The organism is Campylobacter sp., from assembly GCF_017646085.1.
Taxonomy (GTDB): Bacteria; Campylobacterota; Campylobacteria; order Campylobacterales; family Campylobacteraceae; genus Campylobacter.
The window spans coordinates 1-49,270 of the sequence record NZ_JAGCNF010000048.1 but is presented as its reverse complement, the minus strand read 5'-3'; the positions used below and the strand labels follow the sequence as shown (position 1 = coordinate 49,270).

Annotated in this window: 44 protein-coding genes and 2 tRNA genes; 37 read left to right on the top strand and 9 right to left on the bottom strand. The window is 33.8% G+C overall.

What is annotated here, in order from left to right; translation table 11 throughout:
- The 27 genes from tuf to J6V67_RS02390 form a co-directional block, all read left to right on the top strand.
- The coding region (gene tuf, locus J6V67_RS02520; RefSeq protein WP_291858062.1) for an elongation factor Tu at positions 1–1,178 on the top strand (1,178 nt) is incomplete at its 5' end.
- Between the two features lie 49 nt (positions 1,179–1,227).
- Positions 1,228–1,395, top strand: a complete 168-nt coding sequence (gene rpmG, locus J6V67_RS02515; protein WP_086226555.1) for a 50S ribosomal protein L33 — start codon at positions 1,228–1,230, stop codon at positions 1,393–1,395.
- 25 nt (positions 1,396–1,420) lie between these two features.
- Positions 1,421–1,496: transfer RNA gene (locus J6V67_RS02510), tRNA-Trp, on the top strand.
- Between the two features lie 13 nt (positions 1,497–1,509).
- Positions 1,510–1,689 carry a preprotein translocase subunit SecE gene (gene secE, locus J6V67_RS02505; RefSeq protein WP_086224022.1) on the top strand — a complete coding sequence of 60 codons (180 nt, stop codon included), beginning with the start codon at positions 1,510–1,512 and terminating at the stop codon, positions 1,687–1,689.
- Between the two features lie 6 nt (positions 1,690–1,695).
- The gene (nusG, locus tag J6V67_RS02500; RefSeq protein ID WP_179186969.1) at positions 1,696–2,229 is read left to right on the top strand and encodes a transcription termination/antitermination protein NusG; all 534 of its coding nucleotides are present in this window, start codon (positions 1,696–1,698) and stop codon (positions 2,227–2,229) included.
- 11 nt (positions 2,230–2,240) lie between these two features.
- Positions 2,241–2,666 (top strand): 50S ribosomal protein L11, encoded by a 426-nt coding sequence (gene rplK, locus J6V67_RS02495; RefSeq protein ID WP_086224024.1) that lies wholly within the window; start codon positions 2,241–2,243, stop codon positions 2,664–2,666.
- 56 nt (positions 2,667–2,722) lie between these two features.
- Entirely contained in the window at positions 2,723–3,427 is a 705-nt protein-coding gene (gene rplA / locus J6V67_RS02490; protein WP_291858051.1) for a 50S ribosomal protein L1, read from the top strand.
- 102 nt (positions 3,428–3,529) lie between these two features.
- The gene (gene rplJ, locus J6V67_RS02485; protein WP_291858048.1) at positions 3,530–4,015 is read left to right on the top strand and encodes a 50S ribosomal protein L10; all 486 of its coding nucleotides are present in this window, start codon (positions 3,530–3,532) and stop codon (positions 4,013–4,015) included.
- Between the two features lie 29 nt (positions 4,016–4,044).
- On the top strand, positions 4,045–4,419 hold the full coding sequence (gene rplL / locus J6V67_RS02480; RefSeq protein ID WP_086246775.1) for a 50S ribosomal protein L7/L12: 375 nt from the start codon (positions 4,045–4,047) through the stop codon (positions 4,417–4,419).
- Positions 4,420–4,513: 94 nt separating this feature from the next.
- Entirely contained in the window at positions 4,514–8,653 is a 4,140-nt protein-coding gene (gene rpoB / locus J6V67_RS02475; protein ID WP_291858044.1) for a DNA-directed RNA polymerase subunit beta, read from the top strand.
- Positions 8,646–13,169 (top strand): DNA-directed RNA polymerase subunit beta', encoded by a 4,524-nt coding sequence (gene rpoC / locus J6V67_RS02470; RefSeq protein WP_291858042.1) that lies wholly within the window; start codon positions 8,646–8,648, stop codon positions 13,167–13,169. The genes rpoB and rpoC overlap by 8 nt, the downstream gene beginning before the upstream one ends.
- A 160-nt stretch (positions 13,170–13,329) precedes the next feature.
- Positions 13,330–13,524, top strand: a complete 195-nt coding sequence (locus tag J6V67_RS02465; RefSeq protein WP_291858041.1) for a DUF262 domain-containing protein — start codon at positions 13,330–13,332, stop codon at positions 13,522–13,524.
- Positions 13,509–15,053: a DUF262 domain-containing HNH endonuclease family protein gene (locus J6V67_RS02460; protein WP_291858040.1), complete on the top strand. Its 1,545-nt coding sequence runs from the start codon at positions 13,509–13,511 to the stop codon at positions 15,051–15,053. Before J6V67_RS02465 ends, J6V67_RS02460 begins: the two co-directional genes overlap by 16 nt.
- A gap of 153 nt (positions 15,054–15,206) precedes the next feature.
- Positions 15,207–15,590, top strand: coding sequence for a 30S ribosomal protein S12 (gene rpsL / locus J6V67_RS02455; protein WP_002850111.1), 384 nt, complete (start codon positions 15,207–15,209; stop codon positions 15,588–15,590).
- Between the two features lie 67 nt (positions 15,591–15,657).
- Entirely contained in the window at positions 15,658–16,128 is a 471-nt protein-coding gene (gene rpsG, locus J6V67_RS02450) for a 30S ribosomal protein S7 (RefSeq protein WP_086254136.1), read from the top strand.
- Between the two features lie 12 nt (positions 16,129–16,140).
- Complete coding sequence (gene fusA, locus J6V67_RS02445) at positions 16,141–18,216, top strand: elongation factor G (protein WP_291857951.1); 2,076 nt, start codon at positions 16,141–16,143, stop codon at positions 18,214–18,216.
- A 34-nt stretch (positions 18,217–18,250) separates the two neighbouring features.
- Positions 18,251–18,327: transfer RNA gene (locus J6V67_RS02440), tRNA-Arg, on the top strand.
- Between the two features lie 472 nt (positions 18,328–18,799).
- Entirely contained in the window at positions 18,800–19,024 is a 225-nt protein-coding gene (locus J6V67_RS02435) for a FeoA family protein (RefSeq protein ID WP_291857949.1), read from the top strand.
- Positions 19,024–21,135, top strand: coding sequence for a ferrous iron transport protein B (feoB, locus tag J6V67_RS02430; RefSeq protein ID WP_291857948.1), 2,112 nt, complete (start codon positions 19,024–19,026; stop codon positions 21,133–21,135). The genes J6V67_RS02435 and feoB overlap by 1 nt, the downstream gene beginning before the upstream one ends.
- 377 nt (positions 21,136–21,512) lie before the next feature.
- Complete coding sequence (gene msrB / locus J6V67_RS02425) at positions 21,513–22,493, top strand: peptide-methionine (R)-S-oxide reductase MsrB (RefSeq protein WP_291858065.1); 981 nt, start codon at positions 21,513–21,515, stop codon at positions 22,491–22,493.
- A gap of 327 nt (positions 22,494–22,820) precedes the next feature.
- Entirely contained in the window at positions 22,821–24,167 is a 1,347-nt protein-coding gene (gene ffh / locus J6V67_RS02420; RefSeq protein ID WP_291857946.1) for a signal recognition particle protein, read from the top strand.
- A 70-nt stretch (positions 24,168–24,237) separates the two neighbouring features.
- On the top strand, positions 24,238–24,465 hold the full coding sequence (gene rpsP, locus J6V67_RS02415) for a 30S ribosomal protein S16 (RefSeq protein ID WP_086247075.1): 228 nt from the start codon (positions 24,238–24,240) through the stop codon (positions 24,463–24,465).
- Positions 24,465–24,710: a KH domain-containing protein gene (locus J6V67_RS02410; RefSeq protein ID WP_086237633.1), complete on the top strand. Its 246-nt coding sequence runs from the start codon at positions 24,465–24,467 to the stop codon at positions 24,708–24,710. Before rpsP ends, J6V67_RS02410 begins: the two co-directional genes overlap by 1 nt.
- Entirely contained in the window at positions 24,700–25,230 is a 531-nt protein-coding gene (gene rimM, locus J6V67_RS02405; protein ID WP_291857942.1) for a ribosome maturation factor RimM, read from the top strand. The genes J6V67_RS02410 and rimM overlap by 11 nt, the downstream gene beginning before the upstream one ends.
- A 3-nt stretch (positions 25,231–25,233) precedes the next feature.
- The gene (gene trmD, locus J6V67_RS02400; protein ID WP_086229542.1) at positions 25,234–25,929 is read left to right on the top strand and encodes a tRNA (guanosine(37)-N1)-methyltransferase TrmD; all 696 of its coding nucleotides are present in this window, start codon (positions 25,234–25,236) and stop codon (positions 25,927–25,929) included.
- On the top strand, positions 25,926–26,282 hold the full coding sequence (gene rplS, locus J6V67_RS02395) for a 50S ribosomal protein L19 (protein WP_086224039.1): 357 nt from the start codon (positions 25,926–25,928) through the stop codon (positions 26,280–26,282). The genes trmD and rplS overlap by 4 nt, the downstream gene beginning before the upstream one ends.
- A 126-nt stretch (positions 26,283–26,408) precedes the next feature.
- A complete protein-coding gene (locus tag J6V67_RS02390) occupies positions 26,409–26,696 on the top strand; it encodes a cupin domain-containing protein (RefSeq protein WP_179186968.1) in 288 nt (95 codons plus the stop codon).
- A gap of 121 nt (positions 26,697–26,817) precedes the next feature.
- Here the strand turns inward: J6V67_RS02390 and J6V67_RS02385 are convergent, their stop codons facing one another.
- The 4 genes from J6V67_RS02385 to alaS are packed head-to-tail and all read right to left on the bottom strand — an operon-like array spanning position 26,818 to position 32,325.
- Entirely contained in the window at positions 26,818–28,758 is a 1,941-nt protein-coding gene (locus tag J6V67_RS02385) for a transglycosylase domain-containing protein (protein ID WP_291857935.1), read from the bottom strand.
- Positions 28,755–29,300 carry a septum formation inhibitor Maf gene (gene maf, locus J6V67_RS02380; protein WP_291857933.1) on the bottom strand — a complete coding sequence of 182 codons (546 nt, stop codon included), beginning with the start codon at positions 29,298–29,300 and terminating at the stop codon, positions 28,755–28,757. The genes J6V67_RS02385 and maf overlap by 4 nt, the downstream gene beginning before the upstream one ends.
- Positions 29,297–29,794 carry a hypothetical protein gene (locus J6V67_RS02375; protein ID WP_291857932.1) on the bottom strand — a complete coding sequence of 166 codons (498 nt, stop codon included), beginning with the start codon at positions 29,792–29,794 and terminating at the stop codon, positions 29,297–29,299. Before J6V67_RS02375 ends, maf begins: the two co-directional genes overlap by 4 nt.
- A complete protein-coding gene (gene alaS, locus J6V67_RS02370) occupies positions 29,791–32,325 on the bottom strand; it encodes an alanine--tRNA ligase (RefSeq protein ID WP_291857930.1) in 2,535 nt (844 codons plus the stop codon). Before alaS ends, J6V67_RS02375 begins: the two co-directional genes overlap by 4 nt.
- Before the next feature lie 160 nt (positions 32,326–32,485).
- Between alaS and J6V67_RS02365 the strand changes: the two genes are divergently transcribed.
- From J6V67_RS02365 to J6V67_RS02330, 8 genes are all read left to right on the top strand, one after another.
- Positions 32,486–32,695, top strand: coding sequence for an alkylphosphonate utilization protein (locus J6V67_RS02365; RefSeq protein ID WP_086248812.1), 210 nt, complete (start codon positions 32,486–32,488; stop codon positions 32,693–32,695).
- A 45-nt stretch (positions 32,696–32,740) separates the two neighbouring features.
- A complete protein-coding gene (rmuC, locus tag J6V67_RS02360) occupies positions 32,741–34,039 on the top strand; it encodes a DNA recombination protein RmuC (protein WP_291857927.1) in 1,299 nt (432 codons plus the stop codon).
- On the top strand, positions 34,036–35,037 hold the full coding sequence (locus J6V67_RS02355; RefSeq protein ID WP_291857925.1) for an asparaginase: 1,002 nt from the start codon (positions 34,036–34,038) through the stop codon (positions 35,035–35,037). Before rmuC ends, J6V67_RS02355 begins: the two co-directional genes overlap by 4 nt.
- 123 nt (positions 35,038–35,160) lie before the next feature.
- Positions 35,161–36,507 (top strand): FAD-dependent oxidoreductase, encoded by a 1,347-nt coding sequence (locus J6V67_RS02350; protein WP_291857923.1) that lies wholly within the window; start codon positions 35,161–35,163, stop codon positions 36,505–36,507.
- A 91-nt stretch (positions 36,508–36,598) separates the two neighbouring features.
- Complete coding sequence (pyk, locus tag J6V67_RS02345) at positions 36,599–38,041, top strand: pyruvate kinase (protein ID WP_291857921.1); 1,443 nt, start codon at positions 36,599–36,601, stop codon at positions 38,039–38,041.
- A complete protein-coding gene (locus J6V67_RS02340; RefSeq protein ID WP_291857919.1) occupies positions 38,041–39,279 on the top strand; it encodes a pitrilysin family protein in 1,239 nt (412 codons plus the stop codon). Before pyk ends, J6V67_RS02340 begins: the two co-directional genes overlap by 1 nt.
- Complete coding sequence (gene recG / locus J6V67_RS02335; RefSeq protein WP_291857917.1) at positions 39,279–41,078, top strand: ATP-dependent DNA helicase RecG; 1,800 nt, start codon at positions 39,279–39,281, stop codon at positions 41,076–41,078. The genes J6V67_RS02340 and recG overlap by 1 nt, the downstream gene beginning before the upstream one ends.
- A 55-nt stretch (positions 41,079–41,133) precedes the next feature.
- Complete coding sequence (locus tag J6V67_RS02330) at positions 41,134–42,408, top strand: aminotransferase class V-fold PLP-dependent enzyme (protein ID WP_291857916.1); 1,275 nt, start codon at positions 41,134–41,136, stop codon at positions 42,406–42,408.
- 48 nt (positions 42,409–42,456) lie between these two features.
- Here J6V67_RS02330 and J6V67_RS02325 read toward each other — a convergent pair whose 3' ends face one another.
- Positions 42,457–45,021 carry a hypothetical protein gene (locus tag J6V67_RS02325; RefSeq protein ID WP_291857914.1) on the bottom strand — a complete coding sequence of 855 codons (2,565 nt, stop codon included), beginning with the start codon at positions 45,019–45,021 and terminating at the stop codon, positions 42,457–42,459.
- A 242-nt stretch (positions 45,022–45,263) separates the two neighbouring features.
- Between J6V67_RS02325 and groES the strand changes: the two genes are divergently transcribed.
- Positions 45,264–45,527 (top strand): co-chaperone GroES, encoded by a 264-nt coding sequence (gene groES, locus J6V67_RS02320; RefSeq protein WP_291857912.1) that lies wholly within the window; start codon positions 45,264–45,266, stop codon positions 45,525–45,527.
- A 15-nt stretch (positions 45,528–45,542) separates the two neighbouring features.
- Positions 45,543–47,180 carry a chaperonin GroEL gene (groL, locus tag J6V67_RS02315; protein ID WP_291857910.1) on the top strand — a complete coding sequence of 546 codons (1,638 nt, stop codon included), beginning with the start codon at positions 45,543–45,545 and terminating at the stop codon, positions 47,178–47,180.
- A 109-nt stretch (positions 47,181–47,289) separates the two neighbouring features.
- Here groL and J6V67_RS02310 read toward each other — a convergent pair whose 3' ends face one another.
- The 4 genes from J6V67_RS02310 to J6V67_RS02295 all read right to left on the bottom strand — a co-directional run.
- The gene (locus J6V67_RS02310; RefSeq protein ID WP_291857908.1) at positions 47,290–47,823 is read right to left on the bottom strand and encodes a GNAT family N-acetyltransferase; all 534 of its coding nucleotides are present in this window, start codon (positions 47,821–47,823) and stop codon (positions 47,290–47,292) included.
- A complete protein-coding gene (locus tag J6V67_RS02305) occupies positions 47,816–48,028 on the bottom strand; it encodes a hypothetical protein (protein ID WP_291857906.1) in 213 nt (70 codons plus the stop codon). Before J6V67_RS02305 ends, J6V67_RS02310 begins: the two co-directional genes overlap by 8 nt.
- 10 nt (positions 48,029–48,038) lie before the next feature.
- Positions 48,039–49,004 carry a ketoacyl-ACP synthase III gene (locus tag J6V67_RS02300; RefSeq protein WP_291857904.1) on the bottom strand — a complete coding sequence of 322 codons (966 nt, stop codon included), beginning with the start codon at positions 49,002–49,004 and terminating at the stop codon, positions 48,039–48,041.
- A gap of 44 nt (positions 49,005–49,048) precedes the next feature.
- The coding region (locus J6V67_RS02295) for an SDR family oxidoreductase (RefSeq protein ID WP_291857902.1) at positions 49,049–49,270 on the bottom strand (222 nt) is incomplete at its 5' end.

The following is a 49,270-nucleotide window of genomic DNA, read 5'->3' as shown; positions in this document are numbered from 1 at the left end:
TAAGAAGCAAACCACACGTCAATATTGGTACAATTGGTCACGTTGACCATGGTAAAACAACATTGACAGCGGCTATTGTACACTTCTATGGTGTTGGTGCAGACGCACAGAAGGGTGTTGGCGAAATTGACAATGCGCCAGAAGAAAGACAGCGTGGTATTACAATTAATACAGCACACGTTGAATATGAAACAGAAACACGCCACTATGCACACGTTGACTGTCCAGGTCACGCCGACTATGTTAAAAATATGATTACTGGTGCTGCTCAAATGGACGGCGCTATCCTAGTTGTGTCTGCAGCTGATGGCCCAATGCCACAAACTCGTGAACATATTCTATTATCTCGCCAAGTTGGTGTTCCATATATCGTTGTTTTCATGAACAAAGCTGATATGGTTGATGATGCTGAACTTTTAGAGTTAGTTGAAATGGAAATTCGTGAACTTCTAAGTGAATATGATTTCCCAGGTGATGATACTCCAATCGTTAGCGGTTCTGCTCTTCAAGCGCTTGAAGAAGCTAAAGCTGGTACAGATGGTGAGTGGTCAGCTAAAATTATGGCTCTTATGGATGCAGTTGATAGCTATATTCCAACTCCAGCTCGTGCAACTGATAAAGATTTCTTAATGCCAATTGAAGATGTATTCTCAATTTCTGGTCGTGGTACAGTTGTTACAGGTAGAATTGAAAAAGGTCTTGTAAAAGTTGGCGATACTATTGAAATCGTTGGTATCCGTGACACTCAAACAACAACAGTTACTGGTGTTGAAATGTTTAGAAAAGAGATGGACCAAGGTGAAGCTGGCGACAACGTAGGTGTTTTATTACGTGGTACTAAAAAAGAGGATGTTGAAAGAGGTATGGTTCTATGTAAGCCAAAATCTATCACTCCACATACACAATTTGAAGGTGAAGTGTATATCTTAACTAAAGAAGAGGGTGGTCGTCATACTCCATTCTTTAACAACTATAGACCACAATTTTATGTAAGAACAACAGATGTTACTGGTTCAATCACTCTACCAGAAGGTACAGAGATGGTTATGCCTGGTGATAACCTAAAAATAACTGTTGAGCTTATTGCTCCAGTTGCGCTAGAAGAAGGTACAAGATTTGCTATCCGTGAGGGTGGTAGAACTGTTGGTTCTGGCGTTGTATCTAAAATTATTAAGTAATTTAACTTATGGGCGCGAATTTGATTTGCGCCCTTTGTAAGGAAAAAATATGGCAAGTGCAAATAGAGTTAAAATTGGTTTAAAGTGTTCAGAGTGCAATGATATTAATTACACAACAACCAAAAATAGTAAAACAAAAACTGAAAAGTTAGAGCTTAAAAAATATTGTCCAAGATTAAAAAAACATACAGTTCATAAAGAAGTTAAGCTAAAATAAGCTAACTTCTTGGCTGTATTTATATAGGGCAATAGCTCCAACGGTAGAGCGCCGGATTCCAAATCCGATGGTTGGGGGTTCGAATCCCTCTTGCCCTGCCACAAAAGGTTAGATATGGAAAAGTTTATAAGTTATTTAAAATTATCACGTGCAGAAGTTGGCAAGGTTATATTTCCTACCAAAGAGCAGATTAGAAATGCTTTTATAACAGTTTTTGCTGTTGTAACTATAGTTTCTTTATTTTTGGCTTTGGTTGATTTAATTATGTCATTTTCTGTTTCTAAGCTTGTATAAGGACATATTATGGCACATAAATGGTATGCTATTCAAACTTATGCAGGTAGTGAGATGAGTGTCAAAAGAGCCATTGAAAATCTAGTAAAAGATCATGGTATTGAAGAGAAACTTTTAGAAGTTATCGTTCCTACTGAAGATGTAATTGAGATTAAAAATGGAAAGCAAAAGATTAATGAAAGAAGCCTGTATCCAGGTTATGCTTTCGCTTATTTGGATCTTGATACTGCGCTTTGGCACAAAATTCAGTCTCTTCCTAAGGTTGGCAGATTTATTGGTGAAGCAAAGAAACCAACACCTTTAAGCGATAAAGATATAAATCTTATTTTAGAAAAGGTTAGTAAAAGAGCAGCGCCTAAACCAAAAATTTCATTTGAAACTGGCGAAATTGTTCGTGTTACAGAAGGCCCATTTGCAAACTTTAATGCGACAGTAGAAGAGTATGATATGGTTCATGGTAAACTTCGCTTAAATGTATCAATATTTGGTAGAAGTACACCTGTTGAAATTATGTATTCACAAGTTGAAAAGATAGTCTAAGGAGATAGTTTATGGCTAAAAAAGTTGTAGGTGAAATTAAATTGCAAATTGCAGCTACAAAAGCAAATCCAAGTCCACCGGTTGGTCCTGCTCTAGGTCAAAAAGGTGTTAATATTATGGAATTTTGTAAAGCATTTAACGAAAGAACAAAAGATATGGCTGGTTATAATATTCCAGTTGTTATCACTGTTTATGCAGATAAAAGCTTTACATTTATCACAAAACAACCACCAGCAACTGATCTAATCAAAAAAGCTGCTGGCATCACTAAAGGTGCGGATAATCCGCTTAAAAATAAAGTTGGCAAGTTAACAAAAGCTCAAATTCTTGAGATTGTTGATAAAAAAATAGTTGATATGAATACAAAAGATAGAGAGCAAGCTGCTAAAATTATAGCTGGTTCAGCTCGTTCTATGGGTATAACTGTAGTAGATTAATCCTAACCACTAGGATTTAAAATTAGTGGTAGCACTTTAAAAATGCGGAGAAATTAATGTCAAAAAAGAATACAAAGAGATTTGCAGAACTACTTAAGAAAGTAGATTCAAATAAAATTTATAATTTAGATGAAGCTATATCGACAGTTAAAACACTTGCTTCAGCTAAATTTGATGAAACAGTTGAAATAGCACTTAAATTAAATGTTGATCCTAGACATGCTGATCAGATGGTTCGTGGTTCAGTAGTTCTACCTGCAGGTACCGGTAAAACTGTAAGAGTAGCAGTAATTGCTAAAGATGCTAAAGCTGACGAAGCTAAGGCTGCTGGTGCTGATATCGTAGGTGCTGAAGATTTTGTTGATGAAATTGCTAAAGGTGTTATCAACTTTGATGTACTTATCGCTACTCCAAATTTAATGGGATTAGTTGGTAAAATTGGTCGCTTATTAGGACCAAAGGGCTTAATGCCAAACCCTAAAACTGGTACTGTTACTATGGATGTTGCTCAAGCAGTTAAAAATGCAAAGAGTGGTCAAGTAAATTTCCGTGTTGACAAACAGGGAAATATTCATGCTGGTTTAGGTAAAGTTAGCTTTACAAAAGAGCAGCTAAATGACAATATTTCTGCTTTTGTTAAAATGATCAATAAACATAAGCCTGCAGCTGCAAAAGGTAGATATATTAAATCTGCAGCACTATCTTTAACAATGAGTCCATCTATATCTCTTGAAACTCAAGAGCTTATGGATCTTAAATAATTAATATTTTTATCTTAGATTGGAGATAGCCGAGGCGTAAGCTTAATTGAGCGTATTTTCGCTCTCTCTGCTTGAAATCACCGGTCGGAAAGGAGAATGAAAGTGACTAGAAACGAAAAAGCTGAAATTATTTCAAACCTTGAGGCTGAATTTAAAGCTAGCGAAGCTATAGTAGTATGTGACTATAGAGGTTTAAGTGTTAAAAAACTTGAAGCGTTAAGAATTGCTGCTAAAGAGCAAAATGTAAAAGTTCAAGTTATTAAAAACACATTAGCAAAGATCGCTTTATCTAATTGCGCTAAAGATGGCATGGAACTTAAAGATACAAATATCTTTGTATGGGGTGAAGACCAACTAGCAGTTACTAAAGTTGTAGCTAAATTTGAAGAAGCTAATAAAGATCTATTTAAAATCAAGACAGCTTATATTGATGGTGAAGTTGCTCCTGTATCTAAAGTTGTTGCATTGTCAAAAATGCCGTCTCGCGACGAACTTATTGCTATGCTACTACAAGTTTGGAATGCGCCAATTCAAAATTTCACTATTGGTTTAAATGCGCTTAAAGAGAAAAAAGAGCAATCTGCTTAATTTAAAAAATAAAATTTAGGAGAATTAAAATGGCAATAACTAAAGAAGATGTATTAGAGTTTATTTCAAATTTATCAGTTCTTGAACTAAGTGAATTAGTAAAAGAATTTGAAGAAAAATTTGGTGTAAGTGCTGCTCCAGTAATGGTAGCTGGTGCTGTAGCTGGCGGAGCTGCTGATGCTGCTGAAGAAAAAACAGATTTCAACATCGTTCTAGTTGATAGCGGTGCTAAAAAAATCGAAGTAATTAAAGTTGTTCGTGCGCTAACAGGTCTTGGTCTTAAAGAAGCAAAAGATGCTGTTGAAGGTACTCCATCAGTTCTTAAAGAAGGTGCGAGTAAAGAAGAAGCTGAAGCAGCTAAAAAACAACTTGAAGAAGCTGGCGCTAAAGTCGAACTTAAATAATTTACAATTTTGTAGAAGCGAGACTTTCTCGCTTCCAACTCCATTGTCGTTTTTACGACGTTCTTTCAATTAACTATTCTATAGAGGTAGTAAAATGCTAAATAGCCTTTATTCTGGAAATCGTCTTAGGGTAGATTTTTCTAATGTTGCTAAAGAGATTGATGTTCCAAATTTATTACAATTACAAAAAAAGAGTTTTGATCATTTTTTAAATCTTGATAATTCACAAACTGAAAGCGGAATCGAAAAAGTATTTAAATCTATTTTTCCTATTCACGATCCGCAAAATAGACTTTCGCTTGAATATGTCAGCAGTGAAATAGGTAAGCCTAGATATACAATTAGAGAGTGTATGGAAAGAGGACTTACATATTCTGTAAATTTAAAAATAAAAATTAGATTAATAGTTCATGATAGAGATGAAAAAACAGGTGAAAAAATTGGAGTAAAGGATATCAAAGAACAAGAGATATTTGTTCGTGAAATTCCTTTAATGACCGATAGAATTTCATTTATTATTAATGGTGTTGAGAGAGTTGTTGTTAATCAGCTACACAGAAGCCCAGGTGTGATATTTAAAGAAGAAGAGAGTCCTACGGTTGTAAATAAACTTATTTATACTGCTCAGATTATCCCTGATCGTGGCTCTTGGCTTTATTTTGAATATGATACAAAAGATGTATTATATGTACGTATTAATAAACGTCGTAAAGTTCCTATTACTATTTTATTTAGAGCGTTGGGATACAAAAAACAAGATATTGTTAAATTATTTTATCCTATGCAGACTTTAAAAATTCAAAATAATAAATTCCTAGTAGAGTTTAATCCAGATGACTTTACTGGTAGGGTGGATTATGATATTAAAGATGAAGATGGCAATATTTTACATCAAGCTGGCAAAAGACTTACTAAGAAAAAGGCTGATAAGCTTATAGAAGATGGTGTTAAATTTATTGAATATCCTCTTGAAACACTGGTAAATAGATATCTAGCTAGTCCAATTATTGATAAAGATAGCGGTGAGGTTTTATATGATACTCTTACTCAGCTTGATGAGAGCAAAATTGCTAGAATAGCAAACGAACAAGATAGTATTGAAATTGCAAATGACCTAGCAAATGGAGTTGATGATGCTATTATTAACTCATTCTTACAAGACTACGAAACTCTTAAGCTTCTTAAACAAACAGAAGGTGTAGAGGATGAAAATGATCTAGCTGCAATTAGAATTTATAAAGTTATGCGTCCAGGTGAGCCTGTGGTTAAAGAGGCTGCTCGAAGTTTTGTAAATGATTTATTCTTTAATCCAGAAAGATATGATCTAACCAAGGTTGGTCGTATGAAAATGAATCATAAACTTGGGCTAAATGCACCTGATTATGTAACAGTATTAACAAATGAAGATATCATTAAAACTGCTAAATATCTAATTAAGGTAAAAAATGGTCAAGGCCATATAGACGATAGAGACCATTTAGGTAATCGCCGCATTCGCTCTATTGGTGAGCTTTTGGCTAATGAGCTTCATTTGGGTTTTGTAAAAATGCAAAAGGCTATTAGGGATAAATTTACGAGCCTAAGCAACAATATAGATGAGATTATGCCTTATGATCTTGTAAATCCTAAGATGATTACTACTACTATTATGGAATTCTTTACTGGTGGTCAGTTAAGTCAGTTTATGGATCAAACTAATCCACTGAGCGAAGTCACTCATAAGCGTAGATTATCAGCGCTTGGTGAAGGCGGTTTAGTTAAAGAAAGAGCTGGTTTTGAGGTTCGTGACGTTCACCCTACTCATTATGGTAGAATTTGTCCAGTTGAGACCCCAGAGGGACAAAATATCGGTCTTATAAATACTCTTTCTACATATGCTAAGGTAAATGATTTAGGTTTTGTTGAGTCTCCATATCGTAAGGTAGAAAATGGCAAGGTAACAAATGAGATTGTATATCTTACAGCAACTCAAGAAGAGGGACATATAATAGCGCCAGCATCTACAATTTTAGATGAAAATGGCATGATTAGTGAGGATTTAATTGAAGTACGCCAAGATGGCGAGATGATACTTGCAAAAAGAGATGATGTAACATTAATTGACCTTTGTAGCGGTATGGTAATGGGTGTAGCTGCTTCATTGATTCCATTCCTTGAGCATGATGATGCTAACCGTGCGCTTATGGGTTCAAATATGCAGCGTCAAGCTGTACCTCTTTTAAAATCAACAGCGCCTATAGTAGGTACTGGTATGGAAGCTATCGTAGCACGCGATGCCTGGGAAGCGATTAAGGCAAGACGTAGTGGTATTATAGAAAAAGTTGATAATAAAAACATATTTATTTTAGGCGAAGATGAAAATGGTCCATATATTGATCAATATACAATGGAAAAAAATATGCGTACCAATCAAAATACGACATTTAGCCAACATCCAATCGTAAAAAAGGGACAAAAAGTAGAAGCTGGTCAGATAATCGCTGATGGTTCTAGTATGGATCAAGGCGAGTTAGCAATTGGTAAAAACGCTCTAATTGCCTTTATGCCGTGGAATGGATATAACTACGAAGATGCTATTGTGATGAGTGAGAGAATGATTCGTACAGATGCATTTACTAGTGTTCATATCTATGAAAAAGAGATTGAGGCTAGAGAGTTAAAAGATGGCGTAGAAGAGATCACTAGAGATATCCCTAATATGAAAGAAGAGGAGATCGAGCATCTAGATGAAAGTGGTATTGTAAGAATTGGTACTCATATAAAACCAGGTATGATTTTAGTAGGTAAGGTCTCTCCAAAAGGCGAAGTTAAGCCAACTCCAGAAGAAAGACTTTTAAGAGCGATATTTGGAGAAAAAGCTGGTCATGTAGTAAATAAATCTTTATATGCTCCAGCAAGTATGGAAGGTGTAGTAATAGATGTTAAAATCTTTACTAAAAAAGGATATGAAAAAGATTCAAGATCATTTAAAGCTTATGAAGATGAGAAAAATGTTTTAGAAAAAGAACATCACGATAGACTTTTAATGCTTGATCGTGAAGAGATGTTAAGGGTAACTGCTTTATTAGCCAACAATGAACTTCAAAGCAATCTAGAAGTTGGTAAAACAACATATGAAAAAGGTCAAAAGATTAAAAAAGAAGATCTTGCTAATATAAATAGATTTACTCTAAATTCATATGTAAAAAGCTTTAGTAAAGATGTGCAAAAAAGCTATGAAGATATGAAAGCCTACTTCCAAAATGAAAAGAAAAAATTAAAAGATGAGCATGATGCTAAGCTTGAAATTTTAGAAAAAGATGATATTTTACCAAGTGGAGTTGTTAAACTTGTTAAAGTTTATGTAGCTACTAAGCGTAAACTAAAAGTCGGTGATAAAATGGCAGGTCGCCATGGTAATAAAGGTATTGTATCAAATATTGTTCCAGATGTAGATATGCCATATCTTCCAGATGGTAGATCAGTAGATATTGTATTAAATCCACTAGGCGTTCCTAGCCGTATGAATATTGGTCAAATTTTAGAAAGCCACTTAGGTCTTGTAGGTATGAAACTTGGTGAGCAAATTCAAGAAATTTTTGATAGAAAATCAAAAGAGTGGATAACAGAGTTAAGAGCCAAAATGATCGAAATAGCCGATGTATCAAGATTAATGGATGCTAAAGCAATCTTAGAAAAAATTGATGATGAAAAACTCATAGAGTATGCAAGAGATTGGGCAAGCGGTGTAAGATTTGCCACTCCTATATTTGAAGGTGTTAAACCAGAAGAATTTAACAAGCTATTTGAAATGGCTAAGATTGATATGGATGGTAAAACTGAGCTATATGATGGTAGAACCGGATCAAAAATGGCTGAACGTGTAAATGTTGGTTGTATGTATATGTTAAAACTTCATCACTTAGTTGATGAGAAAGTTCACGCTAGAAGCACTGGTCCATATAGTTTAGTAACACAACAACCAGTTGGTGGTAAAGCATTAAGTGGTGGTCAAAGATTTGGAGAGATGGAGGTTTGGGCTTTAGAAGCTTATGGTGCTGCTCATACGCTTCGTGAGATGCTAACTGTAAAATCAGATGATGTTGAAGGAAGATGGCTAGCTTATAAAGCATTAACTAGAGGTGAAAATGTCCCAAGTACTGGTATTCCAGAGACATTTTTTGTTTTAACAAACGAGCTAAAATCTCTAGCACTAGATGTTGAGATTTATGATGAGGATGATAACAATGAGTGAGTTAAAACCTATAGAGATTAAAGAAGATGCAAGACCAAGGGATTTTGAAGCATTTAAATTAAGATTAGCAAGTCCTGAGCGTATAAAAGCGTGGAGTTATGGCGAGGTTAAAAAACCTGAAACCATTAACTATAGAACTCTAAAACCAGAAAGAGACGGTCTATTTTGTGCTAAAATCTTTGGGCCTATTAGGGATTATGAATGCCTATGTGGCAAGTATAAAAAGATGCGCTATAAAGGTATCAAATGTGAAAAATGTGGTGTAGAAGTCACAAGTTCTAAAGTGCGCCGTTCTAGAATGGCGCATATCGAGCTAGTTACTCCAGTGGCTCATATTTGGTATGTAAATTCACTTCCTAGTCGTATAGGTACACTTCTTGGTATTAAGATGAAAGACTTAGAGCGTGTATTGTACTATGAAGCATATATAGTAGAAAATCCAGGTGAAGCATACTATGATAATGAAAACAGCAAAAAAGTAGAGTTATATGATGTTTTAAATGAGGAACAATATATACTTTTAGAACAAAGATTTGCTGATAGTGGATTTAGTGCTAGAATGGGCGGTGAAGTAATCCGTGATATGCTTGAAAATTTAGATCTTGTTAGCATCTTAGAACAGTTAAAAATAGAGATTGGAAGCACAAATAGCGAATCTAAGAAAAAAAGTATTGTAAAAAGATTAAAAGTAGTTGAAAGTTTCTTAAATTCAGGTAATCGCCCTGAGTGGATGATGATTACAAATCTACCTGTACTTCCGCCTGACCTTCGCCCATTAGTAAGCCTAGATGGTGGGAAATTTGCAGTTAGTGATGTAAATGATCTATACAGAAGAGTTATCAATCGTAATGCAAGGCTAAAACGCCTTATGGAACTTGATGCTCCTGAGATTATTATTCGCAATGAAAAAAGAATGTTACAAGAATCAGTTGATGCTCTATTTGATAATGGTAGAAGAGCTAATGATGTAAAAGGAGCAAATAAACGCCCCCTAAAATCTTTGAGCGAGATTATTAAAGGTAAGCAAGGACGCTTTAGACAAAATCTACTTGGTAAAAGGGTTGACTTCTCAGGACGTAGTGTTATCGTAGTTGGTCCTAGACTTAGAATGGATCAGTGTGGCCTACCTAAAAAGATGGCTTTAGAACTATTTAAGCCACATCTTTTAGCTCGTTTGGAAGAAAAAGGCTATGCGACAAATGTTAAACTAGCTAAGAAAATGATCGAAGATAAGACAAATGAAGTTTGGGAGTGCCTTGAAGAAGTTGTTGCCGATCATCCAGTATTACTAAATAGGGCACCAACTCTACATAAAATGTCTATCCAGGCATTTCACCCGGTACTAATAGAAGGTAAGGCTATTCAGCTTCATCCGCTTGTTTGTTCAGCTTTTAACGCTGACTTTGACGGTGACCAAATGGCTGTGCATGTACCGTTATCTCAAGAGGCGATTGCTGAGTGTAAAATTTTGATGCTTAGCTCTATGAATATCTTACTTCCTGCAAGTGGTAAGGCTGTTACAGTTCCGTCTCAAGATATGGTTCTTGGTATTTATTATCTAAGTCTTGAAAAAGTAGATGTAATTGGCTCAAATAAGATTTTTGCTAGTGTTGATGAAGTAATGATTGCTGTTGAGACTCATTTCCTTGACCTTCATGCTAAGATTAAAACAATGATTGATGGTAGAACCGTATTTACAACAGCTGGAAGGTTGATTATTAAATCAATTTTACCTGATCTTGGCGAGAACTCAGTTCCAGAAAATATGTGGAATAAAGTAATGAAGAAAAAAGACATAGCAAATTTGGTTGATTATGTCTATAAAAATGGCGGTTTAGAATCAACTGCAGGATTTTTGGACAAGCTTAAAAATTTAGGTTTTAGATATGCTACAAAAGCTGGTGTAAGTATCTCAATAGCTGATATTATTATATCTGAAAGTAAATATTCATATGTAGATGAAGCTAAGAAAAAAGTTCGTGAAATTCAAAATCAATATGGCTCAGGTTTGCTAACTGATTCTGAAAGATACAATAAAATCGTTGATATCTGGACAGATACAAATAATAAAGTAGCTGGCGATATGATGAAGCTTATCAAAAATGATAAGAGTGGATTTAACTCTATCTATATGATGGCAGATAGTGGTGCTAGGGGTAGTGCAGCTCAGATTAGACAGCTTGCTGGTATGAGGGGTCTAATGGCTAAACCTGATGGTAGTATTATTGAGACACCAATTACTTCAAATTTCCGTGAAGGATTAAATGTTCTTGAGTATTTTATTTCAACTCACGGTGCTAGAAAAGGTCTAGCTGATACCGCACTTAAGACGGCCAATGCTGGATATCTAACAAGAAAGCTAATTGACGTAGCGCAAAATGTTAAAATCACAATGGATGATTGTGGTACTCATGAGGGCGTTGAGATTACTGAGATCACTGAGAGTGGCGAGTTAATCGAGAGTTTAGAAGAGAGAGTTTTAGGTAGGGTTTTAAGTGATGATGTTATCGATCCTATTACTAATGAAATTTTATATACAGAAGGTACATTAATTGATGAGACTAAAGCTAGAGTAATTATTGATGCTGGTATAAAATCAATTAGTATTAGAACACCAATCACATGTAAAGCACCAAAAGGTGTATGCGCTAAATGCTATGGTATTAATCTTGGTGAGGGCAAATTAGTTAAACCAGGCGAGGCTGTAGGTATTATCTCAGCTCAATCAATTGGTGAGCCAGGAACTCAGCTAACGCTAAGAACATTCCATATTGGTGGTACAGCATCTACTGAGCAACAAGATAGACAGATTGTGGCGCAAAAAGAGGGCTTTATTAGATATTATAACCTAAAAACTTATGAGAATAATGGCAAATCTATTGTAATTAATAGACGTAATGCTGCTATTTTACTTGTAGAACCTAAGATAAAAGCCCCATTTGATGGTGTTATCGATATTGAGATAGCTCACGAAGATGTAAATGTTATCGTAAAAGGTAAAAATGACGAAGTAAAATATGTCTTAAGAAAACATGATTTAGCTAAACCAAATGAACTAGCTGGTGTAAGTGGTAAGATAGATGGTAAATTCTATATTCCTTACTCAAAAGGTGATGAAGTAAAAGAGAATGAAAGTATAGTAGAAATGATAAAAGATGGATGGAATATCCCAAATCGTATTCCATTTGCTAGTGAAGTTAAGGTAGCTGATGGCGACCCAGTAACTCAAGAGATCGTAGCTAGTGCACACGGTGTGTTAAAATACTATATTTTAAAAGGTGACTATCTAGAAAGAATTAGAGATATTAAAAAAGGCGATATAGTAGCAGAAAAAGGCTTGTTTGTCGTAGTAGCGGATGAAGAAGATAGAGAGGCTGTGCGCCACTACATCCCACGCAATAGCGTAATTGAATTTGATGATAGCTCTAATGTAGTAGTTACTGATATTCTAGCTAGACCACAAGCTGATTCTAAATTAGTTATAGCTGAGTGGGATCCATACTCAAATCCAGTAATTGCTGAAGAAGCCGGTGTGGTAGCATATGAGGATATTGAGCCAGGATATAGTGTAACTGAGCAGTATGATGAAGCTACAGGTGAAAGTAGATTAGTTATTAATGAATACTTGCCAAGTGGAGTTAAGCCTACAATTGTTATTACTACTGATAATGGCAAACTAATTCGTTATCAGCTAGAGCCAAAAACTGCAATCTTTGTCAAAGATGGCGCTACAGTTCAAAGAGCTGATACTATAGCTAAAACACCAAAAGCTGTAGCAAAATCAAAAGATATTACCGGAGGTCTTCCTAGGGTATCTGAATTATTTGAAGCTCGTCGTCCTAAAAATACAGCAATAATTGCTGAAATCGATGGTGTTATTAGATTTGAAAAGCCTTTACGCTCTAAAGAAAGAGTAGTAATAGTAGCCGAAGATGGCACAACGGCTGAGTATCTAATCGATAAATCAAGACAAATTCAAGTCCGTGATGGCGAGTTTGTTCATGCTGGTGAGAAATTAACTGATGGCTTAGTAAGTAGCCACGATGTGCTAAGAATTCTTGGAGAGAAGGCGCTTCATGGATATCTAATTAGCGAAATTCAGCAAGTTTATCGCTCTCAAGGCGTTGCTATTAGTGATAAACATATCGAGATTATTGTATCTCAAATGTTAAGACAGATTAAAATTGTAGATAGCGGCGATACGAATTTCATCGTAGGTGATATGGTTAGCCGTCGTAAATTCCGTGAAGAAAATGAGAAGATCATTAAAATGGGTGGCGAACCAGCAATTGCAGAGCCAGTGCTTTTAGGTGTTACTAGGGCAGCTATTGGTAGTGATAGTGTTATCTCTGCTGCATCATTCCAAGAGACTACAAAAGTTCTAACAGAAGCTAGTATAGCAGCTAAATTTGATTATCTTGAAGATCTAAAAGAGAATGTTATCTTAGGTCGTATGATTCCAGTTGGTACCGGACTTTATCAAGATAAAAAGGTTAAAATTAAGTATAACGATTAATTCACTACTGATAATTTAAGTAAAATTTGGGTCTTTTGATCTAAATTTTACTTAAACCTGCAGCTAAAATTCTAATATACAATTTGATCTAATTTTTAAATAAAGTATTTGTTGAATTATAAAATCTTATTAAAATATAAATACCTAAAAAGGAGATAAAATGCGATTTGAACCAAAACAGAGATTTATATTAAATATAAAAGATAAAGAGAGTCAAAAATTTCTTATACCAGAGTATCAAAGGCCTTATAGATGGAAAATTGATGAGTGTCAAACGCTTTGGGACGATATTATAAATGCGTTCTATGAAAAGAAAAAAATAAGAAATTTGAATATTTTTTGGGCTCAATTGTAAGTTTTGAAAATGATCATGGTGATTTAGAGATCATAGATGGACAGCAAAGAATTACAACTTTAACCTTGCTTTTTAGAGCGTTTTTTGAGAGCCTAAAAAGTGAAGGTAAAAAAGATGAATTTCAAGATGATTTTGGTAAGTTTATTTGGAAAAAGATTAGAAATGAAGGCTTTGTTTTTAATGAGCCCTATTTAAGTTCGCAGGTTATTACTGACAAAGATAAAAAAGTATTAGAATATATTTTAATAGAAGATATTGATATTGAAAAATTAAAAAGCTTCAACTCTAATTATGCTAAAAATTTTATCTTTTTTCATGATGCTATAAATGATTTTAAACTAAAAAACGCCTCTGAGTTTTCAAATTTATGTGATACTATTTTATCTGATACATTTTTTGTATTGTGCGTGACCTGCGATAGTCAAGAATCAGCAATGACTATTTTTAATACTCTAAATTCTCGTGGTATGCCACTTTCAAATGCTGATATCATAAAAGGTTATATTTATAAAAATATAGAAAATAAAGAAGAATTTGCTAAAAAATGGCAAGAAATTAGCTCAAAATTTGAAGAATACAGCCCAAAAGAAGATATGAGTGTGCTTTTTATTCAGGCAATGCATGCAATAAGAGCTTTACATAATTATACAGACACCACTACTCCAAGTGTTTTAGACTTCTTTACCAACAAAAATAAAAAGTTTAATTTTGGAGCAGAAGATAAATATCTTGTAGAACAAGAAAAAATAAAAGAACTTATGAATTTTATAGAAATTCTAGTTTATTTTTGGGGAGCACCTGAAGCATATTTAAGCCAAAAAGCTTACAGATATTTTAAAATTCTTTGTTTATATCAAAATGATATGTGGAGATTTTTTGTGGCTTTTTTGGTTTGGAGAAACAAGAATAATTTTATAAAAGATGAATTTAATGAGAATTTTAATAAAGAATTCGAAATTTATCTTCTTGAACTGCTAAAAGCAATGACTGTTAAAATTCTAAATAATAAAACAAATACAAATGAAATTAAAGATTTAGTTTTTAAAATGAATGCAGAGCTAAATCAAAATATAAATTTTTCTTATAGCAAATTCTTGCCAGAGAGATTTTTAAATAATTTTTCTAGTAGTGATAAGAATATCAAGCCAGACGCTAGAAAAGTAAAATATCTTTTATATTTATATGCTCATCTTTATGATGATTTTTCTAGTGATATACAAAGCTATAAATTAGAAGTAGAGCATATTTTACCTAAAACTTGGCAAAATACGAATTTTGATGAGTGGAACGAGACAAGTCATTCGCAATATTTGGAACAAATAGGTAATAAAATTTTGCTTAACAAACTAACAAATATTAAATGCGCTAATAACTTTTTTTCTTTAAAACAAGAAAAATATAAAGAGAGTCAAAACTCGCAAGAGGTAAGGGGTCTTGGCAATAGAGAGGATAAAATTTGGTTAAAAACTGATATAGAAGCTAGAAATAAAGCAATAGAACAAGCTTTAAAAAATTTTATAAACAAATAGATATTATTTAGCAATTTTGAATAAATTTTTGAATTGCTAAAGCATAGATTTATTTTAATATTTTAGCCTAGATTACTTTTTATTTCATCTTAAATTAAGTAAAATTTGAGTAAAATAGGCATTTTTTAATAAATTTAGTTGAAAGGAAAGATTGTGCCAACCATTAATCAATTGGTCAGAAAAGAACGCAAAAAAGTGATCGTAAAATCTAAATCACCAGCGTTAAAAGAGTGTCCTCAAAGAAGAGGTGTTTGTACAAGAGTTTATACTACAACTCCTAAAAAACCAAACTCAGCTTTGAGAAAAGTTGCCAAAGTAAGGCTAACAAGCGGTTTTGAAGTAATCAGCTATATCGGCGGTGAAGGCCACAACCTACAAGAGCACAGTATTGTACTAGTGCGTGGTGGTAGGGTAAAAGACTTACCAGGTGTTAAATATCATATTGTTCGTGGTGCTCTTGATACAGCAGGTGTTGCTAAACGTACAGTATCTAGATCTAAATATGGTGCTAAACGTCCAAAAGACGCTAAAAAGTAATCATTGTCGCAGACTAACCCTTAGATATGGTTATAGTTTGAGTAAAATTTAAATTTGAAGGAAAGTTATGAGAAGAAGAAAAGCCCCTGTTAGGGAAGTAATGCCTGATCCAATTTATGGCAATAAAGTTATAACTAAATTTATTAATTCACTTATGTATGATGGTAAAAAAAGTGTAGCTACAGAAATTATGTACGGCGCTCTAAAAGCTATCGATGCTAAAGGTGGCGAATTAAAAGGTATTGATGTATTTAATAGTGCAATTGATAATGTAAAACCTATCATGGAAGTAAAATCTCGCCGTGTGGGTGGTGCTACATATCAAGTACCTGTAGAAGTTCGCGCTGCACGCCAACAAGCTTTAGCTATTCGTTGGATTATTAGCTTTGCTCGTAAAAGAAGCGAAAGAACAATGATAGAAAAACTAGCTGGCGAATTGCTAGATGCTGCAAATTCAAAAGGTGCTTCATTTAAGAAGAAAGAAGACACTTATAAAATGGCAGAGGCTAATAAAGCATTTGCTCATTATCGTTGGTAATAAGGAGTAAGTATGTCAAGAAAAACTCCATTAAATATGGTTAGAAATATCGGTATCGCTGCACATATCGATGCTGGTAAAACCACTACGAGTGAGAGAATTCTATTTTTTACAGGTATGAGTCATAAACTTGGTGAGGTTCATGATGGTGCTGCTACTATGGACTGGATGGAGCAAGAAAAAGAGCGTGGTATTACTATTACTTCTGCTGCTACTACTTGTTTTTGGAAAAATCACCAAATCAATCTTATAGACACTCCAGGACACGTTGATTTTACTATTGAAGTTGAGCGTTCTATGCGTGTTCTTGATGGTGCTGTAGCTGTATTTTGTGCTGTTGGCGGGGTTCAACCTCAAAGTGAAACAGTATGGAGACAAGCTAATAAATACCGTGTTCCAAGAATGGTTTATGTAAATAAAATGGATAGAATTGGTGCTAATTTCTATAATGTTGAAGATCAAATCAAAACTCGCCTAAAAGCTAATCCAGTTCCAATTCAAATTCCAATTGGTGCTGAAGATGAATTTAAAGGTGTTGTAGATCTAATTTCTATGAAAGCACTTGTTTGGGAAGATGATACAAAACCAACTGATTTTGTAGTTAAAGATATTCCAGCTGAGCTTGTAGAAAAAGCTGAAGAATATCGTAATAAAATGATTGAAGCTGTAGCTGAGACAGATGATGCTCTAATGGAAAAATTCTTTGGTGGCGAGGAATTAACTACTGAAGAAATTAAAAAAGGTATTAAAGCTGGTTGTCTATCTATGAGCATTATCCCTATGGTTTGTGGTACTTCATTTAAAAATAAAGGTGTTCAGCCGCTTCTAGATGCGGTTGTAGATTACTTGCTAGCACCAGATGAAGTTGAAGCTATTAGAGGTGAGCTTGAAGATGGTAGTGAAGTAGTTGTAGATAGTACAGATAATGGCGAATTTGCTGGTCTAGCATTTAAAATTATGACCGACCCATTTGTTGGACAACTTACATTCGTAAGAGTTTATCGTGGTCAATTAGAGAGCGGTAGCTATGCTTACAACTCAACAAAAGATAAAAAAGAAAGAATTGGTCGTCTATTAAAAATGCATTCAAATAAACGTGAAGAGATTAAAGTCCTTTACGCTGGTGAAATTGGTGCTGTAGTTGGTCTTAAAGATACTTTAACAGGCGATACATTAGCGAGCGAAAAAGATAAAGTTATCCTTGAGAGAATGGACTTCCCAGAGCCAGTTATTAGCGTTGCAGTAGAGCCAAAAACAAAAGCTGATCAAGAAAAAATGGGTATTGCTCTTGGTAAATTAGCTCAAGAAGATCCAAGCTTTAGAGTTAGCACTGATGAAGAAAGTGGCCAAACAATTATCGCTGGTATGGGTGAATTACACCTTGAAATTATTGTTGATAGGATGTTAAGAGAATTTAAGGTTGAAGCTGAAGTTGGTCAACCTCAAGTTGCTTATCGCGAAACTATTAAGAAAACTGTTGAGCAAGAGTATAAATATGCTAAACAATCAGGTGGTCGTGGTCAGTATGGTCATGTTTACCTACGCCTTGAGCCGCTTGAACCAGGTAGCGGATTTGAATTTGTTAATGATATTAAAGGTGGGGTTGTACCAAAAGAGTATATTCCAGCTGTTGAAAAAGGTTGTAATGAGGCGCTACAAAGCGGTGTTTTAGCTGGTTATCCAGTAGAAGATGTTAAAGTTACACTATTTGATGGTAGCTACCATGAAGTTGACTCATCTGAAATGGCGTTTAAACTTGCTGCCTCTATGGGCTTTAAAGAGGGTGCGAAAAAAGCTGGTGCTGTAATTCTAGAGCCTATGATGAAGGTTGAAGTAGAGACTCCAGAAGAGTATATGGGCGATGTAATTGGTGACTTAAATAGACGCCGTGGTCAAATTAGCTCAATGGATGAAAGAGGTGGTAATAAAATCGTTACTGCGTTCTGTCCACTTGCTGAGATGTTTGGCTACTCTACAGATTTAAGAAGTCAAACTCAAGGTCGTGCATCATACTCAATGGAATTTGATCACTACGAAGAAGTTCCTAAAAATGTATCTGATGAAATTATCAAAAAGAGAAATGGCTAATACATTTTAATTTTCTCCGCTTCGGCGGAGTTTGCTCCTCATAGCTCAGCAGGATAGAGCGCAGAATTCCTAATTCTGAGGCCATAGGTTCGAATCCTATTGGGGAGGCCATTTTGTAATTAAATAGGATTAATACTCTTTATTTACTTTTATCCAAGTTTCTTTTTTAGGTTTTAAAAGATGAAATCATAGCTGTTAGAAACCAAATTTAACCTTTTAAGCTTAATCAGTAAAATTAAATCAATTTTCTTTTAATTATATCTTATTTATAAATATCTAAATTGCAGCATTAAAAAATATTCTATTATATGCCAGATAACACAAGATTGTATCAATACAATTATTATAGGAATAAAATTTAAGCCGTTCTAGACAATAATAGATTAATTTTATTTAATGAATATTGTTAAATATTTTTAGTTTAAAATCTTATTTATACATTAGTATTAAGCTATCTTGTATTTGCGCATATGTATTGGTAATTCAAAAATTTAATTCTGCAATATAACTACTATTTTTAATAAAACTTTAATGTATATTTAACTATAATTGATAATGCATTTCATTATTAAAGGTTATAAATATGACTCTAGATCTATTAGAAAACGGTGAAGTCGCTAAAATTTCAAATTTTAATGTAACAGAGCAGTTGCTTGAGCGATTTTTTAGTCTAGGACTTTCTAGGGCTAAAATGGTCAAAAAAGTTGGTAGTACTTTAGGTGGTTCAACAATCTTAATAGAGTGTGATAGGATGTGCTTAATGCTTAGAAGTGATGAAGCTAAAAGTATCGAGGTGGAAAAAATTTAATGAAAAAGATTATTAAAATAGCGCTAGTTGGCCAGCCTAATGTTGGTAAAACGCTTTTAATCAATGCTATAAGTGGTTCGCATTTAAAAGTTGGTAATTTTGCCGGTGTAACAGTTGAAAAATCAGAAGCTAAATTAAATTATAAAAATTATATTATAAATATTATTGATTTGCCTGGTACTTACTCTATCTATGGTTACTCTCTAGAGGAGAAAGTTGCAAGGGATTTTATATCTCAAAATAACTATGATCTTATTATAAATGTTGCTGATTCTACAAATTTAGAGCGTAATCTGATACTTACTACACAGATAATGGAAAAAAATAAAAAGATGATCTTAGCACTAAATATGAGTGATGAGGCCACTAAAGAAGGTATAAATATAAATGTTAAGACTTTAGAAGAGCTTTTAGGAGTGCCGTGTGTTTTGGTTTCAGCTAATACAAAATCGAATTTGGATAAATTGCTTGATTGTATTATTAAAACTTATGAGACTGAGTATAGACCAAATAAGCGTATATTTAGTGATGCTATTGAGAATGAGATACAAAGAGTTTGCGAGTTTTTAAATGCTAAAAATGATCCAAATATAAAAAGACTTAACCAAAGCATAAAAGAGATAGCTATTGCTTTGCTTAAACAAGATAATGAAATTTATAAAAATTTGCACGATAAGCCAATTTTTACTGAGCTTTCACGCATTATTAGCGATAGTCATAAAAATTTATACATACAATATAAAACAGAGTCCGTAAATCAAATTTTTATGCAAGAGTATAGCGATTTTGTAAATGGTGCAATAGCTGAGAGTGTTAAATATAATAAGCCAAAAGAGATTAATTATACTAAGATTGTAGATAAGGTACTAATTAATAAATATATTGGAATTCCTATATTTTTATTTTTTATGTGGTTACTTTTTTGGCTTACTTTTACGCTTGGATCAATTCCAATGGATTATATAGAGGCTGGATTTTCTGCGCTTGGTGATGTAATTAAAGAAAATATAGCCAATGATATGCTCGCTTCACTTTTAGCTGATGGGATTATTGGTGGAGTTGGCGCTGTTATACTATTTTTACCAAATATTATAATTTTATTTCTTGGAATTGCGCTTTTAGAAACTACTGGATATATGGCCCGTGTATCATTTTTGCTTGATGGGTTTTTTCATAAATTTGGCTTACATGGTAAAAGCTTTATCCCACTAGTGACTGGCTTTGGTTGTTCTGTGCCGGCTTTTATGGCTACACGCACACTTAAAAACCAAAAAGATCGCTTACTAACTCTATTTATTATCAATTTTATGAGTTGTGGGGCTAGACTTCCTGTTTATGTGTTATTTGTAGGAGCGTTTGCTCCAGAGTCTCAAGCAGGCAACTGGCTATTTGCTATATATATTTTAGGGGCGATTTTGGGGCTTATTGCTGCTAAGATTCTTAGAAAGACAGCATTTAAAGGGCCTGATGAGCCATTTGTTATGGAGATGCCAAAGTATAGAGTACCTAATTGGAAGCTAGTATGGTTTATGGTTTATAATAAGGCTAAAATGTATATCAAAAAAGCTGGTACTTTTATTCTTGCTGCTACTGTGCTTATATGGATAGCTAGCACTTTTCCGTTGCATAAAGATATAGTAGCAGAGTATGAGCAAAAGATAGAGCTTGCTACAAGTGATGAACAAAAAGATGAATTATCATTTGAATTAGAAAAATATTTGATAGAAAATAGCTATCTAGGAATGACTGGTAAGATTATAGAGCCAGTTTTTGCTCCGCTTGGATTTGACTGGAGACTTAGCGTCTCGCTAGTTAGCGGTCTAGCAGCCAAAGAGGTTGCCATCTCTACGATGGGTGTATTATACTCTTTAGGTTCAGAAGTTGATGAGACAAGTCAAGGTCTAATGAGTAAGATTAAAGAGGCTATACCATTTGATGTAGCTATAGCGTTTATACTATTTGTTATGATTTATAATCCTTGTTTAGCTGCAACTATTGTATTTGGCAAAGAAGCAGGTGGATATAAATATATTGGTTATCTATTTTTATTTACCACATTTGTAGCATATCTAGTCGCATTTATAGGATTAATAATTGCAAAACTTATCTAGAGTTTTGCAGTTTAAATTTAAAAAGTATCGTCATTACTAGTCTTGTTTGTAAAGCTAGTAATGACTTGCAAAATAATTAATTATATAAACTATCTTGATCTATTAAATTTAAAGCAAAACTATTTAAATATGGACTTTAATAGCGTATAGCCATTTTAAAATTAATATATTTTTTTAAGTTTGCAAGTCTATTTGCAATTGTAGTTGTACTGAAATCAAAATCAAATTTGTGCAAATCCACCTAAATCTTATAAAATTTATTTTTCATTGTGTCAGCTTTGTTAAAATGTTAGTATAAAGGAGTTTTGATGCTAAAATATATAATTACAACATTACTAGCCACGCTTACGCTAATGGCTAATCCAAAGGGTGAAAATATGCAAAATATAACGCAAACAGCAGCACAAACTAAACTGCAAAATCCAATCCAAATTTATTTAGGTGGTGGCTGTTTTTGGGGAACGCAGGGCTATTTTGATCGTATTATGGGTGTGGAGTATAGTGAAGTTGGTTATGCTAATGGCTCTAGTGCTCAAACTAGCTATCAACAGATTTCTCGTACTGATCACGCTGAAGTTGTAATGCTTAAATTTAACCCAAATATAGTAGATATTAATGAGATTTTAGAACATTATTATCGTATTATTGATCCATTTTCAATCAATCGTCAAGGTAATGATATAGGCAGACAATATCGCACTGGTATTTACTATAGTGATCTAAATTTAGAGCCAATTATTAAGGAATTTATTAAAGCCAAACAAGCTAAAACTACTAAGCCAATCGCCATCGAAGTTGCACCGCTAAGCAATTATGTAAAAGCCGAGGATTATCATCAAAAATATCTAGATAAAAACCCAAATGGCTATTGTCATATAGATTTAGATCTAGCATCTAAGCCTTTATATGATGAGAGTAAATTTAAAATTCCAAGCCTATCTGAATTAAAAGAAAAATTAAGCGATTTAGCATTTAAAGTTACCCAAGAAAAGGCTACAGAGCGCCCATATAGTAGTCAATATGATAAATTTGATGAGCGTGGAATCTATGTAGATATTGTGAGTAAAAAACCACTTTTTAGTTCTAGTGATAAATATGATGCTGGATGTGGTTGGCCTAGCTTTACTAAACCTATTACTACTGATGCGGCTAGTTATCACAGAGATCTTAGTCATGGAATGGAGCGTATCGAGGTTACATCTAGACAAAGCGGTAGCCATTTAGGTCATGTATTTGATGATGGGCCAATTGATAAAGGAGGGCTTAGATATTGCATTAATGGTGCTTCATTAGAGTTTATCCCATATGATCAGATGGATACTAGAGGGTATTCTGAATATAAAGTCTATGTAAAATAATTGTTATTTTACAAGTATGCTTTATTAAATTTCTATCTAGGTTTTAAACTTAGCAAGGGATATAATTATTAATTATTTTTTGCTTGGCGGTAACTTTTAAAGAACCGCTAAGTTTATAAAGTAATTTATAATGAAGTGCTTTTAAAAAATTAATTCAATATTTTATAGCTAATTTTATGCTTTACATATTTGTTCTAATACTAGTTTGCATCTATGTATTACATAAAATATCTGTCATAAAAATATAAGTATAGTTGAGCAATTAAAGAAAGTTAAAGAAATTTAGGGTATAATTAGCAATTTTAATCAAATTTAAAAAGGTATATAGTGTTTGAACTTATTGGCGAATCGCTAAAATCAGCTGTAAATAAACTTAAATTTGTCGATGATGAAAAGGCATTAAAAAATGCGCTTGAGACGCTGAAAAAGTCGCTGTTAAAGGCTGATGTTTATCACAAGGTGACAAAAGAACTTGTAAGTCTTGTAGAAGCTGATATGAAAAAGGGCACTATAGGCCAAAAGCAGTTTTTAGATAGTATAAAAACTAATTTAACTAATATTTTAACCGCTCCAAATGATGGTAATAAAGGTAGCGGATTTGTGTTTGCTTCAAACCCTCCAACAGTTGTGTTAATGGCTGGCTTACAAGGTGGTGGTAAAACCACAACAACTATAAAATTAGCAAGCTACCTAAAAGCACGTAAAAAACGTGTTTTAGTAGCTGCAGCTGACTTGCAGCGTTTAGCAGCAGTAGAACAGCTTAGACAGCTTTGTAGCGCAAATGAGATCGAGCTTTTTAGTATCGATGGTGAAAATAATCCAGTAAATGTAGCTCAAGAGGCATTGAAAAAAGCAAAAGATGGTCTTTATGATGTACTTTTGGTTGATACTGCTGGTCGCTTGGCAATAGATGAAGCATTAATGAGCGAATTAAAAGAGGTAAAATCTGTATTAAATCCAGATGAAATTTTTTATGTTGCAGATGCGATGAGTGGGCAAGATGGCGTACGCACTGCTACTAGTTTTAATGAAGCTCTTGGCATTACTGGGGTTATTTTAAGCAAATTTGATGCTGATACAAAAGGTGGTGTAGCTATAGGTATAGCACATCAAGTAGGAATTCCGCTTAGATTTGTCGGTGTGGGTGAAAAGGTAGCTGATCTTGAGAGCTTTATTCCTGATAGAATCGTCGGCAGAATTTTAGGCGAGGGCGATTTAGCAACTTTAGCTGAGAAAGCTTCTACAATCATAGATGAAAAAGAGGCCAAAAAGCTCAATAAAAAGATTAAAAAGGGTGAGTTTAATTTTAATGATTTTATAGCTCAGCTTGAGAGTGTTAAAAAGCTTGGAAGCATGAAAGGAATCTTGGGAATGATTCCTGGTATGAGTTCTATGGCAAATCAGTTAAAAGATATTGATCTAGACAATTCAGAGCAGATTAAACATATAAAAGCGATGATAAGTTCGATGACTCCAAAAGAAAGAGAGAATCCAGATCTATTAAATAATGCTAGAAAGCGTAGAATTGCTGCTGGGGCTGGACTTGATCAAATGACTGTAAATAGATTTTTAAAGCAATTTAGTAGTGCTGCAAAGTTGGCCAAAAAATTCTCTAATAAAGATAGTATGAAAGGCTTTGCAAATATGTTGGCAAACGCTAACCGCCCTAAATAAGTTAGGGTTTATTTATGGCTATGAATTTAGCTATAACTAAGCCTTATAAAAAATATTTTAGGAGAAAAAGATGGCAACAGTAGTTAGATTAACAAGAATGGGACGTAAAAAAAGACCATTTTATCGTATCGTAGTAACTGATAGTAGAAAAAGACGTGATAGTGGTTGGATTGAAAGCATTGGTTATTACAATCCAATGGTAGAGCCAGAAGTAGTTAAATTTGATGCTGAGAGATTAGCATATTGGAAAAGTGTTGGCGCTAAACTAAGCGATAGAGTCGCTCAAATTACAAAATAATGGTTGAAGATTTTTTAAAAGAGTATGCTAAACTTATAAGCGATTCACCTGATATTATCCGCACAGAGCGGATAAATTTAGGTGAGAACTTCGATGAGATTATTATCTATGCTAGTAAGGCCGATACTGGAAAATTAATCGGTAAAGATGGCAAAATGATAAATGCTATAAAAACTGTAGTTATAGGCTATAAAGCCAAAGATCCAACTTCATATAGAATTACGGTAAAAGCTATTGAAGAGTGATTTAGTAGAGGTTTGCATACTTGGTAAAACCGTAGGATTAAAGGGAGCTTTAAAGCTTCATAACCGTAGTGATTTCATAGAGCAGTATAAAAAAGGTGCTAAATTTTATGATAAGTTTGGTAATCTTTTATCCATTAAGAGCTATGAACCTTCTAATTCGCTTGTAATATTTGATGGATTTGAAAGTATTGAAGCAGCAAAAGAGCTTGTAAATCGAGTTTTATACCGTACTGTAGAAGATACTAAAAAGAGTTGTAAGCTTAAAAAAGATGAGTATTTTTATTTTGATATCATAGATTCTATGGTTTATGAGGGCGAGATTTTGCTTGGTAAAATTGACGATATTTTAGAAGTTGGGGCTGGATTTTTATTTGATATTAAGACTAGCACAGAACTTATTAGCAAAGGACTTGCAAAGCAGTTTTATATACCATATCAAGATAATTTTATTATTAAGATTGATATTAACAGCAAAAGAGTAGATGTAAAAAACTCTATGGATATATTGCTTAATTCTTAGCTTATGAAATTTAACTTTATAACCTTATTTCCAAATTTAGTTACGCCATATTTTAGCGACTCTATACTTGGCAGAGCTCAGACAAGTGGACTAATAGAGATCAATTGTATAAACCCACGAGATTTTACTCAAAATAAACATAAAAAAGTTGATGAGTATATGGTTGGTGGTGGGGCTGGGCTTTTGATGAGTGCGCAACCACTTTGTGATGCGATTGATAGTATAGGGCAGACGCATGTAATTTATCTCACTCCAGCCGGTAAAAAATTTAATCAAAATGACGCTAAGAGACTTGCGAAGCTAGAAAATATTAGTTTTATTTGTGGTAGATATGAGGGTATAGATGAACGTGTTATCGAGAGTAGAGTAAATGAGGTTTTTTGCATAGGGGATTTTATTTTAACTGGTGGTGAGCTTGCTGCTATGAGTCTTTGTGATGCTATTAGCCGCAATATTGCCGGGGTTTTAGGTAATGCAAATTCATTAGATATTGAGAGTTTTGAAGATGGAATTTTAGAGGCTCCAAGCTTTACAAAGCCAAATATTTTTAATGGCTCACCTGTGCCTTCAGCTTTTTTAAAGGGTAATCATAGTATAATCAACGCTTTAAAAAATCATATGGCGCTTTGCAAAACTCGGTTTTTTCGCCCTGATTTGTATCAAACTCTTAAATCGCCAAACTTTAAGGAAAAAAGATGAGAAATAAATATATTGAAGCATTTGAAAATGCTCAAATCGCGACTAAGTCTGTGCCTGACTTTCGTGCTGGTGATACTTTGAGAATTGCTATCCACATCAAAGAAGGCGACAAAAGCAGAATTCAAAACTTTGAAGGCGTTTGTATAGCTCGCCGCGGTAGTGGTACTGGTGAGACTTTTATCATTCGCAAAATCGGTGCTAATAGCGTTGGTGTAGAGAGAATTTTCCCTATTTATAGCGATAGCTTAGAGAGTATTACAGTACTACGTAGAGGTCGTGTAAGACGTTCTAAACTATTCTATCTACGTGATAGACGTGGTAAAGCTGCTAGAATTAAAGAGCTTAAAAAGTAATTTTTATTACAATTTCGCCCCTTTTTTTGGGGCTTCTTCTTTATCTCAATTTTTAATCATTATTTTGGACTTACTGTGGAAAAAATTATTTTTAATTTTAATATTTTTGATGGTGTTAAGACTGCTATGCTTTGTGAGAGTGAATTTAGCAAGGAAATTCGTATAACTATGGCTAAAGATGCAGTTATGAAAGAACATATGGCTCCAAATGCGATTATAGTTCAAGTGCTTCGTGGTGGTATTGAATTTGAAATGAGCGGTAAGATTTTGGTTATGAATGAATTTGATATGATTACATTGCCTGCATTTATACCTCATTCGTTAAAGGCATTAGAAAATTCTATAATAAGACTAAGTTTATCAAAATCTGATAGTCATACAAGGGTTTTTAAGGTAGCAAATAGTAAAAAGTAATTTTTAAATTTGCTTTATATACTACTATCATTTAAATTTTTACAAAAACTAGCTTTAATTGCTTATGCTATAAATAATTAGAGTTTAAATTTAAAGTTATCAAATTTAAACTCTAAAAAAACTAGAAAATTATCCCCTCTCTATCTTGCTTTTCTAGGATATTATTTTGTTCTTTTGGTAAAGGTGAGGTGGTAGTATATAATGCATCTACTCCGTTATAAACTTTACGATATACACCAGGAGGCATATCAAATTTACGTTTAGTTTGTGGATACTCAGTAATAAAGTCTTGCATAAACTGCTTAAATACTGGTGCTGCTGTTCTAGAGCCACCCTCTACATAGCGCATCGGAGTGTTATTGTCATTTCCATACCATATTAATACTTGAATCTCAGGGCTAAAACCGCAAAACCATGCATCTACACTCTCATTAGTTGTTCCTGTTTTTCCAGCTAGCTCGATTCCATCTGTTTTAGCTGATCGTCCAGTACCGCTGTCTACGACATCTTGAAGCATTTTAATCATTAGATATGCTTGTTCTGGTTTGATAATCTCGCTGCTTTTTAGCTCAAATTTAAATATCTCGCCATTTTTGTTCTCTACAAAATTAATTAGTCTAGTCTCATGTCTAGTACCAAGTCCTGGAAATATTGAGTACTGCTCGCTATAATCCATAAGACTAACCCCAAAACTCCCAAGTGCGATTGAAAGATTGCTAGGAATATTTTTAAAGCCAAAACTCTCTAAATCTCTTTGAACTACATCAAGTCCAAGAGAGTTTAAAAGATTTATTGTAGCTAGGTTGCGTGATTGTTTTAAAGCATCATTTAATGTGATCAAACCTTTAAAATTGCCACTAAAATTTTTAGGCTTCCAGTCTTGATCTTCTTGATTGTCTTTATTTACACCTTCGTAAATTCTAGATATATCAGCTATTTTGCTTTGGGGGGATAATCCTTGATTTAAAGCAATTTGATATATAAAAGGTTTAAAGCTAGAACCTGGCTGGCGAGAGCTTTGTGTAGCACGGTTAAAATTACTTTTGGCATAATCTACGCCACCCACTAAAGCTAATATATCTCCATTAGTTGGATTAGTGACGATCATTGCGCCATTTAATACTGTGGTATTTGCGTCTTTATTTCGTTTTAGGATCTCATTATATCCAAATTTAAGTGCATTTCTAGCTATTTCTTGGACTTTTAAATCAGCATTTAAAGTAATCTTATATCCACCATATCTGATATCAGGATAGAGTAGGGCTAGCTGTTTAATCGTCTCATCTACTAGATATGGAGCTTTATTTTGAGTCAAGGTTTGGTCATAAATTTTTGGTGTTTCTTTTATAGCAGCTTGATACTCTTTGGTTGTTATCCAGCCGATATTGTGCATTCTTAGAAGTACATTATTTGCCCTTGAGAGAGATAGATCTAAATGTCTTGTAGGATCATAGCTGCTAGGCGCTTTTGGTAGGCCTACTAGTATAGATATCTCTTTTAAGCTTAGTTCATCAAGATTTTTTTTAAAATATCCAAGCGCAGCAGTCTTAATCCCATAATATCCGTGACCAAAATATACCTGGTTTAAATATCGTTCAATTATCTGTTCTTTAGTTAGAGTATGTTCAACTTCGTAAGAGATTATTAACTCTTTTAGTTTACGAGTAAATTTTTTCTCACGTGTTAAGAGCATATTTTTGACTAGTTGTTGAGTTAGGGTTGAAGCACCTTCAACTAAAGCCATTGCTTGAATATCTTTGATTGCTGCTCTAAAAATTGCTTCATAATTTATCCCGCCATGTTCAAAAAATGCTGTATCTTCTATAGCAATTAGTGCCTCTATAATGCGTGGCGGAATTTCGCTAAATTTAGCGTATTGTCTATTTTCTTCATCAAAAATATAGGCTACTAAATCACCATTTTTATCATAAATATGAGTCGTTAATTTTGGATTATAATCTACAATTTTAGATATATCAATCTTAATCTGAGAGTAAAAATATATAATTCCAGCCACGCTAGCTAATGCTAAAATTATAATTAGGTTGAAAATATATTTCATAAAAATGCCTTTAAATTTATAATATCTAGCCCCATGGCTGTGGGTTTGTTGCCGCTTTCTTGTTCTATATATATTTTATTAAATCCTTCTATCATCATCGCTCCAGCTTTATCTTTCCATAATCCGCTAGCTATGTATTCATCTAAATGAGATGAATTAAATTTAGCAAATTTATAGCTTGCAATACTTAGCATATCAATAGAGATATTTGAGCTAATAAACTTCATAGCAGTATAGACGCTAGTCAAATTTCCGCTTTGCAACTCTAGCATATATCTAGCGTGTGCTTCATCTGTAGCCTTACCAAGAATTTTTCCACAAGCTGCTACGCTACTATCAGCAAAAAGAACACGCTCATACTGGTTTTTAAATTTATCAAAAAATTGCTTTGCTTTGTTATTTACGATACTCATAGCATATTTTGCTGGTGGTAAATTTGTATCAAATTCTTCATCATAATCTAGGCTAACTTGAATAAACTCAACACCATATTCACGCAAAATCATCGCTCTACTAGCTGAGCTAGATGCTAAAACTATCATAAAAATCCTCTAAAAGTAACACCAAGATAGATATTAATAAACGATAAAACGATATTTAAAGGGGTAAAATAATATATTATCAAAACTAAATTTTCATGACTCATAAGCATATCATCTTTTAAAAACGCCTCTTTGGCTTGACGAAATTTATACCAAATATATGCTAAATTTGCCCCAATAAATGCTAAAATTGCTAGCTTAGTTTTAACAATTGCTTCGACCATCGGATCGCCAATTGGAAATCGTTCTCCATAAGACATAAACATACCGCCAAATCCTAAAAATGCCACTATCGCTAAGGCACTAAAAAGAAATTTATTAAATTCTTTTAAAATTAGCTTATAGCGATGTGGATTTTGCTCAATATCCCTAAAGCAGTAATGACCACAAACTACCACTGTAATCTGTAAAGCAATAAAAAGCGCCGCAACGCTAATATGCATAAATGGCGCAATCTGGTCAAGTCTAGCAAATGAACTATTTAAAGCGTTCAAAGTTTACTCTTAATTAATTTGTTAGCTTCTTCTAGGGCATTTGATATTTTGCTTATATCTTTGCCTCCAGCAGTGGCAAAGTCATCTCTTCCGCCTCCGCCTCCGCCTACAATTGGGGCAATTGCTTTTACTAATTCTCCAGCTTTTATATTGCAATTTTTAGATCCAGCTGCTAGCATTACCTTGCCATCTTTGGCGCTAGCTAAAAATATTACAACACTATCAAATTTGTTTTTTATTTCATCAATTTTTGCCTTGATATCACCATTAAATTCATCAACAACTACATTAATGCCATTTATAAGCTTAGAATCTAGTTCTACTGATGAATTAGTATTTTTTATCTCATTTTGAAGAGATTTTATCTCATCTTTTAGCTTAGCAATAGCAGCAATTGGACTAGCGCCTTTTAAACTAGCTTTAATCTCTTCAAGCTCGTTTCTTAGCTCATTTGCGTAGTTTAGCGCAGCACGAGAACAAACCGCCTCAATACGCCTAACTCCAGCACTTACACCGCTCTCTTTGGTGATAAAAAAGCTACCTATTTCATTGATATTTTCAACATGAGTGCCACCACATAGCTCCTTAGAACAGCCTAAAGTTAAAACTCGCACTTCATCACTATATTTTTCACCAAAGAGTGCTATAGCTCCACTATTTTTAGCTGAGTTTATATCCATTATTTCTACTTTTGCTTTAGCGCCTGCTTGGATTTGGTCATTTACAACTTTTTCAATTTGGACTAACTCATCACTACTTACAGGTTTTGGATGGCTAAAGTCAAATCTTAATTTATCAGCCTCTACGCTACTTCCAGCTTGAGATATATGTGAGCCTAAAACACTTCTAAGTGCTGCGTGAAGTAGGTGTGTGGCTGAGTGGTGACGACGGATTTCTAATCTATTTGGGCTTACTTTGCACTCTACTTCGTCACCTACATTAATAGTAGAACTTACTTGAATTTGGCTTAAATTTAGTTCAAAATATTTTTTAGTATCTAAAACTTTGTTATCATTTATTTTGCCACTATCTCCACACTGTCCACCGCTTTGAGCATAAAATGGAGTTTTATCAAGCATTATATATCCACTCTCGCCAGTGCTTAATTTATTGGTGATTTTAAATTCGTCATTAAGCAGAGCTAGAACATGGCTAGTCGAGCTTAGGCTGTCATATCCAATAAATTCATTTTTGCCAAATTTTTCAAGTAGTTCTTTAAAATCCCCACTCTCCTTAGCCGCATCACCACTTCCTTTCCAGCTAGCTTTTGCTCTTGCTTTTTGCTCACTCATTAAAGTATCAAATTTAGCAGCATCTACACTTAAGCCTTTTTCTCTTAACATATCTGCAGTTAGATCTAGTGGAAAACCATAAGTATCATAAAGCTTAAACGCTACTTCCCCACTAAAAATATCTTTAGTTTTAGCAAGTTCTTCATTAAATAGATCTAATCCAGCAGCAATAGTAGCTAAAAATCTCTCTTCTTCAAGTTTAATCAACTCTTTTACATACTCTTTTTTCTCATTTAAATATTCATAGTGACCACCCATTAATTCTACTACTTTATCTACAAGTCTATACATAAATGGCTCTTTTATGCCAAGAAGATATCCATGTCTTAGGGCTCGTCTTAGAATTCTTCTAAGGACATATCCACGTCCTTCTTTGTCGAAATTTACGCCTTGAGCTAGCAAAAATACAACCGATCTGATATGATCGCTAATAACTCTAAAGCTTGCACCGCTTTCATACTCATAAGCTACATTTGCAATTTTGGCTACTTCATTAATAAGTGGCATAAATAGCGAGCTATCATAATTACTAAATTTGCCCTCTTTAATAGCTGTAACCCTCTCAAGTCCCATTCCAGTATCGATGCTAGGTTTTGGTAGTGGCGTCATAGTTCCATCGCTACTTCTTTCAAACTGCATAAATACAAGATTCCAAATTTCTAAAAATCTATCGCCATCGCCACCCATATAATCTTCATCACTATTAAAATGTTCAGCGCCTTGGTCATAAAATATCTCGCTACATGGTCCACACGGTCCAGTATCTCCCATTGCCCAGAAGTTATCTTTATCACCAAATTTATAAATTCTCTCTTTTTGGATATGTTTTTGCCAAATTTCATAAGCTTCATCATCATTTTCATGCACGGTTACATATAATCTATCTTTTGGAAGCTTTAAAACTTCAGTTACAAACTCCCATGCATAGGCAATTGCTTCAGTTTTAAAATATTCACCAAAACTAAAATTACCAAGCATTTCAAAAAATGTATGGTGCCTAGCTGTATAGCCTACATTATCTAAATCATTGTGTTTGCCTCCAGCTCTAATGCATGTTTGGCAACTAGTACGAATTGGTGGATTAGGGCGTGGTACATCCCCAGTAAATATGCTCTTAAATGGAACCATTCCAGCGTTTGTAAAAAGCAAGGTTGCATCATCAGGAACCAAGGCTGAAGAGGCAACTACTTCGTGTCCTTTGCTTTTAAAAAACTCTAAATACTCTTTTCTAATATCCATAGATTCTATCCTATTTAAAAAAATGGCTAGATTGTATCATAAATTTACTAAATTTATTAAATTTAGAATAAATTTTATATCCAAATTTATCATTTTTAGGTTGCGAAATTTAAGCATTAACTAGCTATAATTTGTTCTTAATTCAACTAAGGGAGAGAATATGGCAAAAGATTCAAATGGTACAGAGTTAAACGCAGGCGATAGCGTTACAGTTATTAAAGATTTAAAAGTCAAAGGCGCAAGCAGTACTATTAAACGTGGCACAACAATTAAAAATATCAAGCTAACTAGTAAAGATAGCGAAGTAGAGTGCAAAATAAATGGCGTTGGGACAGTAGTTCTAAAATGCGAATTCCTTAAAAAAATATAAATTTAATAAGAAAAGGCTTATGCTTTTTCTTATATGGAGGATGCGATGGTTGAGATTTTAAGTGGGGTGGTTGCAGTAATTGCTAGCGCAAGCTTTTGGTTAGGATTTATGCTATTTAAAAAGAGTAGTCAATTAAGTGCTTTAGGTCAAAGATTTAGTGATTTAAATGCAAATTTAAATATAAAAGAGCAAGAGTTAAATAGCGCAAAAGATGAAAATAAAGAGCTTCAAGAGAAAAATATACAAAATATACAAAAGATTACAGAATTAACAACAAAATTAGAAAATGCAAATGAGACAAATGCTCAACTAAAAGCTCGTCAAGATGAGTTAGATAGTAAAACTAGGGAGTATTTTGATCTAAAAACTAAACAGATGAGCGAGAATTTGCTAAATTTAAGTAGCAAAGAGATGACTGAGAGTTCAGCTAAGATTTTAGAGAGTTTAATCACTCCTTTAAAAGATGAGATAAGTAAATATCAAAAGTCAAATATAGAGATAAATAGCGCCTTTAAAGTAAATTTTGAAAATTTAAAAAGTGAAACAAAAGGGGTGATGACGCAAGCACAAAATTTAGCCGATGCATTAAAGAGTAATAAAAAACTACTTGGTAACTGGGGAGAAATTCAGCTTGATAGTGTATTGCAAAGTAGTGGGTTGATTTTGGGTCAAAACTATGATAGGCAAGTAGCTTGCAAAGATGAAAATGGAAATCAAAAATATCTAGATGTGGTAGTTAAATTTGATGAAAGCAAGCATGCGATAATAGACGCTAAATGCTCATTGGTTAATTATAATGAATACCATAATGCTACAGATGATAGCACCAAAGAGGCTTATGCTAAAGCCTTGGCAAAGGATATAAAAAATCATATTGATAATTTAAGTTCTAAAAATTACACACTTTTAGATAGTAAAAATTATGAGTATGTATTTATGTTTATTCCTAATGATAATATGCTGTTTGTAGGACTTGGCGCTGATAGTAGTTTATATGAATATGCCTATGAAAAAGGTGTATTTATAACTACTCCACTTACACTTCTTATGGCGCTAAAAACTGTCTATATATGTTGGCGAAATTTAAAAAGCGATGAGAATGCAATGAAAATCTTTGCCGAAGCTGGAAAAATATATGATAAATTTGATGTATTTATTAAAAATTATGAGAGATTAGAAAATCAAATAATTGCTATGAGTAAGGTTATTGAAGATGGTAAAATTACGCTTTATCAAGGGCGTGGAAATTTAATAAGTAAATTTGAAATGCTAAAAAAGCTTGGGGCAAAAACTTCAAAAACTTTGCCATATACTCAAAGCTACGATGAGATAGATACGCAGTGAAAAAGATAGCAATCTTAGCTACTGGTGGAACAATCGCTGGTGCTAGTACTGGGCCGATAAATTCAATATATGAGAGTGCCAAATTTGGTATTAATGAGATTTTAAGCGAATTTAATGAGTTAAAAAGTATTGCTGATATTAGTGCAGAACAGATTTGCAATATCGGCTCTCAAGATATGAATGAAAAAATTTGGCTTAAACTCTCACATAGAGCAAATGAGTTATTAGCTAACGATAAAATAGATGCGTTAGTTATAACCCATGGAACTGATACGCTTGAAGAGAGTGGGTATTTTTTAACTTTAACCATAAAAGGCCAAAAACCAGTGGTAATAACTGCAGCTATGCGAAGCGCAAACTCCTTAAGTAGCGATGGAGCGATGAATTTATATAATGCTATAAGTGTTGCAGCTTGTAAAAATAGTGCTAATATGGGTGTGCTGGTGGTGATAAATGATGAGATTCACCTAGCTCGCGAGATTACAAAAGCAAATACAACAGCATTAAATGCCTTTACTTCACCAAATTGCGGTAAATGTGGAATTGTACATTATGGCAAGGCGGTATTTTATACCAAAAGTCTTAGACGCCATACGATGCGCAGCGAATTTAGTACTAAAATTTGCGAAGATCTATCAGGCTTGCAAAATTTGCCATGCGTAGATATAGTCTATGATTACGCAGGGGCTAGCGGTGAGGCTGTATATAGCGCTTTAAATTTAGGTGCAAAGGGTATAATCTGCGCAGCTCTTGGCAATGGCAATCTAAGTCCAAATATGCTTCATGCGCTAAAATTCGCAACTTCCAAAGGAGCGATAGTAGTAATCTCAAGCCGTACGAATAGTGGTATAATTAGTGGAGATGAGTTAGATTTTAATAAGCTAAATTTTATCCTTAGTGATTCGCTTAATGCACAAAAGGCTAGAGTGCTTTTAATGCTTTGTATTGCTAGCGGATTTGATAAAGAGACAACAAAAGAAAAATTTAATATTTACTAGAGTAAATTTGTAACATATAAACTGATAAATTTATAAATATTGTAATTTACTATTTTTCTTTTGTTATCTTTAAGTTTTATTAATATATACTACGGAATTCAAAAATTGTCTTAGGAGTTAAGGATGAAAGAAAAACACTACGAGGTGGTGATAGTCGGTGGTGGTATCAGTGGTGGTGCGCTACTATATGAATTAGCAAGATATACAGATGTTAAAAGTATTGCATTAGTAGAAAAGTACGGCGGTCTTGCCACGCTAAATTCAAAAGGAACAGCTAATTCGCAGACTGTACATTGTGGTGATATAGAGACAAACTATACATTTGAAAAGGCTCAAAAGGTAAGCAAAACTGCTAGAATGGTAGTAAAATACGGTTTACAACACGGCTATCAAGGTAAATATATGTTTGATGGTCAAAAAATGGCAATTGGCGTAGGCGATGTCGAAGTAGATTATATTAAAAATAGATATGAGGAATTTAAAGAGCTTTATCCATATTTGGAGTTTTATGATAAGGCTGAATTAGCTAAAATTGAGCCAAAAATTATTTTAAATAGTGATGGCACTCATAGGGCTGAAAATGTAGTTGGTATGGGTGTAAAAAGCGGAGAATATACTACAGTTGATTATGGTGCATTTACAACTACATTTATAGAAAATGCTAAAAAAGATAAAAGCGAATGCGATGTATATTTAAACTCAAGAGTAGATGAAATTTATCGCAATGGTGATAAATTCTATATCCAAACCGCAAATGGTTTATCAATTAGTGCTGATTTTGTCGTAGTAAATGCTGGTGCTCATTCACTATATTTAGCACATAAAATGGGCTATGGTTTAGACTTTGGTTGCTTGCCAGTAGCTGGAAGTTTCTATTTAACTAAGCAAAAACTTCTAAATGGTAAAGTTTATATGGTGCAAAATCCAAAACTTCCATTTGCTGCGCTTCATGGTGACCCAGATATCTTAGCTGATGGTTGTACAAGATTTGGACCAACAGCACTTGCATTACCTAAGCTTGAGAGATATCATGAGAATTGGGGTAGCTTCCTTGACTTTTGTAAGACTTTAAATTTTGACACAGCTATTGCTGGTATCTTGTTTGACCTATTTAAAGATAGCGAAATTCGTAACTACATCTTACGCAATTTCTTATTTGAAGTACCATATCTTAATAAAAAGTTATTTGTAAAAGATGCTAGAAAAATTGTCCCAAGCCTAACTACAAATGATATCTATTATGCCAAAGGCTTTGGCGGCGTTCGCCCACAAGTTTTAAATAAAACTGAGAAAAAGCTAATGCTAGGCGAGGCGAGTATTAATCCAAAAACTGGTATAATCTTTAATATGACACCAAGTCCAGGGGCTACTAGCTGTCTTGGCAATGCTTTAAGAGATGTGCGTGAGGTTTGCGAATATCTAGGTAGAAACTTCAACGAAGCTAAGCTAAACGAAGAGCTATTTGACTAATATCAGGCGGAGAAATCCGCCTAAATTTACTTCATACCTTAAAAGTTTTCTAAAGTTATCCTTGGCACACTCGCCAAAATCAGGAGCAAATATGAAAAAAACAAAAATCGTAGCAACAATTGGCCCATCTAGTGATTCTATTGAGGTTATTAAATCCTTAATTATAGAGGGAGTAAATGTATTTAGACTAAACTTCTCACACGGAACACATGAACATCATCAATCTACAATTACTAAGATAAAAGAGGCTTCAAACGCTCTAGGAATTAGAGTTGGAATACTTCAAGATATCTGTGGGCCAAAAATTAGAATTGGTACATTAAATGAACCATTTGAGTTAAAAGCAGGTGATAGATTAAATGTATTAAAAGAGAGTATAATTGGCCGCAAAAATGGAGAAATTTATGAACTTAGCATAAATCAGCCCCAAATTTTATCCTTGTTAAAAGAGGGTGAATATATATATTTATATGATGGAATGATTAAGGCAAAGGTAGTAGAATGTCTGCCAGATATGATTGAAACTGTAATAGAAAATGATGGCATACTAAGCTCAAATAAGGGTGTAAACTTCCCAAATACTAAGCTAAATATTGATGTTATTACTCAAAAAGATAGAGCCGATATGTTATTTGGAGCGCAAAATGGCGTAGATTTTGTTGCTATTAGTTTTGTGCAAAATGCAAATGATATTATAAATGCTAGAGCGATTTTAAAAGAATTTGACTCAACAGCTAAAATATTTGCAAAAATAGAGAAATTTGACGCAGTTGAAAATATTGATAGCATAATAGAAGCTAGTGATGGAATTATGGTTGCTCGTGGAGATCTTGGTATTGAGGTGCCATACTATAAAGTTCCAACCATTCAAAAGCTAATCATTAAAAAGGCTAACGCTGCAAACCGCCCAGTAATTACTGCTACACAAATGATGCTCTCAATGGCAAAGAGTCAAAGTGCAACAAGAGCTGAAATAAGCGATGTAGCAAACGCTGTATTAGATGGGACTGATGCTGTTATGCTAAGCGAGGAGAGTGCTGTGGGAATAAATCCAGCCGCAGTAGTAAAAGCTATGAGTGCAACAATAGTTCAAAGTGAGCTTATGTATCCATATGGCAAATTTGATGAGTTTGAATTTGCTGATGAAACTGATATGGTAGCAAGCGCTAGCTCGCATCTAGCTCAAAGGATAGGGGCAAATGCTATTATTTCAATTACTAGTAGCGGTTCAAGTGCTATTAAGATGGCTCGTAATCGTCCAACTATGCCAATAATTGCTGTAACTCATGATGAGAGTGTGGCTAGAAGTTTGACTATTGTTTGGGGTGTAACTCCAAGTTTAGTTGTGCCACAAAATCAGTTAAATCTACTTTTAGCCAATACTATAAAAGGGCTAAAAGATGCAAATTTAATAAGCGATGAAGCCACCTATACGCTTACAGCAGGCTATCCAACTGGCAAAATTGGTAGTACAAATTATATAAGAATTTTAAGAAAAGAGCAAATAAAATACTATCTAAATGAGGTAAAATAGTGGAAAGATTAAATTTAAAAATCGCTAATAGTGATATTGCGCTAATCTATGAACATAGTAGCGAATTGCCACTTGTTGGAATTAAGCTTGTCTTTAAGGTGGCTGGAATTTGCAATGAAAAAAAACATGGCATAGCTACAATGGCTGCTGAATTGCTAAGTGAAGGTAGTAAGAGATTAGGTAGCAATGAGTTTAATAGGGCGCTTGATATGCGTGCTATTTTACTTAGTGCTAGCGCTGGATATGAGACTTTTGAAATTAGCTTAGAGTGTTTAAGTGAACATTTTGAATATGGTTTTGATATGCTGTTAGAATTACTAGCTCAGCCAAATTATGATAAAAATATCCTAAAAAAATTAAAAACCCAGACACTTGGCATAATTGCTTCAAATAACAGTGATTTTGATTATCAAGCAAGCAATGCATTAAAAGCAATTTTATATCCAAACTCACGCTTAGCCACGCCTAGTATCGGCACACCTGAAAGTATCGCTCAAATTGAGCTTGGCGATATTAAAGAGTTTATAGAAAATAGTTTAAATTTAGAAAATATGTTTATAGTTTTAGGCGGTGATATAGCGCTTGAGAGAGTTAAATTTGATAGATTAGCTGATGTATTAAAAGTTGGAGAGGTTAGAGAGTTAAGTCCTGTAGAAGTTAGTATTGAACAAAGAGAAGAGATAATTTCTAGACCAAGCCAGCAGGCTTATATATATTTTGGCTCACCACTTAAATTTGCTTTAGAAGATAGATATAAGCTAAGTGTAGCAATGTTTATTCTAGGTAGTAGTGGATTTGGATCTAGGCTTATGGAGGAGATTCGTGTCCGTAAGGGACTAGCATATAGCGTATATTGTTCGGCTAATTTAAATCTTAGCTATAATTCAATGAGTGGATATTTACAGACTAAAAATGAGAACAAAGATAAAGCTATACATCTAATAAAGAGCCAGATTGCTAAATTTGTCAAAAAGGGCGTAACTCAAAAAGAGTTAAATGCAGCTAGGAATTTCTTGCTTGGTAGTGAGCCGCTTAGAAAAGAGACGATGTTTAAGCGTCTTGCAATAGCTCAAAAAGAGTATTATCAAGGCTATGATTTGGGCGAATTTGATCTAAATTTAGAGCGTATTAAATCACTAAAGCAAAAAGAGCTAAATGAGTTTATAGCTAGCCTTGAAGAGCTTAATTGGCTTAGTATTGCATGCTTGTATAGTTGTCTATATAGCGAGCCAAAATAGTGGAGTATAAGGAGCTAAAAGAGCTAGGTATCGCAAGTTTACTTGATCTAGCTTTGATTTTGCCTAAAAGCTTTGATGATTTGCGTGTTAAAAATGAGCCAAATATCGGTGAAAATAGCGTAGAAATTGAGATTAAATCATCTATAACTCGTCCTACGATGTTTAGTATTTTGGCCTATTGTATCTCATGGGAGTGTGATGTTTCTATTGTGATATTTAATGCTAGGCCATGGCATTACGCCTCTTTTAAGCGTGGCAAAAGACTCTATATCCATGGTAAATCCGTATTATATAATGGGCTTTGGCAGTTTAGTAATCCTAAAATTATTACAAAAGTTGGCCAGATTATTCCACATTATAAAAGAGCATTAAAAGACAACCAAATTCAAAATTTAATCAAAAAATATCTAAATTTAGAATCTTTAAAATCCCAAGGATTAAATAGTGATGAGGCTAGCCAAATTTTAGCCTTACATGAACTTAGCGATGAGGCTTTAAATTCGGTTATGAATTTAAATAATAAACAGCTAGATACACTTAAATTTATTGAAATTTATAATTATCTAAAAAAGCTTAGTGCTAAAAAGGTACTTTTTAAGGCCACTGCTATTAAGCCCTATAATATCACGCATTGGCTTAATTCATTGCCTTTCATTCCTACAAGCGATCAGATAAAAGCATTAGAGGATATTAAGGAAGATTTAGCTAAGAGTATAGCAGCAAAGCGTGTAGTAATGGGCGATGTAGGAAGCGGTAAGACTTTGGTAATCTTGGGCGCAGCCCTACTTAATTATCCAAACCGCTCGATTTTGATGGCGCCTACAACTATTTTAGCTACACAACTTTATAGCGAGGCTATGAGGCTTTTGCCTGATTTTGTGAGAGTAAAATATCTGCAAAAAGGGGCAAAAAATATAAATTTAAATGATGCAGATTTAATCATTGGTACTCATGCTTTACTATATCAAGAGCTTCCAAAAAGCACTCTTATAATGATTGATGAGCAGCATAGATTTGGCTCAGTTCAAAGACAAAAGATAGATGAATTAACACGTGATGAGAGCTTAAGAGCGCATTTTTTACAGTTTAGCGCCACACCAATTCCTAGAACACTTTCACTCATTGAGTCTGAACTAGTAAGCTTTAGTTTTTTAAAAGAGATTCCATTTGCTAAGCAAATTAGCACACATATTATTCAAAATAGTGGATTTGGCGCACTTTTAGAACATATCAAAGAGCAAATTTCACAAAATAAACAGACGATCATTGTCTATCCGCTAGTAGAAGAGAGCGAGGTAAGCAATTATCAAAGCCTAAGTGTAGCTGCGCCATTTTGGTTAAATAAATTTCAAAAAGTCTATGTAACACATGGTAAAGATAAGCAAAAAGATGAGGTTTTAGAGAAGTTTGCAAATGATGGAAATATTTTATTAGCTACGACTATTGTTGAGGTTGGGATCTCTCTTCCACGGCTTTCAACTATCGTAATTGTAGGAGCTGAAAAGCTAGGACTTGCTTCACTTCATCAGCTGCGTGGTAGAGTTGGTAGAAATGGTGGGCGAGGTTGGTGCTATTTATATACTAAGCTTGCAAACATTCCAAGCAGATTAAACGAATTTGCTCAGACGCTTGATGGATTTGTTGTAGCTAAGATTGATCTAAAAAACCGTCAAGCTGGTGATATTTTAGATGGAACAATGCAGCATGGAGCTACATTTGAATACTATGATATGGATGAGTTAATAACTCAACGAGCTAAAGAAAGGCTAGCAGATTTTAAAGCTAGAAATGCAGTATAAATTTAGATTTGGTAAAAATTTAGTATAATAATATAAAAAATCTAGGAAAAAGCTATTGAATATCGATAAAATTCGCCAAAATATCATATTAAAAGATGGGATTTATTATTTTGACTGGACGGCTAGTGGACTTGGGTATATACCAATTGAAGATGAAATTAGGCGAATGCTTCAAACCTATGCTAATACACATAGCGAGTGTAGCGAATGTTCTAATATTACCACAAATTACTATGAAAATGCACGTGCTGGAATAAAAAGATTACTAAGATTACAAAGTGATTTTTTGCTTTTACCATGTGGACAGGGTAGCAGCGCTGCTATTAAAAAATTTCAAGAGATAATGGGAATTTATATCCCACCAGCAACTAAAATAGCATTAAATATTGAATTTGATAGTATTAAAAAATCTTTGCCACTTGTGATTGTAGGACCTTATGAGCATCATAGTAATGAGATTAGTTATAGAACTGGGATGTGCGAGGTAGTTCGTATTCCATTGGCTAGAGATGGTGGACTTCACTGGGGTGAGCTTGATAAAATTTTAAAAATCAATGCTAATAGAAAAATCATAATTAGCATAAGTGCTGCTTCAAATGTAACTGGTATAAAGACAAATTTGGCTATGCTAAATGCAGCTGCTAAGCGATATGGCGCTATAATTGCTGTAGATGCCTCAAGTCTTATTGCTTATGAAAATGTAGATAGCTCGCTTTGTGATGCGATATTTATCTCGCCACATAAGCTGCTTGGCGGTGTTGGGAGTTGTGGTATTTTAGCAATTAGAAAGTCGCTATTTAGCTCAAATTTACCGACATTTTCAGCTGGTGGAACAGTAGGCTATGTCAGTAAAAAAAGCATTCATTATCTAGAAGATATAGAGCAAATTGAAGATGCTGGAACCCCAGCGATCACTCAGCTAGTTAGAGCATATTTAGCATTCGAGCTTAGAAATAAGGTTGGTTTAGAGTTTATAAATGAGCAAAAAACTTTGCTGATGAACAAATTTGAACTAGGGCTTTCCAATATAAAAGGTGTGATAGATTATACTCCTAAAAATTTAGAAAGGCTAGCTATTTTTGCTTTTAATATTAAAGGTATTTCACCTTTTGATTTAGCTCAGATTTTAAGTAAAAAATTTGGAATTCAAAGTCGTGCTGGATGCTCATGTGCTGGGCCATATGGTCATGATTTATTGGGATTAAAAGATGATGAACCTTTAAGCTTTAAGCCAGGCTGGTTGCGTGTGAGTTTGCATTGGTCTCATAGTTTAGATGATGTAGATTATTTGCTTAATGCTATTGGGCAAGCTAGAAAGGATTTGATTTAAAATTTAGTATTAATTTGAGACTTGCATTTAAGTCTCAAATTAATGATTTTAATTAAATAGATTTTGCAAGCCATTTATTAGCTCTTTAGCGCCTTGACTTTTTTCCTTATCGTTGTCAAAAAGTTTATCTATTCCTTTGCTAATTTCTTCATTTATTTTCTCTTTGATATAGTTTGAGCTGATAGAGTATTTTGGCTCATCACTTGTGCCAGTTATCTTTATATCGATATCTGTTTTTTCTATGTTGGCTGTTATTGGAATATTGATAGCTTTTGTAGCAGTATCTAAACTACCATTAGCTATACTGATATTTGCTTTTTGCGAGTTAAGCTGAGTTATAAAATTTATTAAATTTAGATCAATTGTTCCTTTTAAATAGCCATCTTTAAATACTTCTTTTGTGATATCTTTTTGAATTGCTGTGCTTATTAGTGTGGTTAGCTCGCTTTTTGCTAATTGACCTTTGGCTATATCGGCATTAAAATCCCCTTTAGCGCTATCTAGATTATAGTTAGCATTTAGCGTAGCTTGACCCTCATAAAATGGCATAAAATCTAAAAATTCAAGCAATTTTGCAATCTCAAATGTTGATAGATTTAAATTTGCTTTATTATCTTTGATATCAATTTTTAGTTTTGAGCCTATAAAATCGCTATTTAATGTGGCGTTTATACTCTCATTGATTGATATTTTTCCGCTTGGATTTAGTGCGCCATTTAACTTCATTCCAGTTAAAAACTCAAGTTTTGCAAGGCTTGGTATATCTGCGCTATATAGTGCTTCTAGGCTATTTTTATTAATATCATAGCTTCCATCAAATTTATTTATTGTAGCTAAATTTGAACTGATTATAGAGGCAAAATGCACGGTTGAGTTGGTAAATGTTGGTTTGATATGTGCGTTTAGTGTTGTATTTTGCGGAAATTCTTTATTAGTTAGTTCTTTTAAATTAGCTGCATTTAATACGCCATTTTCAAGCTTTATATCGCCTTTTCCATTTAGATTTGCTATATCAATGCTATCTAAATTTAGTTCACCATTTAGTTCACCATTTAAAAGTGGTTTTTGTCCAATCATCAAGAATATATTTTGAACTAGGATATTTTGAATTTTAGCCTTTAGTTTTCCATTATCAATATTTGCTGTGATTATGCCATCCATTGCTTTAATATCTACATTGGCACTTTTTAGCGGTGATTTTTGATTATTTAAATTGGCATCTATATCTGCATTTAGAGCGATTTGACCAGATAGTTTTGTGCCTGAGATATTGCCAAACTTAGCTAAATCTGGTACTAGTGCTTGGGCATTTGCTTTGGCAGTATTTTGGGCTAGATTGTAGCTAGCATCTAGATTGCTTAGGTTTAAAATCTCAGATATTAAATTTGCTTTAAGCTCTGCATTATCACCTTTTAGTGCGGCTTGAATATCTGAATTAAAGCTTACATTTTTAGGTAGGCTTGCACCTATCATTTTATTTAATTCATTAGCATTAATTATTCCACCATTTATATTTATACTTACATTTCCAGCTCTTTTGTTTGGATCATTTAGTGCGGTAATTAAAGCAGCCCCATTAATATTGCCATTTAAAATTGCTGGCATTGAAACTAGCTTTAAAAGCTCGTTTAGTTTTATTTTTTTGATATCAGCGTTTATTTTATTATCTGCCATTTTAGCAGTTATAACTCCACCTAATCCGCTTATATCAGCATCTAAAAACTCTAAATTTCCATTAGATATTTTTGTATTAGCTTTGGCTGTAATTTCTCCGCTTAGTTTTTGGCCAATTATTGGTTCTAGCTTGGCTAAGTTTGGGATATTTAAATTTAGATCACTATTTAATACATTTTCATCTATATTGTATATAGAATTTAGAGCTGCTGCAACGGCAATTGGTGTGGTAATTATACTTTTAGCTTTAGCTGTGCGACCTTCTAGATTTAGATTTGAATCAGCCTTTATAGTAAAATTATTTGGTAAATTAATTCCATAATCAGTTGCAATTAACTCATTATTTGTTATAGCTTTTGGTATATTTAGGCTAGCTGTTCCACTATATAGTGTGTCCTTGCTGGTGATATCAGCTTGGATATTCATATTGCCTGTTATATATGGTTTGCCTAAAGCAATAGCTGTTATTTGAGCTAAATTTAATGATTTAGCATCTAGTTTTATCTCAAGTGGAGCAAAGTCCTTGATTCTAGCTGCAAAACGTAAATTTGACCCAACAATCTTGCCGCTACCATCGGCGATGAAGTTGCTAAGCTCACCAACTACCTTGCCTTTTAGGCTAATATCATCTTTTATAGCTATTCCAAGGTTGCTCAAATCGCTTGTAGCTGCGGTATAATTAAGGTCAAGTGCTTGACTAAATAGGCTATAATTTCCATAAACTCTAGCTTTTAAGGCACTATTGACACTAGCAGTGATATCAAGGTGACTCATAGTAAGTTTAAACTCATCAAGCTTGATATCCATTCCACTCTTATGTGAGGCAATTTTTTCTATATATGGCTTTAAAATACTATTTCCAACACTGCTAAAAAGCAAAACATAAATAATTGCCAAAATAGCAGCCAAACTCCATAAAATCCAGTATAAAACTCTCATTTAAATTCCTTAAAAATTTTAGATAATTATACTAAAATCAAGCTTAATAAAATTAAATTTATCTATAATAGAATAAATTTTTATTAGAACTTGAGCGAAGTTGACTAAATGTTTTTGATAAATTGCATTTAAATTTGAGCAAAATTTATTGACATATATATAAAATTATGATATATTTTCATCACTCAAATATATAGAGTGCTAATTTTTAACAAGAAATCAAATAATTTGAAAGGATAGAGATGAATTTTGAGCCATTAGGTAAGCGTGTGCTTGTAGAAAGAGAGGAGGAGCTAAAAACTACAGCTTCAGGTATCATTATCCCAGATAATGCTTCAAAAGAAAAACCAAGTCAAGGTAAAGTTGTAGCAGTTAGCAAAGAAGCAGAAGGCTTAAGCGTGGGCGATACAGTTGTATTTGCTAAATATAGCGGCAGTGAAATTACGCTAAATGATAAAAAATACTTGGTTTTAAATAGCGAAGATATCTTAGGAATTATAAAATAATATAAAGGAAAAAATATGGCAAAAGAGATTATATTTGCAGATGATGCTAGAAATAGACTATACAATGGTGTGAAAAAATTAAGTGATGCAGTAAAAGTAACAATGGGACCAAGAGGCCGTAATGTTCTTCTTCAAAAAAGCTTTGGTGCACCTACAATCACAAAAGATGGCGTAAGCGTAGCTAAAGAGATTGAACTAGCTGACACAATAGAGAATATGGGTGCTGGTTTAGTAAGAGAAGTAGCTAGTAAAACAAACGATGAAGCAGGTGATGGTACAACTACAGCTACAGTTTTAGCTCATGCAATCTTTAAAGAAGGTTTAAGAAATATTACAGCAGGAGCAAATCCAATCGAAGTAAAACGCGGTATGGATAAATTTGCAGCTGCAGTTATAGAAGAGCTAAAAAATGCAGCTAAAAAAGTAGAAGATAAAAAAGAGATTGCTCAAGTAGCTACAATTTCAGCAAATAGTGATACAAGCGTAGGCGATCTAATAGCTGAAGCTATGGAAAAAGTAGGCAAAGATGGCGTTATTACAGTTGAAGAGGCTAAATCAATCAATGATGAATTAAACGTGGTTGAGGGTATGCAATTTGATAGAGGTTACCTAAGTCCATATTTCATCACAAATGCTGAAAAAATGCAAGTAGAGCTAAATAGTCCATTTATATTACTATTTGATAAAAAAATCTCAAATTTAAAAGATCTACTTCCAGTGCTAGAGCAAATTCAAAAAACTGGCAAGCCATTATTAATTATCGCTGAAGATATAGAAGGTGAAGCTTTAGCAACTTTAGTTGTTAATAAACTTCGTGGTGTATTAAATATCTCAGCAGTTAAAGCTCCAGGTTTTGGCGATAGAAGAAAAGCTATGCTAGAAGATATCGCTATTTTAACAGGTGGTGAGGTGATTAGCGAAGAGTTAGGTAGAACGCTTGAGAGCGCAACTCTTAATGATCTTGGTCAAGCTGATAGAGTAGTAATCGATAAAGATAATACTACAATCGTAAATGGCGCAGGTGCAAAAGACAATATCGCAGCTAGAATTACTCAAATAAAAGCTCAAATCATTGAAACAACAAGTGATTATGATAGAGAAAAACTTCAAGAGCGTCTAGCTAAACTAAGTGGCGGTGTAGCAGTTATCAAGGTTGGTGCTGCAACTGAAACTGAGATGAAAGAGAAAAAAGATCGTGTAGATGATGCACTAAATGCTACAAAAGCTGCAGTAGAAGAGGGTATTGTAATTGGTGGCGGTGCTGCTATAATAAAAGCTGGAAATAAAGTTGAGCTAAATCTAAGTGGCGATGAGCTCATTGGTGCACAAATTGTAAAAAGAGCGTTATTTGCTCCACTTCGCCAAATCGCTGAAAATGCAGGATTTGACGCTGGTGTAGTAGCTCATGCTGTAAGTACTGCTACAGAAGCTAACTACGGATTTAACGCAGCTAGCGGTGAATATGTAGATATGTTTGCAGCTGGAATTATAGATCCAGTTAAAGTAGAGCGTGTAGCATTACAAAATGCTGTAAGCGTAGCAAGCTTGCTGCTAACTACAGAAGCTACTGTAAGTGAGATAAAAGAGGATAAACCAGCTATGCCAGCAATGCCTGATATGGGCGGTATGGGTGGAATGGGCGGTATGATGTAAGCCCAAATTTGGCAGCCTATGGGCTGTCAAATTTTTATTTGATTTAAATTTATTTTTTTATTAATCATCGCAAGAGAGCTTTTAAGATAAAAGCTGTATAATAATATATTTAATTAAGCCCTAGTTTTTTAAGTAAGCTATCTCTCATAGTATAATAATCATTTTTGCAAAGTTCAAAATATATGCATTCATCATCTATATTGGTGGTTTTGAAATTTAGTAGTTTTGCCATTCTTATAGCTCGTTTATTTTCTAGTTTTGAGTAAGCTTTAAGCTGCTCAAGTCCTAGTATCTCAAATGCCATATCATAAACTGCGCAATATGCTCCAAATGTGATTCTGGCTTGATCCATTTGTGATGGTATAACTAAAATTTCTCCAGGTACTGCGCATCTATTTGCTATTTGTTGAAAGCAAAAATATCCCACGGCAATTTCATCCACAAAGGCCATATAGTAGAGCGCATCGGTTTTATCTTTGATAGAGTCATACCACTTTAGTTGCTGCTCTTTGGTGATGTATTCTCCATTTTGACTAAGCATTAAGCTAGAGATTTTAGGATCATTTCGCCACTTTCTAAGAATTTCAATATCTTTTAGCTTTAGCGGAGCGATTTGTATACCATATCGACTAAATTTACTCATTCATCAAATCCAAAATATCACCAACAATATTTAGTTTTTTTAACTCATCAAATGTAAGTGTATAACCATAATCATCAGCCAACATTACAATTGTACTAATCTTACCCATTGAGTCCCACTCGGCTATGGAGTCTAGCGGGGTTTGCGGTGTTAGAGTCTCATCGCATTCTATTACATCTTTAAATTTTGCTATTTTTGTATCCATTTTTATCCTTTTAGATCTCTATTACTGTAGCACTCCATGCAAGTCCAATGCCAAAACCAGCTATTAATACCTTAGAACCTGGTTTTATAGTGCCATTTTCTATGGCTCTTTTTAGGGCGATTGGCACACTTGATGATGATGTGTTACCTATATTTTCTATATCAAAAATTACCTTTGATCGCTCAAGTTTAAGCGATTTAGTAATGGCTTCTAAAATTAATAAATTTGCTTGATGAAAGACAAAAAAGTCAATATCATCAGTGCTTAAATTATTTGCTTTTAGAGTTTGCCTAACTAAATTTGGTACCTCTCTAATAGTGAATAAAAAAACCTCAGGGCCATTCATTGTTAGGGCTATATCTTTTGGATCTTGACCATTAAATGGGCTAGCATAGCCTCCATGGTGTTTATACATACTAAAAAACCCACTCCCATCTGTACCGCTAATCACCTGAGCAATTTTATGAGCGTTACTCTTATCAATTATCGTAGCACTAGCTCCATCACCAAAGAGTATCCTTTGAGCCATATCGCTATGCTCAAACATTTTAAAACACATATCAGCTGTACATAGTAGTACTTTTTTAGCGCTATTAGATAGTATTAATGATTTAGCTATTAATAGACCATGAATGTAGCCACTACATGCTATATTTATCTCCATAGCGTTTGTTGTTTTAGGTAAATTTAGCTTATGATGAAGCAGATAGACAGTTGCTGGTTGGAGATACTGGGGCGATTGAGTGCAAAGCAATAGCGTATCTATATCGCCAAGGTCTATATCATACTCTTTACTTAAATTCAAAGCAGCTTTAGCAGCTAGATCGCTAGTTAGCTCATCATTAGCAGATTTTTGGCGGCTTAAGATACCAGATTTTTTATAAATTTGTTCGCAGCTCCACTCATCACTATTAGCTAAGGTTGCAAAATATTCATTATCTATACGCTCACTTGGTAGGTAGTATGCAATTTTCATATATTGCTTTCCTTTTTAACACTCAAATTTAGAATCACCAAAGCCTAAATCCCCCCCCCTGAGCTGATTTTAAGACACTCTCCAGTAATGCTACTAGCTTTAGAACTAAGCAAAAACAAAACCGAATCAGCAACTTGACTAGGCTCAATCAACCCAAGTGGCATTATCTCTTTTAATCGTTCATCTTGAGTTTCTTTAGATATAAATTCGCTAGTAAAGCCCTCATACATCGGTGTATTGACAAATAATGGCGCTACAGCATTTAT

Excerpts from the sequence above, each read along its gene's own strand:
- rpmG (WP_086226555.1), top strand. The coding sequence starts at position 1,228 with ATGGCAAGTGCAAATAGAGTTAAAATTGGTTTAAAGTGTTCAGAGTGC.
- secE (WP_086224022.1), top strand. The coding sequence starts at position 1,510 with ATGGAAAAGTTTATAAGTTATTTAAAATTATCACGTGCAGAAGTTGGC.
- rplK (WP_086224024.1), top strand. The coding sequence starts at position 2,241 with ATGGCTAAAAAAGTTGTAGGTGAAATTAAATTGCAAATTGCAGCTACA.
- rplA (WP_291858051.1), top strand. The coding sequence starts at position 2,723 with ATGTCAAAAAAGAATACAAAGAGATTTGCAGAACTACTTAAGAAAGTA.
- rplL (WP_086246775.1), top strand. The coding sequence starts at position 4,045 with ATGGCAATAACTAAAGAAGATGTATTAGAGTTTATTTCAAATTTATCA.
- rpoB (WP_291858044.1), top strand. The coding sequence starts at position 4,514 with ATGCTAAATAGCCTTTATTCTGGAAATCGTCTTAGGGTAGATTTTTCT.
- rpoC (WP_291858042.1), top strand. The coding sequence starts at position 8,646 with ATGAGTGAGTTAAAACCTATAGAGATTAAAGAAGATGCAAGACCAAGG.
- J6V67_RS02465 (WP_291858041.1), top strand. The coding sequence starts at position 13,330 with ATGCGATTTGAACCAAAACAGAGATTTATATTAAATATAAAAGATAAA.
- rpsG (WP_086254136.1), top strand. The coding sequence starts at position 15,658 with ATGAGAAGAAGAAAAGCCCCTGTTAGGGAAGTAATGCCTGATCCAATT.
- fusA (WP_291857951.1), top strand. The coding sequence starts at position 16,141 with ATGTCAAGAAAAACTCCATTAAATATGGTTAGAAATATCGGTATCGCT.
- J6V67_RS02435 (WP_291857949.1), top strand. The coding sequence starts at position 18,800 with ATGACTCTAGATCTATTAGAAAACGGTGAAGTCGCTAAAATTTCAAAT.
- feoB (WP_291857948.1), top strand. The coding sequence starts at position 19,024 with ATGAAAAAGATTATTAAAATAGCGCTAGTTGGCCAGCCTAATGTTGGT.
- msrB (WP_291858065.1), top strand. The coding sequence starts at position 21,513 with ATGCAAAATATAACGCAAACAGCAGCACAAACTAAACTGCAAAATCCA.
- rpsP (WP_086247075.1), top strand. The coding sequence starts at position 24,238 with ATGGCAACAGTAGTTAGATTAACAAGAATGGGACGTAAAAAAAGACCA.
- J6V67_RS02410 (WP_086237633.1), top strand. The coding sequence starts at position 24,465 with ATGGTTGAAGATTTTTTAAAAGAGTATGCTAAACTTATAAGCGATTCA.
- trmD (WP_086229542.1), top strand. The coding sequence starts at position 25,234 with ATGAAATTTAACTTTATAACCTTATTTCCAAATTTAGTTACGCCATAT.
- rplS (WP_086224039.1), top strand. The coding sequence starts at position 25,926 with ATGAGAAATAAATATATTGAAGCATTTGAAAATGCTCAAATCGCGACT.
- J6V67_RS02390 (WP_179186968.1), top strand. The coding sequence starts at position 26,409 with ATGCTTTGTGAGAGTGAATTTAGCAAGGAAATTCGTATAACTATGGCT.
- J6V67_RS02385 (WP_291857935.1), bottom strand. The coding sequence starts at position 28,758 with ATGAAATATATTTTCAACCTAATTATAATTTTAGCATTAGCTAGCGTG.
- maf (WP_291857933.1), bottom strand. The coding sequence starts at position 29,300 with ATGATAGTTTTAGCATCTAGCTCAGCTAGTAGAGCGATGATTTTGCGT.
- alaS (WP_291857930.1), bottom strand. The coding sequence starts at position 32,325 with ATGGATATTAGAAAAGAGTATTTAGAGTTTTTTAAAAGCAAAGGACAC.
- J6V67_RS02365 (WP_086248812.1), top strand. The coding sequence starts at position 32,486 with ATGGCAAAAGATTCAAATGGTACAGAGTTAAACGCAGGCGATAGCGTT.
- rmuC (WP_291857927.1), top strand. The coding sequence starts at position 32,741 with ATGGTTGAGATTTTAAGTGGGGTGGTTGCAGTAATTGCTAGCGCAAGC.
- J6V67_RS02350 (WP_291857923.1), top strand. The coding sequence starts at position 35,161 with ATGAAAGAAAAACACTACGAGGTGGTGATAGTCGGTGGTGGTATCAGT.
- pyk (WP_291857921.1), top strand. The coding sequence starts at position 36,599 with ATGAAAAAAACAAAAATCGTAGCAACAATTGGCCCATCTAGTGATTCT.
- J6V67_RS02325 (WP_291857914.1), bottom strand. The coding sequence starts at position 45,021 with ATGAGAGTTTTATACTGGATTTTATGGAGTTTGGCTGCTATTTTGGCA.
- groES (WP_291857912.1), top strand. The coding sequence starts at position 45,264 with ATGAATTTTGAGCCATTAGGTAAGCGTGTGCTTGTAGAAAGAGAGGAG.
- groL (WP_291857910.1), top strand. The coding sequence starts at position 45,543 with ATGGCAAAAGAGATTATATTTGCAGATGATGCTAGAAATAGACTATAC.
- J6V67_RS02310 (WP_291857908.1), bottom strand. The coding sequence starts at position 47,823 with ATGAGTAAATTTAGTCGATATGGTATACAAATCGCTCCGCTAAAGCTA.
- J6V67_RS02305 (WP_291857906.1), bottom strand. The coding sequence starts at position 48,028 with ATGGATACAAAAATAGCAAAATTTAAAGATGTAATAGAATGCGATGAG.
- J6V67_RS02300 (WP_291857904.1), bottom strand. The coding sequence starts at position 49,004 with ATGAAAATTGCATACTACCTACCAAGTGAGCGTATAGATAATGAATAT.